The sequence below is a fragment of the Bacillus sp. UNC125MFCrub1.1 genome (assembly GCF_000701305.1).
Lineage (GTDB): Bacteria > Bacillota > Bacilli > Bacillales > Bacillaceae > Bacillus > Bacillus altitudinis.
Window position 1 is genome coordinate 287,173 of record NZ_JNIG01000011.1, and the last position, 57,671, is coordinate 344,843.

The following is a 57,671-nucleotide window of genomic DNA, read 5'->3' on the forward strand; positions in this document are numbered from 1 at the left end:
TACATCGCTCGCCGTTGTAATTGCCCTTCCAGAGTTATTGCATCACGCGCAGATTTTAAATGGTCAAAGCCAATCTTATTTACTTCCTATTTTCCTCTTGGCGGCCATGTTGTACTTTGTTGTCAACTTCAGCTTGTCTATACTTGCACGGAGATTAGAGTACAGGCAGGCATAAAAAAAGGACATCCGCTCATGGTGGATGTCCCTTTTTGTTTAAAGCATTCGCATAACTCGTTTTCTCATCTTTTTCATATCCCGCTTAGATGGCATATCATATCGACTTGCAAAGTGATATGCGAGTGCACCTGCACCAAGCGTTAATAGTGAAGAAGTCATTTTGCCCATTCGAAATTCCCCCTTAACACTTATAGTTGAATTGAACGTTCATCGTCACTAAACAGGTCGTCTAAACTGCTTAGTGTACCGTCTTCCTCCACTTGGTGAGTAGATATTTTGCCTTTTGACAGTGTCAATTCAATAAAACAGCCCCAGCAATAATATTGATTGACCCCAATTTTTCCGATGTCTTTACATTTGCAATTTGGGCAAATGAGCATATTCAGCACCTCTTTACGTTCGGTTTAGAACAAGTGCTTCCTTTTGAACATCCATCAAGGTTCCGGCAGCATGCAGCTGCTTTCGAATCCCTGATAGCTCTGTAAAGAAGCCGTCCGAGAGTTCATATGCTACGATTGTGCCCGAATTCATGCAAAAGTATACATCTTCCAAAACACCTAATGTTTCACCATCTGGCGTACGGATCATTTTCTTTTTTAATTTCGAAAAGAAAAAGGATGGGGCGGTGGTATCTATCTCGATGCCCTTCTGGCAGCTCACATATAGACCTTTGTCTGTCAGTTTGTCGCCAGCTGAGAATGGAATGAAAGCACAGTCTTTCTTTTTCCCATCTAAAACATATCCCCCGCAGCTGCCGCCGGCTAAAAAGCAAATATCTTTGATCGCCCCAAGTGAATAAGACAGCTCGTCTGTATAGATCGTCAGTCCTTCAAGCTCTCGACATGTTCTCAAAATGTGATCAACCACCTTTTCGGAACAGTCTTATCGTGTGCGTTTCCTCTATGACTCATACGAAGAAATGGCTTCCATGAAGGAAGCCATCAGCGTGTAGACAAACCCTCGCATTCTTTGTCAGTCCTGCGTGCTGGTGCTCACGAATGTCAAATTCGCTCCGCGCCAGTACTCGTCCTTCTTAGGGCTGCAAAGGTTTTCTTTCACGCTGAAAAAAACAAAGGGCTAAAATCAAGTTCATTTTAGCCCTTTGTTTAACAATATGATGGCTTCCATGGAAGCCATTTACTCTTGCATAAAATCAAACGGAGTGATTCCCTCCATGCCAATATTGGCATCGTGTACGCTGAAAGGAAGTTCTTTTTGGAGGGCTGCTAGCTCAGCATCCATGACTTCTTCCGTTTCAGTAAGACGCATGGTTAAAGACGTTTGTCTGAGGGAGTCTTCATTATTTTTTACGCCCCACTCTAATGCTGATTCCTCACCGCACAAAATTAAAAACTTTTTACTTCGTGTAATGGCCGTGTAAAGCAAATTTCTTCGAAGCATTCGATAATAACTTCTCACGACTGGCAGCACCACGATTGGGAATTCACTGCCCTGGGATTTATGAATCGAGCAACAATAAGCGTGTGTAAATTGATGAAAATCTTTTTTCGTAAACGTGATTTCGTTTCCATCAAAGGAGATGACCGCCATATCTTCTTTTTCCGTGTTTTCTTTCGCATAAAAGATCGAGACAATTTCTCCAATATCTCCATTAAAAATGTTATTCTCGGGCTGATTGACAAGCTGAAGTACCTTATCACCTGTCCGGTAGACGACATCACCAAATGGAATTTCTCTTCCTTTTGGCTTTTTAGGATTCAAAATTTGCTGGAGCATTTTATTCAGTTCATTAATGCCTGCTTTTCCTTTATACATCGGGGCAAGCACTTGAATGTCCTTTGCTGAATAACCCTTTTGAGCAGCATTGCTGACCACTTTCTCGATGACTTCTTTCATTTGGTCACTAGAGCATTGAATAAAGGATCGATCCTTCGAGCGTGCAGTAATATCCTTTGGCAAAACACCATTTTTCATATCATGCGCAAGCTCAACAATTGTTGAACCGTCTGCCTGCCGGTAAATATCAGTTAATGTAACTGCCGGTATAGCTTGTGACGCAAGCAGGTCTCTTAACACTTGACCAGGCCCGACAGATGGAAGTTGATGTTCGTCTCCAACCATAATGACTTGAATATGATCTGGGATCGCCTTAAACAAATGGTTCGCCAGCCAAATATCCAGCATACTCGATTCATCAATGATAACAAGCTTTCCTTCAATCGGCTGGTCTTCATCATGTGAGAAGCCTTCTGATCCATTCCAGCCTAGCAACCGGTGAATGGTCACAGCAGGAAGTCCAGTGGATTCTGTCATTCGTTTCGCAGCACGTCCAGTTGGTGCGGCAAGCACGAACGGAAATGCTTCATCTTTTTTATAATCACCCGGGTCAAGAGATACGCCGTGAAGATCGCTGTAAAGCTCGACAATCCCTTTAATGACCGTCGTTTTCCCTGTACCCGGTCCGCCTGTTAGAAGCAGCATTGGAGACATGAGTGCCTTTTGAATGGCTTCTTTTTGGGTTGGTGCATACTGGACACCAAGCCGTTCCTCCAGTTCACCGAGTGCAAGCAGAAATTCTGATTCAGGAAATTGATCTGCATATTCTGTTTGAGAGACAATTTTTTGAATACGTTTTGCCACACTTTGCTCCGCATAAAAGAGCGACGGATGATAACAGCGATCATCTTCAATGATCATGTCTTTCCCTTCACCAAGTGCAATGATCTGATTGGCAACGTCCATTTCAGTCACTTTGTAGTCATTGCCTGTTTGATTCAGCAATTTACGGGTTTCGATGATCAGATCTTTCGTTTGTATGTACGTATGACCGTCTTGCAGGCTTGCTGTCTCAACGGTATACAAAAGGGCTGCACGAATGCGTTCTGGATCATTTCCAGATATCCCTGTTCTAGCGCCGAGTTCATCTGCTTTAATAAATCCAATCCCCTCGACGTCTTTGACGAGCTGATAAGGGTTTTCTTCAATTTTCTGCAACGTTTCACTCTCGTACGCTTGGTAAATCTTCATACTAAGCTGAGGACCAAAGCCATATTGATTCAGGCTGATCATAATTTGCTCAAGCCCTTGATGCTCCTGAAGTGCGGCAGCCAGCTTATCAGCCTTCTTTTTTGACAGGCGAGGGACGTCATACAAAACAGACGGATCACGCATAATTTGATGAAGCGTCTGATTGCCTAGCTTGCCGACGATTTCTTCCGCTGTCTTTTTTCCAATCCCTTCAAACAAGTCACTAGAGAGATAATGAATGATGCCTTGCTTTGTTGTAGGGACTTCCTTTTGAAAATGAGTGGCTTGAAACTGCTCGCCAAACTTCGGATGACTTGTGACCTTGCCATAGAAGGTGTAGGTTTCCTCCTCATGAAGCGCTGGGAAGTACCCTGTGACAGATGCTGTTTTTTCCTCTAAATTCTCTGATGTTTCAATGACTTTTACTTTTAACACCGAGTATAAATTACTTTCGTTATGGAAAATAACGGCTTGAACCGTCCCTTTTAAAAACGGTTCATCTTCAAGCTTCATTTGATCTGGATGTTCCTGCACAGGTCTTCCCTCCTTCCGGTTATTCTGCCTCTTGAATCAGCTTTTGCGCATGCAATGCAAGCATATGATCAGGTTGCACGTCAATGGCTTTTCCTAGCATTTCAAGCGCTTCATCTTTTTTTTCTAAATACGCATACGCAACGCCTGCATTATAAAAGGCGTCTGCATGCTGCGGATCTCGCGTAATCACTTCAGTAAAGACTGCGACCGCTTCCTCCAGCAGATGTTCATTCGCTAAGCACATGCCAAATTGAAATCTTGCTTCGTTATCTTCTTCGTTTAGCTCAACTGCACGCTGAAGATAAGGCATCGCAAGCTTTGGCTGCTCTAATTTCATCAGTGTCTGCCCTAACATATAAAACAAATCACTGTTTTCCATTCCAGCTTGTAGCGCTTGCTCAAAATAGTCTTTCGCTTTCATAAAGTCTTCTTTCATCGTATAGACATTTCCTGCTCCGTAATAGGCTGCAGCTGCTGTATGATCAAGTTCAATGGCTTTTTGAAAGAAGTTTAAAGCACGTTCAAATTCATGAACGCTTGAAAGTAAATTCGCAAAATTAATATATGGAACCGGGTCCTTTGGGCTTTCTTCAATGGCTTTCGTAAAAGCTTCAGCTGCCTGTTCGATGTTCCCTTGATTTAAAGCTTCAATACCGATTTCGTTATGATTCATTCGCTCTCTTCATCCTTTCATTAAAAAACCTCAACAGCGACGTTGAGGTTTTTAACACATGTTACACATACGACAGCTTTTGGCCATCTTTAAAGACATCGTCAATGGTCCCGCCGCCAAGACATTCTTCGCCATCATAAAAAACAACAGCTTGTCCTGGAGTGACAGCACGAACGGGTTCATCAAAGATCACCATTGCTTCCTGCTCACCTGTCATTTTGACTTTTACATGATGATCTTCTTGACGGTATCGGAATTTCGCTGTGCATGTGAGTTCACCGTTTTCGCCGACAATATGAGGACGAGTCCAGCTGATGTTCACAGCTGAAATACTTTCAGAGTATAAAAGCGGATTGTGGAAGCCTTGTTCAACAAATAAGATATTTTTCTCTAAGTCCTTCCCAACAACGAACCACGGATCACCGCTTCCGCCAATGCCAAGTCCTTGGCGTTGACCGATCGTGTAATACATGAGTCCATCATGTTCACCTTTTACTTCTCCGTCCATTGTCTGCATCACACCGGGCTGTGCAGGCAAATATTGGCTGAGGAATGTTTTAAAGTTTCTTTCCCCAATAAAGCAGATGCCCGTAGAATCTTTTTTCGTTGCTGTTGCGAGCTCTGCTTCTTTCGCTAATTCACGCACTCTTTTTTTCTCTAAATCGCCGATTGGGAACAACACTTTATCAAGCTGTTCTTGAGTCAGCTGATTCAAGAAATAAGTTTGGTCTTTGTTTGTATCAAGACCTCTTAGCATTTTCACTTCATCGCCGGTTCTGTCGACACGGGCATAGTGGCCTGTTGCCAAATAATCCGCTCCAAGCGACAATGCATGCTCAAGAAATGCTTTGAACTTAATTTCTTTGTTACACATGACATCTGGGTTCGGCGTTCTGCCTGCTTTATATTCATCAAGAAAATATTGAAACACTTTGTCCCAATACTGTTTCTCGAAATTCACTGCATAATATGGGATTCCAATCTGGTTACAAACACGAATGACATCCTCATAGTCCTCCGTTGCTGTACATACACCATTTTCATCTGTGTCATCCCAGTTTTTCATAAATATGCCGATCACATCATAGCCTTGCTCCTTTAACATGAGCGCAGCAACTGATGAATCGACGCCTCCGGACATACCGACCACAACTCTTGTGTCTTCAGGTCTTTTTGTCATCTTCATCAACTCCAATTTCAATGAAACAACGTGCGCGTTTCGTTCTTCAGGTGCCTAGCTGTTTCATTTTTCACACACGAACAAAAGGGAGCATTTATTTGGCTAGGCGTTTCACGACAGCCGCTATCTTACGAGCCGCCTGCTTCACATGTTCCTCTTCATTTCCAAGACCGAAGCTTATTCTGACTGAGGATGTCAGCTCTTTTGCTTCTTCACCATACATGGCGCTTAATACGTGCGAAGGAAGGACAGATCCAGCCGTACATGCTGACCCGCTTGAAACAGCAATCCCTTCCATATCTAAGTTCACAAGTAACGATTCAATGGAAACGCCCGGGAAGTGGACATTTAAAATATGCGGCAATGTCTCTTTCGGATGTCCATTGATAGAGAAATTGAGTGATTCCTCTTCGAATACTTGCAGCATCGCTTCTTTGAGCTTACCATAATGCACTGCTTTTTCTCTTCTATTTTGCTTTGTTAATTGAACTGCTTCTGCAAGCCCAATGATGCCCGCCACATTTTCAGTGCCAGCACGGCGTTTTCTTTCTTGTTCTCCTCCAAATAGCTGCGGAGAAAGTTTCACACGCTCATTCACGTATAAAAAACCAGTTCCCATCGGGCCATTTAGTTTATGACCGGACGCAGATAAGAGGTCGATATGAAGTTCTGTGACATCAATTGATATTGTCCCAAATGCCTGTACAGCGTCTGTATGAAAATGAGCAGCGTGATCATGCAAAAGTTGACCAATTTCTTTGATTGGCTGGATCACACCTGTTTCATTATTGCCGTACATGATGGTCACCAGAATTGTATCGTCTCTTAATGCTTGTTTTAATTGATCAAGATGAATCAATCCAGTGTGATCCACATCTAAATACGTCACATCAAAACCAAGCTTCTCTAAGCGTTCGCATGTATGCAGCACTGCATGATGCTCAGTTTTTGTTGTGATGATATGTTTTCCTTCATGCTGCCTTGCCATTGCCACACCTGTAATGGCCAAGTTGTCTGCCTCTGTTCCCCCGCTTGTGAGGATGATCTCCTGCTGCTTACAGTGTAATTCTCCTGCAATGACTTCCCTTGCTTCATCGAGCCACTTTCTTGCCTCGCGTCCATATGAATGAATACTAGAGGGATTGCCAAATATCTCTGTAAAGTAAGGCATCATCTTGTCCACAATTCGCTGATCCATCGGCGTTGTGGCTGCATGATCTAAATAGATACGTTCCATTTCCGGTACACCTCTGATCTAAATATAGAACATATACGCCTCTTGATCCTCGTCATCTTTATAGCTTGCCAAGTCTTCAAGAGTTGTATTGTCTAGTACGTCTTTTACTGCATCACGAATACGAATCCAAAGTGCACGCTTTGCTGGCTCTTCGTTTTCGATCACTTCAACAGGACTAATAGGTCCTTCTAATACTCGAATAATATCACCGGCTGTAATCTCGTTTGGCTCATGGGCAAGCACATAGCCACCATACGCTCCGCGGATACTTTTCACAAGACGAGCATTGCGAAGTGGTGATACAAGCTGCTCTAAATAATGCTCAGACAAATCATTGTTTTGAGCGATTGATTTTAATGATGTAGGGCCTTCGCCATGTTTTTTGGCTAATTCGATCATGATCGTCAGACCATATCTGCCTTTAGTAGAAATTTTCAAGTTAAACACCTCTGCGTTTTCTATTTCTATGTCATCAATTTTTTTCTGATTTCATATACGCTTATATAGACCAAAAGCAATTATATCATACTTTTAGCCAACTTTCATTTGCGGGTTCTGAGCTCAAAACGAGGACGCATCCCTTTTCTATTTGAAGAAATTTCGGTACTCTATACAAACAAGACATTGCTTTAGGAGAGATAATCATGAAACCTTTAGCGTATCGGATGCGCCCAAGTCATATTGGAGACATTATTGGGCAGGAGCATCTCGTTGGAGAAGGTCAAATTATTAGACGAATGGTCGAGGCGAAACATTTGTCCTCGATGATTTTATACGGGCCGCCGGGAATCGGCAAAACATCCATTGCAACTGCAATCGCTGGCAGTACAAGCATTGCCTTCCGTACATTGAATGCGGTGATTCATAACAAAAAAGATATGGAAGCTGTCGCCGCTGAAGCGAAAATGAGTGGTCAAGTCATCTTGATTTTAGACGAAGTCCACAGACTCGATAAAGGGAAGCAGGATTTCCTTCTTCCGTATTTAGAAAATGGCATGATCATTTTAATTGGCGCGACAACAGCTAATCCGTATCATGCGATCAACCCAGCCATCCGTAGCCGGACACAAATATTTGAGCTGAAGCCGCTGGAAACAGAGCAAATCAAAGCTGCATTATCTCGAGCTTTACAGGATGAACATCGCGGGCTTGGCGGTTATTCGGTCAAAGTTGATGAGGAGGCAATGAATCATTTTGCAAATGGATGCGGAGGAGATGTGCGTTCCGCTTTAAATGCGCTTGAACTAGCCGTCTTATCGACAAAAGCGGATGAATCTGGACAGATCACGATCACTCTAGCTGCAGCAGAAGAATGTTTACAAAAAAAGAGCTTCTCGCATGATAAAAACGGTGATGCCCATTATGATGTCCTCTCGGCTTTTCAAAAATCCATCAGAGGATCTGACGCAGATGCTGCGCTACATTACCTTGCAAGACTCATTGAAGCGGGAGACCTTGAAAGCATTTCGAGACGATTACTTGTGATGGCTTATGAAGATATTGGCTTAGCCAGTCCGCAGGCAGGGCCACGTGTGTTAAGCGCTGTTCAAACAGCTGAGAGAGTTGGTTTCCCAGAAGCACGAATTCCACTCGCTAATGCCGTGATTGAACTGTGTCTTTCTCCAAAGTCAAACTCCGCTTACCAAGCGATTGATGCGGCATTGCATGATATTCGCACGGGGAAAATGGGTGAAGTTCCCGTTCATTTAAAAGATGCCCACTATAAAGGGGCAGCAGCACTTGGAAGAGGCGCCGATTACTTATATCCGCACGATTATGAAAATGGCTGGGTGAAGCAGCAATATTTACCTGACCCGCTGAAAAACAAGCAATATTATGAACCAAAGCAAACTGGAAAATTTGAAGGTGCACTAAAGCAAGTGTACGAAAATTTAAGACGGCAAAAATAAAAAAAGCCCCCTGCTCTAAGCAGGCGGGCTGTTTATTTATCTTTCACACGTGTAATCGGAATGTCTTTTAACAGTTTCATAATGACATGACCACCCATGATCAGTCCAGCCACAGATGGAACAAAAGCATTGGATGACGGCGGCATTTGTGCCTTACGAATTTTCGCTTCATCATTTCCCACTTCTTTTCTCACATCTTCACGAATGACAATCGGACTTTCATCAGAGAAAATAACTTCAATTCCCTTACGAATGCCTTCCTTCCGCAGGCGTGTTCTGACGACTTTCGCAATTGGGTCTGTATGTGTTTTCGAGATGTCATCAATTTTAAAACGTGTCGGATCTGTTTTATTTGCAGCACCCATACTCGAAATAATGTTCACATCGCGTTTCAGGCACTCTTTCATTAAATGAATTTTATAATGAATTGTATCTGATGCATCAATGACATAATCAAGTGGATACTCAAAGAATTGTTCATATGTTTCTTCTGTATAGAACATTTTGAGCGCAACAACTTCACATTCTGGGTTAATGTCAGCAATTCTTGCCTGCATTAAGTCAACTTTAGGCTGACCAACCGTTGATAGCAAAGCTGGCAGCTGCCTATTTACATTTGTAATATCAATATCATCTTTATCAACAAGAACAATACGGCCAACACCTGAACGAGCAAGGGCTTCTACTGCAAAAGAACCTACGCCGCCTACTCCAAGCACTGCAACTGTACTGTTTTTTAATATATTTAAGCCTTCCTTGCCAATGGCAAGCTCGTTTCTTGAAAACTGATGTAACAAGTGCCTCACTCCACCTTTATTTAAAATGAATCGAAAGAATCATATCATATTCAGCATTCTCCGTCATCCTTCTCAAATAGAAAAAAACACAAAAAAGTCCCGATCACGCCGCCAGCTTTTCCTTCGTTTTGAACCCCGCACCATGCAGGTGGGTGCTTTCTTCCTCACTTTATAAGTCCTCAGAAGAGGCATTTATGCAGAAAGGAAAGGCAAGCTCCCGTAGAAAAAAATGTTCGGTCAAAACTAGGTAACCACCGTACGTATCAGGACTTTATTTATTAGTTGATGAAAGCATATCATAGGCATGTCCCTTTTACAAGCGTTTACATGCCTATAAACATGCGCCTATTTTACTGTTTTACTTTTGTTTTAATCGCCAAACTCAGTTCATCTAGCTGCGCTGTGCTTACAGTGCCAGGAGCATCTGTGAGAACACAGCTTGCACTTGCCGTTTTCGGGAACGCAATGGTATCTCTTAGGTTAGATCGGCCGGCAAGCAGCATCACTAGGCGGTCAAGTCCAAGCGCAATTCCGCCGTGCGGAGGCACACCATGCTCAAATGCATCAAGAAGGAAGCCGAACTGATCGTACGCTTCTTCTTTAGAAAAGCCAAGTAAACCAAACATTTTCTCTTGAATGTCCTTTTCAAAAATACGAATAGAACCTCCGCCAAGCTCATAGCCGTTCAGCACAAGATCATACGCTTGAGCTTTCATATCTTCTGGACTTGTTTCAATTAATTCAAGATCATCCCGAACTGGCATTGTGAAAGGATGGTGGGCAGCATAGAAGCGACCTTCTTCTTCATCTTTTTCAAGCAGCGGCCAATCGACAACCCATAAGAAATTGAAGACAGACTCATCGATGAGTTTAAGCTCTTTGCCAAGTTTTAAACGAAGTGCGCCAAGCGCATCATGGACCACAGACGTCTTATCTGCAACAAAAAGTAAAAGGTCGCCTTCTTCAACTTGAAGCTGTTCTTTTAATTCTGCTTGTTTTGACTCATCAAAGAATTTAGCGATTGGTCCTTTTAACTCTGTCCCTTCAGCTTTTAGCCAAGCAAGACCTTTTGCACCATAGTTCGCTGCAAATGCACCAAGTGCATCGATGTCTTTTCTTGAGTAGTTTGCTGCAGCCCCTTTGACATTAATGGCTTTGACAGCTCCACCATTGTTTACAGCACCGCTGAAGACTTTGAAATCTGAGTCTTTTACCGTGTCTGAAATGTTGACAAGCTTCATGTCAAATCGGGTATCTGGCTTGTCAGAACCATAGGAATTCATCGCTTCATCATACGTCATACGAGGTAATGGCAATGTCAGGTCAACACCTTTGACATCTTTCATCACCTTTGCCATCATCTCTTCAGCAAGCGTCATGATGTCTTCTTGACTCATAAAGGACATTTCAATATCGACTTGTGTAAATTCCGGCTGACGGTCAGCACGTAAGTCTTCATCTCTAAAGCAGCGAGCGATTTGATAGTAGCGGTCCATCCCAGACACCATGAGCAATTGCTTAAATAATTGCGGAGACTGCGGCAGCGCATAGAATTCTCCTTCGTGTACACGGCTTGGCACAAGATAGTCACGTGCACCTTCTGGCGTACTTTTTGTTAAAATTGGCGTTTCAATGTCTAGAAAGCCGTGATCATCTAAGAAATGGCGGAATGCTTTTGTGACTTCATGTCGCATTTTCATCGTTTCAAACATCGCAGGGCGGCGAAGATCTAGGTAGCGGTATTTTAAGCGCACATCTTCTGATACCTCATCTGCTTGATCAGAAATGACAAATGGAGGCGTCTTGGCTTCATTTAAAACAGTGACTGTGTCGACTTGAATTTCAATTTTGCCTGTTTTTAAATTTGGGTTGATCGTGGCTTCTTCTCTTGCGACCACTGTCCCTTTAATATCAAGGACATATTCATTCCGAATCGATTCTGCTGTCTCAAGAGCCTCTTTTGATTGGTCTGGATGAAAGACAACTTGCACAATGCCTGTACGATCACGCAGGTCAATAAAGATTAATCCGCCAAGGTCACGACGTTTTTGTACCCATCCTTTTAATACAACGGTTTGACCGATTTGGTCTTCTGTTACTTCTCCACAATAAAAAGTTCTACCAAACACAAACATTCCACTCCTTCTTTACGCTTTCTGGTGGGCTTTCATCATTTGAATCAGCTCATCAAGCTTCACTTCAATTTGTTCACCCGTTGTCGTATCTTTTACGTTTACAATTTGCTGCGCGAGCTCATCTTCACCAAGAACTGCAATAAACTTGGCTTTCAAGCGGTCTGCGGCTTTAAATTGTGCTTTTAGCTTTTTCCCTGTATAGTCCATTTCACTTGAAATGCCTTCTTTTCTTAGGCGATTCAATAAGCCAACAGCATAATCTTTTGCTTGATCTCCTAATGCCGCAATGTATAAATCAATGCCGTCTTGAACAGGAAGCTCAATCTTCTCTGCATCAATCGCTGATAGGAAACGTTCAATACTCATCGCAAAGCCGATACCTGGTGATTCAGGACCGCCAATTCCTTCAACGAGTCCATCATAACGGCCGCCGCCGGCTAATGTTGTGATCGCGCCAAAGCCTTCTGCATTACTCATAATCTCAAAGGCAGTGTGATTGTAATAATCAAGACCACGCACTAAGTTCGGATCGACGACATATTCAATGCCTAGATCGGTTAAATATTGTTTTACTTTTTCAAAATAAGTCCGTGATTCTTCATTTAAGTAATCTTGAATGGATGGTGCCGTTGCCATCAGTTCGTGGTCGCGGTCCTTTTTACAATCAAGAATACGCAATGGATTTTGATGCAAGCGAATTTGGCAGTCATGACAGAATTCATCAATTCTTGGTTCAAAATGCTCGACAAGTGCTTGACGGTAATCTGCACGGCTTTCTTTGTCACCAAGGCTGTTAATGACGAGTTTTAAGTTGGAAAGACCCGCTTTCTCATACACACTCATCGCTAATGAAATGACCTCTGCATCAATGGCAGGATCTTTTGAACCGATCGCTTCAATTCCGAATTGATAAAATTGACGATATCTTCCCGTTTGCGGACGCTCATAGCGGAACATTGGTCCAATGTAGTACAGCTTTGTAGGCTGTGCAGGCTGTGCAAACAGTTTATTTTCAACATAAGAACGGACAGTTGAAGCTGTTCCTTCTGGGCGAAGTGTGATGCTACGTCCTTTTTTGTCTTCAAATGTGTACATCTCTTTTTGAACGATATCTGTTGACTCGCCTACTCCTCGTGCAAACAGTTCCGTATGCTCAAAAATCGGTGTGCGGATTTCTTTGTATTGAAAGGCTGCACATGTATCTCTCGCAATTTGTTCAACATACTGCCAGCGTTCTGATTCTCCCGGTAAAATATCCTGTGTGCCTCTTGGAATATTAAAACTCATTTTTCGTCCTCCTACGACCATCATTCATTTTTTATGTGGACATATAAAAAACCCCCGCCTCTACTATGTGTATAGTAGGGACGAGAGTTATACCCGTGGTGCCACCCTAGTTGGAACATGATCTAGCCATGTTCCCGCTCAAATCCTTAACGCAGATTCACGTTCTCCGCCTAATGACTCATTTTTTGAGTGTTCAGCAGGAAACCTACAGAGTGTTCTTTCGTGATAAATGCCATGCGGATTCGCTTTCAGCCTAAGGCGATTCCTCTCTGCTCACGCAATTTACCCTACTATTCTCTATCATCAGTTCCACATTTTAAATTTTCAAGTGTGTTGATTTATATTATAATAAGGTCGGTGCTGCCACTCTGTCAACCCTTGCCGTGTCTCTTTTTCTTTTCCAGCTCTTCTTTTGACGTGCATCCGTATTCAGATGCCGTTTCTTCAAGGAAGCCTGGTTGATCCATTTCGTCGTGCTGCCAGCGATCGATATCACGATGTCCATTATATTGCACTCGTCCTAATTTTCTGCTTAATCTCATGTTTGTACATCCTTTTATCACATTTTTATCTAGTATAAACAGATTGATTCATTTTTATTAGGGAAACCGCAAGGAATTCATCCATTACATAACGAATTAACATTCATCGGTTTTACAAGGGAGGGGAAAACACCGTTTTGAATCTGAAAACACACCATCACATGATGTTGCTGCTCACCTGTTTTGTCCTCATTGCCAGCACTTGGCCAATGACACATGCGACGGCTCAAACAGATCAAGCTGTCGTTGCAACAGATGAAATCAATGTGCGAACCGGACCTGGTTTAAGCTACGGGATCGCAGCAGTTGTGAAACGAGGAGAAAGCTACCCGATTCTCACTGAACAAGGAGAATGGGTACAGATCGGGCTATCGAACGGACAAAAAGGCTGGGTCGTCTCATGGCTGATTACTAAGTCATCTGATGCACAAAAGCCTGCTAAGCAAAAGACGCAAGGTCAAAGTACGCAAGGAAGCAGTTCGATTACGTCAACAGCCTCCGACCTTCGCATTCGGACAGGCCCAGGGACTTCCTATCAAGTCATTGGCACTTTTCCGCAGGGCGCTTCCGCTAAAAAGCTGGACACAAGCGGCGAATGGACAAAAATATCGTACAAACAAGCGGAAGGCTGGGTCCACTCTGATTATATTTCTGGCGGACAAAACGCTTCTTCATCCAGTTCAGCTGAGCCCGCTCGTTCTAAACAGTCCGGCACAGTTGGCGTATCAAGCTTGAATGTTCGAAAATCGGCGGCACCAAATGCACAAGTGGCCGCTTCACTTTCCCGCAACACTCAAGTCACCATTTTACGGGAGCAAAATGGCTGGTATGAAATCGAAGCAAAAGGCGTTAAAGGTTGGGTTGCAAGTTATTATATTGTCTCAAACCAAGGAACAAGTGCAGCACCTGAAAAGAATTCTTCCTCTTCGTCATCTCATCAGAAAGCGTACATCGTTTATGATGGAACGAATATTAGAAAAAGCGCTTCTACCTCTGCTGGAATTGCAGAAAGAGCAACAAAAGGAGCTGCTTATCAAATTGTTCGTACACAAGGTGACTGGTACGAGGTGACATTATCAAACGGCGGAACAGGCTACGTGGCGAGCTGGGTCGTTCAAACAAAGAAAAATAGCAGCGAAGCACCAAGACCTCAGCAGGATTCATCGTCTGGCACTGGATCTTTAAAAGGCAAAACAATTGTTCTTGATCCTGGGCATGGCGGAAAAGACAGCGGCACGATCGGCGCAGACGGTGCATTTGAAAAGAATATCACGATCAAAACCGCTCATTTGCTGGCGGGTAAGTTAAGAGCTTCTGGAGCAAATGTCTATTTAACAAGAAGTGATGATACATTCATCAGCCTTCAATCGAGGGTTGCCACTTCACATTACCGAAATGCAGATGCATTTATTAGTCTTCATTATGATAGTTTTATGGACCCAAGTATCAGAGGGAGCACCGCATATTATTATCAGGCATCCAAAGATCAAAGCCTGGCGACAAGCGTTCATACGGAAGTCGCAAAACGATCACAGATCCCTGATAAAGGAGTCAAATTTGGAGATTATTTTGTTTTAAGAGAAAACAAGCGCCCTTCCCTTTTATATGAACTCGGCTATTTAAGCAATCCTCAAGAAGAAGCGATCATTTATAGCGCCTCTTACCAAGAACGAGTGACAGAAGGAATGACAGAAGGATTAAAACAATATTTCCGATAGAAAAAAGAGGCCGCTGCGCCTCTTTTTTGTTTGATCGCAAAAGAAAAAGACTCTAAACAAACTCTCAGCAAGAGTTTATCTACAGTCTAAAGTGAATCTATTCTTTGCTATCCATCCAGATGGTGACGGGTCCTGAGTTGGTCAATGACACATCCATCATCGCACCAAAGCGGCCAGTTTCTACATGAATGCCTTTTTCTCTAAGGGCTTTATTGAAACATTCGTAAAGGGCGTTCGCAGCATCTGGCTTGGCAGCTTTCATAAAGTTCGGCCGTCTGCCTTTTCTCGTATCACCATAAAGGGTAAATTGAGACACAGACAGTACACTTCCTTTTACATCTAACAAAGAATGATTCATTTTCCCGTTTTCATCTTCAAAAATACGCAAGTGTGCGAGCTTTTCAGCTAAGTAATGCACATCTTCTTCTGTGTCTTCATGTGTAACCCCAACGAGCACCATATAGCCTTCATTGATGGCACCTGTGATCTCTTCTTCTACTTTCACAGATGCACTCGTCACACGCTGAACAACAAGCCTCATAGACGATATACTTCCTTTCTAATTCATGAATCGGCGAACAGAGTAAATGTCTTTGATTTGTTTAATGCGTTCTACCACTTTGTGCAAATGGTTAATATTTTGGATAAAGATCGCCATATGGATCGTCGCCACTTTGTTACGATCAGACTTACCAGAAACCGACGAGATGTTCGTTTTGGTTTCGTTGACTGCTTGAAGCACCTCATTAAGTAAGCCGCGTCTGTCATATCCTAATATTTCAATTTCCACATTGTATTCTTTACGGTTTCGAGCAGGCTGTTCATGCTCCCACTCAACCGGGATTAACCGTTCCTGCGCTTCTCCTGTCTTCACGTTCGGACAGTCATCACGGTGAACAGATACGCCACGGCCTTTTGTAATAAAACCAACAATGCTATCACCAGGAACAGGATTACAACACTTAGATAAACGGACAAGCAAGTTATCAATGCCTTTCACTCGCACGCCAGCTTCTCGTTTTTTCCCGTGATATGGTTTTGACTCTACAGACACTTCTTGAACGGTTTTCTCTTGTTCTTCCTGATCTCTTTGCTTTCTTTCTTTTTCCGTTAAACGATTCGCCACTTGGAGTGCCGTAATTCCGTTATAACCGACAGCTGCATACATGTCCTCTTCATTTGAGAAATTAAACTTATCGGCCACTTTTTGCAGATTTTCAGCGGTCAAAATGTCTTTGACATCGAACTCAAGGTTTTTGATTTCTTTCTCCACAAGTTCTCGGCCTTTTTCGACATTTTCTTCACGGCGCTGTTTCTTGAAAAACTGTCTGATCTTGTGCTTCGCTTGGGAGGTTTGGGCAAGTTTGACCCAATCCTGGCTTGGTCCATAGCTATGCTTAGATGTCAGAATTTCAATAATGTCACCTGTTTTTAGCTTATGATCAAGTGTGACCATTTTACCGTTGACTTTGGCTCCGATTGTTTTATTCCCAATTTCCGAATGAATCCGGTATGAGAAATCAATTGGTACGGAACCAGACGGCAGCTCGATGACGTCACCTTTTGGTGTAAATACAAACACCATATCAGAGAAGAGATCGATTTTTAACGATTCCATAAATTCTTCCGCATCTGTGGATTCATTTTGGAATTCAAGGATTTCTCTAAACCAAGACAGCTTCTTCTGGAAAACGGCTTCTTCTGTCGATTCTGCTGACTCTTTGCCTTCTTTATACGCCCAGTGTGCCGCAATTCCGTATTCCGCAATTTCGTGCATTTCCACTGTACGAATCTGAACTTCAAGCGGGTCCCCTTTTGGACCAATCACCGTTGTATGAAGAGACTGATACATGTTCGGCTTTGGCATCGCAATATAATCCTTAAATCTGCCTGGCATCGGCTTCCAGCATGTATGAATAATACCAAGTACCGCATAGCAGTCTTTAATGCTGTCAACCAAAATACGTACAGCCAGCAAATCATATATTTCATTAAACTGCTTATTTTGCATGACCATTTTGCGATAAATACTATAAATATGTTTCGGTCTGCCGGAGAATTCAGCCTTAATGTTCACTTCAGACACGCGGTCTTTCACTTCATTGACAACCTCGTCCAAGTATTCCTCACGTTCCGCTCGTTTACGCTTCATGAGATTCACAATTCGGTAGTATTGCTGCGGATTTAAATAGCGGAGGGCTGTATCTTCAAGCTCCCACTTAATCTTTGAAATCCCTAATCTGTGCGCAAGCGGTGCAAAGATTTCAAGGGTTTCATTTGAAATTCTTCGCTGCTTTTCCTGCGGAAGGTGTTTGAGTGTTCTCATATTGTGAAGACGGTCTGCCAGCTTAATTAAGATGACGCGAATATCCTGCGCCATTGCAACAAACATTTTACGATGGTTTTCAGCCTGTTGTTCTTCTTGTGATTTATATTTAATCTTTCCGAGCTTTGTCACACCATCAACAAGCATGGCTACTTCTTCGTTAAAATGCTCTTTTAAATCTTCTAATGTCACATCCGTGTCTTCGACAACATCATGCAAGAAGCCGCCAGCAATGGTCGAAGGGTCCATTTCAAGATCAACAAGAATTCCCGCCACTTGAATAGGATGGATAATATAGGGCTCACCGGATTTCCGGTATTGCTCCTTGTGAGCATTTTCAGCATATTCGTATGCACGCTCTATAAATTGAATATGTTCAGCGGACAGGTATTCTCTTGCCTTATCAATGACCTGCTGCGCCGTTAAAACTTGTTCGTTCGCCATGGAATCACCTTTTTAAATGAAAACTGTATTGTAGTTTATTATCAAGAAAAATTCGATAGATGTAAAGAGAAGAAGTCCGCTAAAAGATTTTTGATAGGAAAAAAGCACCCTTCTTACTGAGTGCTTTTTGCGTAAAACTCCATTAGTATTGCATTAACGTCAAGATGTCGTAACCGTCAAGCTTCTTTCTGCCATCAAGATACGTCAGCTCAATTAAAAATGCAATCCCTGCCACAACGCCGCCTAATTCCTCAACCAGCTTGATGGATGCTTCAATCGTTCCACCTGTCGCAAGCAAATCATCTGTGATCAGTACACGCTGACCAGGACGAATTGCATCTTTATGAATCGTTAATACATCTTTACCGTATTCCAAACCGTAATCGACTTTGATGACTTCACGAGGAAGCTTTCCTTCTTTACGAACTGGGGCAAAACCTACACCAAGTGCGTATGCTACAGGGCAGCCAATAATGAATCCACGCGCTTCAGGTCCAACAATGAGATCAATGTCTCTTTCCTTCGCGTATTCAACGATTTGATCCGTTGCATAACGGTACACTTCGCCTTTATCCATTAACGTTGTAATATCTTTAAATTGTACACCTTCCTTTGGGTAGTCAGGTACAACTGTCACATATTGTTTTAAATCCATCTTTTCCTTTTCCTCCTCGTACGTCAAAGCACAGGTGAGACTTCGCTCATCATGCTATTCAGCCATTCCTTCAGCTCTTTGGCTGAGGAATATGTTAGTGTTTGATCGAGTTCCATCAATCGTTGTTTTGCTGTATAAGACGATGATGCGGTTAAATCTTTTTTAGGGGCATCACGCACTATTGACAGCACACCATTCTCTATTTTAACAAAACCGAGTTCAAAAAACACCTTTGTCATAAAAATGATTGTATCTTTTGTCCAACCTCTATGTTTGGCAAGCTCCATGCCTTGTTCTTTAATAGGAAAACTTCCCCGTTTGAACAAGAACCCATAGAACCATTTGAATTGATCACGGCTCGGGAATGAGGACATAAAGTGATCTTCTTTCCGCTGAAACACCGTATAAATTCTTGCTGGTTGTTGATTTTCTAAAAGCAGCTTGAGCAAGTGTTCATCGGCAGGAACATCGGCAAAGATCACATACTTTTCCTGCACATCAAACGTGGATACATTTTCTGCATCAATAAGGTGAATCGGAATATCCACCAGCTCCGATTGCTTTTTTGTTTCTTCGTCAAAACAGAAGACCATTGTTTTTGCTGGATCAAGTGTTGATACTTTCTTTTCCCAATCTTTTTTCCCGCGTAAATCAAACAGCTGCCATTCATCGACTCTAGCGTCTTTTAGCATGAGCTGAGGTTTCTTTCGGTTATTCCATTCATTAATCGAGACCTCGCCAACGACAGAGATTTGACTCCCTGGGACAAGTTCTTCTTTTAGTTTGCCTTGGTGAAAACCGACACAGTCGAGCAGCTTGTCTTCGTCTTTTAGTGACATTTTAATGTGATTTTGATTGGCCCCGATCGTTCGGATGTCTTCAAGCTGGGCGTCTTCAATCATAATGAACGGCTTAGGATTCTGCATGCCAAACGGGGACAGCAGTCCCACTTCTTCAATGGCTTGCACCGTCATTTCGTCCACTTTACATACTGCATCGACCCGTTGAATTGGAATGAAATCTTCTTCTGTCAACGTTTCATTTGCATATTGATTCAATCTTTCCCTAAGTAAAGGAACATCATCCGCTTGAAGTGTCATTCCTGCTGCCATCGGGTGTCCACCGAAATGCGGCAGGATGTCACGGCACTTGCTCAAATGGAAAAATAAATCAAAGCCAGGAATACTTCGAGCTGACCCTTTCGCCATCTGCGTTTCTTCATCTATTCCAAGCACAATCGCCGGACGAGAAAATGTATCCGTCAATTTTGAGGCAACAATGCCGACAACGCCTGGATTCCAGCCAGCTTTTGCTACGACGATAGCAGACTGGTCAGCACCTGTCTCTTCGACCATTTGAATGGCTTCTTCCGTGATCGTACTCACAATTTTCTGCCGTTCTTTGTTCAATTCTTGTACAAAACGAGCGAGTTCTTCTGCTTCATCCATATCCTCAGTCATGAGAAGATGAACAGCCGGATCTGCCTGCTCAATTCGTCCAACAGCATTCAGCCTTGGCGCAATTTGAAAGCCGACTGTTTCCTCATTTGCTTCTTCAAGAGTGGCGCCTGCTTCTTTTAATAACGCTTTTAACCCAGGCCGTCTAGACTGTCGAAGCTGCATAAGACCTTTTTTGGCAATCCATCTATTTTCATCATGCAGCGGGACAAGATCCGCAATGGTACCGATTGCAGCAAGATCTAATAATTCTACTGGGAGTTTACCGAGGAGTGCATGTGCCACTTTAAACGCAACACCGACACCCGCCAGCTCTTTAAACGGATACTCACACCCAGGCTGCTTAGGATGTACAATCGCAAGTGCCTCAGGCAGTTCCTCGCTTGGTTCATGGTGATCTGTGATGATCAGGTCTAATCCTATTTCTTTTGCAATACGTGCTTCATTTACAGCAGCGATCCCTGTATCCACAGTGATGACAAGCGATGCTCCTTGCTCTTTGATATATCGGAAAGCCTGTTCGTTTGGCCCATATCCTTCTTTAAATCGATCTGGAATATAAAAGTCTACCTTCGCAGATCGTTCTTTAAGTGTATGTAAAAGTACAGACGTACTTGTCACACCATCTGCATCATAATCTCCGAAGATCACAATCGATTCCTGCTCTTCGATCGCTTTGTTGATGCGCTCTACTGCTTCTTTCATTCCTTTTAATAAGAATGGATCATGAAATTCGGCTTTTTGATCAAATAAAAAAGACCTCGCTTCTTCTACTTCTTCGAGCCCTCTTTGTACAAGAAGTGATGCAGTCAGCGCTGAAATATTCAGATTTTCAGAGAGTGATTTCACTTTTTCTTCGCTAGGATGTTCATATTCCCAGCGCATTTTGGATAATAACATAAATTCACCCCTCAACCACACTATTATACTAGAGTGGACTAAGGGGTTTCAATTTTTATTTTATGAAATTGTACTGGAAGATTATTTTTCCTTCCGGTCAAAAGACGCTGGCTGTTCTTTTAAAGGTGTGACATTCGTTTTCTTTTGAACGTCTTTGTCCGCCTTTTTATGAGAAGAAGCAGGGCTTGCTTTAGCGGCTGCATGTTCAGCTTTTAATGTTTTTAATTCACGTTTTAGTTTCATAATTTGGAAAATCCCCGCAAAAGCCACAATGAGTCCGCCCATAAGAACAGAACCGATAATGACAAGGATCAGCGGCCATTCAGCCGTTCCAAATAAGTAGTCTACCTGTACAGGCCGCACGTTAATAACAGCAAATACTGAGACAATTAATACGAAAATAAATGCGAGTATGATGGTCCATTGTTGTTTATTCATCTACAAATCCCCCAAGCTTTTTCTTTTATTCTTCCCTCTTTCTTGTCCTTTTTAAACACCGAAAGAACATGGCGGAAGTTTTTCTATCAGCATGGGCGCTTAGCTGCTGAGTTTTTCTTTAATGAGGCTCTTTAATTCTTTTCTTTCTCCAGAGATGACAAGGGTGTCTCCTTCTTCAATCACCGTATCTGGTCCTGGATTTAAAATTTTCTCATGTGATTTTCTCACAATGGCGATGACTGTTACTTGATAGTTTTGGCGAACACTCAGGTCTCCGATCGTCTGGTTAACAGCCGGTGCGTTCTTTTCAATCTTAAACCATTCAATGATGAGTTCATCAATGGCCACCTCCACTGTCTCAAGCGCTTTTGGTTTATAGACCATGCCGCCTAAAATAGCCGAGATTTGTCTTGCTTCTTCATCGCTAAGCAAGATACCAGAAATACATTCTTCGTGATCATCTTCTTGAAAATGATACATCTCTCTTCTGCCGTCATCATGAGTGATAATGGCAAGTTTCTCATTATTTCTTGTGATCATTTCGGCTTTGTGACCGATACCTGGCAGTTCAGTTTCCCGAACCTTCATAACAGCCCCTCCAATGAATAAAAGCCAAATGCCCCAAACGGACATTTGCTTTCTATACTGATCTAAACGTATGTCATTATAGCAAAAGACCATTTCAAGATCAATGAAACCCGAAATGTTTTTACATATCATCTTATTGTTGTGACGATGACAAGTATGATGCATGAAAAAAAGACTGCCAAGCTGGCAGTCTTTCCGTTTAAATATCTTGTTCTGTGTCGATTTTAGCCGGCTTTTTCAGCTCACGACCTTTCCATATCAGCCAAATTTGTGCCGCAATGTAAAGGGATGAATACACCCCTGTTAATAGTCCGACAAGTAAGGCGATGGAGAAGTTTGTAATAGATGCTGAACCGAAAATGAGAAGTGCAATCACCACAACAAGTACGGTGAGCACGGTGTTCACAGAACGCGTAAAGGTTTGCTGTAAACTTAAATTCACAATGTACGATAAATCTTCGATCGTTTTCGGTTTGCGTTTCTTCATTTGCTCACGCACCCTGTCGAAGGTGACAATCGTGTCATTGATTGAGTACCCGATGACCGTGAGTATCGCTGCAATGAAGGTGACATCCACCTCTAAACGCGTAATGCTAAAGAAGGCAACGATAAAGAATGCGTCGTATAGCAGAGAGACAATCGCTGCAATCGCCATTTTATACTCAAATCGGACGGATACATATAAGATAATCCCGATAGAAGCAATGATGACAGCGTATAATGCGTTACGCGCAAGCTCTTTTCCAACCGTCGGAGACACTGTACTTACGTTAGGCTCCGTTCCATATTTATCTTTGAAGTAATCTTTCACTTCAGCGATTTTTTCTTTATTCGGAACACCGACAAATCGAGCTGCTGCTTGATTTTCTTTTTGACCCGATAACACAACACTGTCTGTCTCAAGGTCTAGCTTTTTAAAATCTTGCTCCACCTGTTCTGTTGACAGTTTATGGTCACTTTGAATATCAACTCTAGTACCACTTGCAAAGTCAATACCTGCATTGAGCTTGAAGATCGACAGCACAATGATTCCAGCAATGGTAATGGCTGCTGAGAAAATCATAAAGCCTTTACGTTTGCTGACGAAATCCCATTTATCAAATGGTGTTTTCGGTTCAGTATTTTCAGTTGTTTCATGAATATCAATAATGTCTTTCTGACGAACCCCAAACCAACCTTTTCTGCGGTCGAGATAACGGCTTTCTACAAGTAATCCAAGAAGGAATCTTGATAGGAAGACAGCCGTGATAAAGCTTGTCAAAATCGATAGGATAAGCATAGTTGCAAATCCTTTGACAGAGCTTGTTCCAAAGAAGAACAGAACCCCTCCGGCAATGATACTTGTTAAGTTTGCATCAAAGATCGTGGCAAATGATCTGCGGTTACCCGATCTGAAAGCAGAACGGACAGATTTACCGAGCTTGAGCTCTTCTTTAATCCGTTCATACGTAATAATATTGGCATCAACAGCCATCCCTACCCCAAGAATCAATGCAGCGATTCCAGGAAGTGTCATGACCGCACCCATCCAGTCAAAGACTTGCAGCGTGATATAGATATAAGCTGACAGTGTAATGACAGCAACAAGACCTGGCAATCGGTAATAAAACAGCATGAATAAGAAGATAAATGCGATTCCTACAATTCCTGCGAAGACTGTTTCGTTTAGTGCTTGCTCACCAAACTGTGCACTTACAGATGTTGAATATTTTTCGGTTAATTTTACTGGCAATGCGCCGGCATTTAAAATGCTCGCAAGGTCTTTTGCCTCTTGAACCGTAAAGTTTCCTTCGATTTGTACGTCACTGCTGTTAATTTCTTGGTTTACATTCGGCGCAGATACATACTTATGATTTGATTTAGAGACTTCTTTTTTGAAGGAATCTCCCTTATGATAATCAAGCCAAATGACAAGCTGATTGTTTGGTGCCATCGCCGCTACTTTTTTTGTCACGTCACCAAACTTTTTCGCATCCTTTAGTTTGACTGTCACGATCGGCTCATTCGTTTGATTGAATGTTTGTTTTGCACCATTTTCAACAAGATCAGATCCGTTTAGGAGTTCTTTGTCATTCGTATCTCTGAAGGAAAGCTGTGCTTCAGTCGATAGAATCTCCCGTGCTCTGTTTTGATCTTTTACACCCGCAAGCTGTACGCGGATACGGTTGTTTCCTTCAATCGAAATGTTCGGCTCACTGACGCCAAGCACGTTGGCTCTTCGGTTTAAAGCCTCTACTGTACTGACGAGAACACCATTTGTGATCTTGTCTTCTTTTTTCACTGGGTGTACATCATACAGAACTTCAAATCCACCTTGTAAGTCCAGCCCTAGCGTCATATCTTTCGCAACGGGCTTCGTTAATAAGCCCACACCAGTTCCGATTAACAGAACCACTAAGAAAAACGCAAGTATGCGCCCTTTTTTCATTATGTATTTCCTCCTTAAACACCTGAATCCATTTAGATGGCTTATTTCAACAGTTCGTCCAGCATATTCTTGCCATCTTCACTGTCCAAAAAAGCAGACGTTTTAAACGACTGAACGGTTGCATAGTTCATAAATTCGCCAATTTTCACAGATAAAATATCTGCAACCATTTCATGAATCGGATACTCTTGTTTTTTCTTCCACTTCTTATTCTCTAAGTATGACCATAATTCCTCTAAATCTACATCTTTATAGCCCAAAACGATGAATTCTTCAAGCTTACTGAACAGAAAAGGCTTTAAATGGTCTTTGTATATAGCAGCCGGATGTTGTGTCAATGTGAGGCTCCCCCTTTTCAGTTTTTTATCGAGAGACTTGTCATGCTTGGACGATATACACGCATATCTTATTGTATATGATTCTATGTCGTTTGAGAAGGCAGGTGATCTGTGATTTGACGAAGCAAACGTTTTTAAAAGGGACGATTATTTTAATTTTAGCAGGTTTTATTACAAGAATATTGGGTTTTGTCAATCGAATTGTGATTGCAAGGTTCATTGGTGAAGAAGGCGTAGGGCTTTATATGATGGCAGCGCCTACCTTTTTTCTCGCCGTGACGCTGACACAATTCGGACTTCCTGTTGCGATTAGTAAGCTAGTCGCAGAAGCAGAAGCCCGTGGTGACAAACAGAAAACAAAACGCATTCTAGTGATGTCCCTTGCGATAACAGGAACACTCAGCCTGATTTTCACGCCGCTTTTTTTATGGTTTGCCCCTATTATGGCCGAAAATATGCTGACAGATCCTAGAACGGTCTATCCTCTGCTTGCCATTACACCAGTCGTACCCGTTATTGCAATCTCAAGTGTGTTAAGGGGCTATTTCCAAGGAAGACAGCAAATGAGCCCGCTTGCGATGTCACAAGTACTAGAACAGGTCGCAAGAATTTCACTCGTGGCAGTATGTACAACAGCATTCCTGCCTTATGGAATTGAATATGCAGCAGCAGGCGCCATGATTTCATCTGTCATCGGGGAAATGATTTCACTTGCTTACTTACTGATTGCCTTTCGTTATAAAAAGACCATCCGTATCCGAAAACGTTTTTTCAAGGCAATTCATGATGGGAAGGATACGTTTAAACAGCTCATGAGTATTGCCCTGCCAACGACAGGCAGCCGTTTCATCGGCAATATCTCGTGGTTTTTAGAACCGATTGTCGTCGCGCAAAGCCTTGCGATTGCCGGTTATGCAGCTGTGGAAGCAACAAGGCAGTACGGAGAATTGACAGGACTTGCGCTCACCCTTTTGACACTTCCTAGTTTTATCACGTATTCTCTCTCCACCGCACTAGTTCCAGCGATTAGTGAGGGGATGGAACAGAACAAACGCAAAACGGTCGAATACCGGCTCAAGCAGGCGATGCGCCTTTGTTTATTAAGCGGGGGCATTTCATGTATTATCCTTTTCGTGTATGCAGAAAATTTAACCCTCTTCATGTATGGTTCATCTCATGCCGCTGTCTATGTAAAATTCATGGCCCCCTTCTTTTTGCTCTATTACTTTCAAGGGCCGTTGCAGGCTGTCCTTCAAGCATTAAATTTAGCGGGGGCAGCGATGACCAACAGCTTGATAGGAGCTGTTGTGAAAACAGGCATGATCTTTGTTCTTGCTTCACAGCCAAGCTTTGGCATTATGGGCGCAGCGCTTGCGATACTCATCGGCATCGTCCTTGTCACATTACTCCATGCGGCAACTGTCGGTAAAGTGCTGCCTATTCATTTACCATTAAAAGAATATGGACTTTGCGTCCTTGTGATCATCGGTACTGGGGCAGTCAGTTTATGGATGAAACATCAAGCGAGCGGACTCTTTTCCGCCCCTTTGGAGCTTGTCATGATGATCTTTTTGACGTGCGTGCTGTATGTCATTCTATTAATCTGTCTTGGGCTAGTGAAACGAGAAGAGCTACGCCGCATCCCGTTTATTGGGAAGCTGCTTTAGCTCATTCTTTCTTGATCACTTCATCTTTCAAATCAATATAAAAATCCTTCTGATTAAAGCTACAGTAGGAGATCTGCTCGATGTCATCATAGCCTCTTTTGGCAAGCTCCTTTATCAGCCACTGTTCATCATGGTTGATCTGCTTGAGATGATCATGCTGAACCACACCGTCTGCAATAAGAGGGAGCTCAAGCGCTGCATGTTTGCGCTTGTTTTCTTTTTCAACAACGGCGAGCTTCCCTGAAGGCTCTAAGATGGCATATGAGACATCCTGGATACTATCGATGTTATTTTCTCTTAATTGAATGAGCAAATCATCAAAATTGTATCGCTGTTTTCTCATCGCACCCTCATCTATTTTTCCGTTGATGATGAGCAGGGCCGGCTTACCGTCGAGAAAACGCCGGACACCTTGGAATTTTAGTGACAAATAGGCAAGGGTGATTTGAATGAAGGTTAACAGCAGGATCGGCCATACTGTATGTAACATGTGATCCTCAACTTCTTCTATGGCGAGCACCGCAATTTCAGCGATCATCATAAAAATAACAAGATCTAAAATACTCAGTTCCCCAATCTCCCTTTTGCCCATTAAACGAAAGATAAACCAAATGAGAAAATATAAAATGATCGTTCTCATGGAGATAATTAAGATGTCCTGCATATGATGTAACCCCTCCTTCTCCACCATAGCTTGTGTCAAAACACTTTATTTATGTAGAAAAGAAAGCCTCGGTTTTTATCACGAGAAACATGTCTATTTTTTCTTCTCCGTGAATACATTTTAGTAAAAGACAAGCTTCGGTCAATTGGAGAGGAGACGAATCACATGCAGGAAACGAAACAAATAGGAAAAGGCATTTTATCTGGCTTAATTGCTATTTTTGTCGTGATGATTGTCACAAGCTTACTTGTATCACTGATGCTTACCTTCACAAGTATGCAGGAATCATCGTTTAAATGGATGATCATGATCTTGTCCTTTGCGGCACTTTTTCTAGGAGGAATGATTTCTGGAGGGAAAGCAAAGGAACGGGGCTGGCTCATTGGCGCCATGACCTCTTTTATCTTTTCACTCACTGTTTTTTTATTTCAATATTTAGGGTTTGGAGAAACCTTTTCACCAGAACAATTCATCTATCATGCAGCCTTTTTGGGAATTTGTATGCTAGGGGGAATGATTGGCGTTAATCTTCGGGGCAAATAAAAAAAGAGCGAATGATATCGCTCTTTTTTTATCGCTATGTATTGGAGGATTAACCTTTGTCAGCTAATTCTCTAATAGCACGTCGGTCGAAAGTTAAACGGTTGTTTTCGCTTGTTTTGATGACCACTTTTGATTCATCAATGTAGTCGATTTCACCGTGTAAACCACCGATTGTGACGATTTTATCGCCTTTTGATAAAGATTGCTGCATCTGACGCACAGCTTTTTGTTGCTTTTGCTGTGGACGGATTAACAAGAAGTAAAGCACAGCAAACATGACAACAATCATAATGATTGAACCCATACCACCATCCATTCTATCTCACCCCTTTCTAAAGCATTGTAAAGCCTTTCGTTTATGCGTTAAAAGTTTTTCGCATTCGGTTTGTTAAAGCCATAACGCTCAAAAAACTCTTCTCTAAAATCACCTAAACGATCCTCACGGATAGCTTCTCTCACTTGCTCCATTAATTTTAACAGAAAATGAAGATTATGATAAGTTGTTAATCGAATTCCGAACGTCTCATTAGTACGGATCAAATGTCTAATATAAGCGCGTGTGTAGTTTTTACATGTGTAGCAGTCACAGTTTTCATCGATTGGTCTGAAATCACGCTCATATTTAGCATTTTTCACAACAAGGCGTCCTTCACTTGTCATGAGCGTACCGTTTCTGGCAATTCGCGTCGGCAGTACACAGTCAAACATATCGACACCGCGAATCGCGCCGTCAATTAATGAATCTGGTGAGCCAACACCCATTAAGTATCTTGGCTTGTCATCCGGTAAAAATGGCGTTGTGAACTCCAGCACACGGTTCATCACATCTTTTGGTTCACCAACAGATAAACCTCCAATGGCGTAGCCTGGGAAATCAAGTGAAACAAGATCTTTTGCACTTTGTTTACGAAGCTCTTCGTATTCTCCGCCCTGCACAATGCCAAACAGTCCTTGATCCTCTGGACGCTGGTGCGCTGTTAAGCAGCGCTCTGCCCATCTGCTTGTCCGTTCTACAGACCGTTTCATATAATCGTACTCTGCTGGGTATGGAGGGCATTCGTCAAATGCCATCATAATATCTGAGCCGAGCGCATTTTGAATCTCCATCGCTTTTTCAGGAGAAAGGAACAACTTATCTCCATTTAAGTGATTACGGAAGTGAACGCCTTCCTCTTCAATTTTTCTAAATTCACTCAAAGAAAACACTTGGAAACCGCCTGAATCTGTTAGAATCGCTCGATCCCAGTTCATAAATTTGTGCAGGCCGCCTGCTTCTTTGACAATGTCATGCCCCGGGCGCAGCCATAAATGATACGTATTGCTTAAAATGATGCCTGCTTCCATTGCTTTTAACTCTTCAGGCGCCATTGTTTTGACTGTAGCCAGTGTACCAACTGGCATAAATACAGGTGTTTCAAAGGAGCCGTGCGGTGTATGAACGCGCCCAAGACGTGCACCTGTTTGTTTGCATGATTTAATGAACTCATAACGTATCGGTAATTGCGACAAAAATGAGCCCTCCTGTCTTTGTTGTATGATTTTATTGAATCAGCATGGCATCACCAAAACTGAAGAATCGGTATTCCTCTTTTACAGCCTCATTGTACGCTTTTAGGACGTGTTCTCGTCCAGCTAATGCACTGACAAGCATAATTAAAGACGATTTTGGCAAGTGGAAATTCGTGATCATGCCATCAATTGCCTTAAATGTGTAGCCTGGGTAAATAAAAATCGATGTCCAGCCGCTTGACGCTTTGAATTCACCATCATAAGCACTTGCAATGGTTTCAAGCGTTCTTGTCGAAGTTGTTCCGACTGAAATAATCCGCCCGCCTTCTTTGCGCACGCGATTAAGCTCTTCTGCCGTTTCTTCATTCATTTCGTAAAACTCTGCGTGCATTTCATGTTCTTCAATGCGTTCAGCACTGACCGGTCGAAATGTGCCAAGTCCTACATGGAGCGTAATAAACGCAATATGCACTCCTTTTGCTTTCAGTGCATCCAGCAGTTCATTTGTAAAGTGAAGACCGGCAGTAGGCGCAGCAGCCGAACCAACCTCTTTGGAATAAACGGTTTGATAACGCTCACGATCGTCAAGCTGCTCTTTAATGTACGGAGGCAGTGGCATTTCACCTAAGGATTCAAGTACTTCATAAAAAATGCCTGTATACTGAAACTCAACTTTTCTTCCGCCATGTTCCAGTTCTTCTGTACATACCGCTTTTAATCGTCCATCACCAAATGTAATGACTGTTCCGTTTTTCACACGTTTTGCTGGTTTCACGAGCGTTTCCCATTTGTCTCCTTCTTCTTGTTTCAAAAGAAGCAGCTCCACTTTAGCACCCGTATCCTCTTTCGTTCCAAACAGACGTGCAGGCAATACACGTGTATTGTTTAAAACGAGACAATCACCCTTTTGAAAGTAATCTGTGATTTGCGAGAATGTATCATGTGTGATGTCACCTGTTTGTTTATTTAAGACCATCAGTCTTGATGCATCTCGTTTTTCAAGCGGCACTTGTGCAATCAATCTTTCTGGTAAATCAAAATCAAATAGTTCTAACTTCATTTCCTTCACCTATTCTGTAGTTAACTAGTTAACGTTATTTCATCCGTCCGAAGACATTGAGTAAAATGGTTAGGACGATGCTAATGACAATGCATGTAATCACAGGAAAAAAGAACGTTACATTCCCTTTTTTCACGAAAATATCGCCTGGAAGTTTCCCAACCAATTGAAACACTAAACCTGCGGCAAAAAGGACACCACCTAAAATCATCAACATTTTAGGGAATTCAGTCACGAATCGGAACCTCCATATGAAAATGTTCATACGCTTCTCTTGTGACGACCCGCCCTCTTGGTGTTCTTTGCAGAAAACCAATTTGCAGTAAATACGGTTCGTACACATCTTCAATCGTATGTGATTCTTCTCCAATTGTCGCTGAGATCGTATCAAGTCCAACAGGACCGCCTCTAAATTTTTCAATCATACTTAAAAGCAGTTTATGATCGATATGATCAAGTCCGAGTCTGTCAACTTGCAGACGCTCAAGAGCATCTTCTGCAATGTCTTGTGTGATCGCATGATTTCCAAGCACCTGCGCAAAATCTCTTACTCTTCTGAGCAGACGATTGGCGACCCTCGGTGTGCCTCTAGATCTTCTTGCAATCTCTTCAGCTGAACGAATGTCGATCCCAATCTCAAACAGCTCGGCTGTTCTTGCTACAATGTGAGCCAAATCTCTTTGCTCATAGTATTCCAATCTTGCATGAACCCCAAACCTATCACGAAGCGGCGCTGTTAAAAGCCCAACACGGGTTGTAGCACCTACAAGCGTAAATGGCGGTAAATCAAGCCGCACAGAGCGTGCTGTATCTCCTTTTCCAATCACGATATCTAGACAAAAGTCCTCCATCGCTGGATATAGCACTTCCTCTATTGAACGCTGCAAGCGATGAATTTCATCAATAAACAGAACATCGCCAGGTTCAAGAGATGTTAAGATCGCCGCCAAATCGCCAGGGCGTTCAATCGCTGGTCCAGACGTTGTACGCAGCTGAACATTCATTTCATTGGCAATGATCGACGCAAGCGTTGTTTTCCCAAGTCCCGGCGGCCCATATAAAAGAACGTGATCCAGCGTTTCCTGCCTCATTCGGGCAGCTTCAATAAATACGCTGAGATTATCCTTTACTTTCTGCTGGCCAATATATTGACTAAGCGTCTGTGGACGCAGACTTTGCTCAATGGCTGATTCATGGTTGTCTGCTTCAGTTGAGACGAGCCGTTCATCCATGAGACATCACCCTATTTCAACATTTTTTGTAAAGCTTTTTTCACATATTGATCGGTTGTAAGATTCTTCTCTTCTTTTAATAAAGGAAGAACCTTTTTGATTTCACGATCACCATACCCAAGGACACTTAAGGCTTCAACCGCTTCATCTAAAGCGCTTTGCTGCGTTTCAATCTGGATATGATCCTCGTGGTTAAATAAGTTTCCTATCATTTCAGGCACCACATCTGCGAGCTTCCCTTTCAGATCTAGAATGATCTGTCGTGCTGTTTTTTTGCCAACACCCGGGAATTTAATGAGAAAAGCTTCATCCTCTCGTTCGATCGCTGAAATGACAGCGCCAGGGTCACCGGAAGCAAGAATCGCAAGCGCACCCTTCGGTCCAATCCCTGTGACATTTAACAGTTTTGTGAACAACGCTTTTTCTTCTCGTGTTTGGAATCCATATAACGAAAAAGCGTCTTCCTTTATGTAATGATACGTATAAATCGTTTCTTGTTTTGTTACTCGATAGATAAACGGATTTGGGGTATAGACTTGATATCCCACTCCGCCGTTTTCAATGACAACATATTGCGGGCACACATAATCAATGGTCCCTTTTACAAACTCTATCACCGTTTTCACCTCTTTGACTGTTCTCCATTGTAACATAAATCGAAGAGAAAACCGTAATAAAAGTTAACATACGTTCGCTCAGCCTTTTTTCATCGTCAACCCATGAAAAAGAGCTTGCGGTCTTCACACCAGCAAGCTGTCATACGATTAAAACGATTGTTCATTTCGGTAAGGTTTCATGACTTCAAGCACATGCTCAAATTCATCTTTTGTTCGAAACGGAATGCCTTGTGCAAGCTGCTGCTCTACATGACTTTCCAAGCGGGACGTATCAATTTGAAAAAAGAGATGAATAGGCTCCGCCCACCCGTCAGGCCTTCCATGAAACGTAGAAATCACGCCGTCTTCTGATAATCCGATATATCCATTTGCTTTACTTAAAGGCGATATATCGTCAATTTGCTTTCTAAAAAGGGCAAAATCCTCTCGCTGTTCTACCAATGTCCAGCCCTTATACTGGGCCCAAAATGTGTCTTTGTCTTCTAATGATGCCCGCTGTCTTTCAATACTCACATCGCCGTCTAGATAGACCTTTTCAAGCTGAACGTTGATGGTTTTTGACTCTTTTTGCAAGTGTTCTGCTGCTTCCATATCAACAGCGAAAAAGAGTACACTTGTCATGATAAGTCCTGTAACGAAATACTTTATTTTCACTTTCACTATTTACACCTCTTTAGAACATAAGATCGATGCATGACATATGTAGTTTGACCCATTTTGCTCCACATTAACCAAATCGATGTCTTGACACATATTGAGCGTCTTTCGTTGTATCCTTCGTGCGTAAATGTTATGTTTTATACAATCCATTGCTCTACCGAATCACATGGTTTTTTCATCATTCGTTTTTCAGCCGCATAAACTGAAACCAAAGAAGGTGAAGTCAATGTCAGATGTCAAAAGATTAGCCGAATCGATTCAGTATCAAGAAGAAAAGCGTTTTAATAAGCTCGTCTTTAAACCGGCTGAGCTTGAGCTGTGCGGCAAAGGAAGAAGTGCCTATGTATTTTCATACAAAAAAGACGGCAAAAAAATGGCGTTAAAAGTCTTTTTTCCTTCTTATCGAAACATCGCCCGCAAAGAGGCTGCAATTTATGAAAAACTTTCCGGCTCCTCCTATTATCCTGAGATTTACGAGTCTGGGGATCAGTATATTTTAATGGAATATATTAAAGGTTATACTTTCTATGAATGCCTGACAAAAGGAATTCCGATCAAAAAACAAATGATTGAACAAGTAGATGATGCGCTAGAAGAAGCACGCGCGAAAGGTTTAAATCCTTCTGATATTCATCTGCGAAATTTAATTTTAACAAAGGATGGCCGCGTCAGGGTCATTGACGTCGCCCGCTTCACGCAAACGAAAACATGTCATCAATGGGATGATTTAAAAGCTGCATACGCCTATTATCAAAAACCTTTTTTCCCTAAAAAAGCGCCGCGTCTGTGGCTTGAAGTGATTGCCTATTTGTATAAGAAAAACTGGCTGTCTCGAGGTCAGCTGAACAATCGAAATGATTTTACTGCATAATGAAAGCCGCTCTTTTCGAGCGGCTTTCAGATTGTTGACAAAGGGCTAAAATGAACTTTATTTTAGCCCTTTGTCTTCTTTTCAGCGTGATAGAAAACCTTTGCAGTCTAGGAAGGACGAGTACCGGCGCGGAGCGAATTTGACATTCGTGAGCACCGGCACGCAGGACTGACACCGAATGCGAGGGTTTGTCTACACGCTGAAAGCCGCTCTCTTTGAGCGGCTTTTCGTTTTATTCTGTTTCTACATGGATACTATTCACATTTAATAGGTTAATGATTTCATTATTCAGCTTAAACCAATGATTGGCTTCCTCAATTTTTTTATACACATCATAGGTAGCTGGACGTTTCAGCTCGAAATCGAGCACTTCCCCATTGTTCATATGAAATGTTACCTTAAATACTTTCATCATAAGATCACCTTCCACTCTGTCTTGTTCACTAACCGGATCGGTCAGCTCTTTTCATTCATTCTCTATTCAATCCGTTTCCCCTGCTTCTTTCCTTCTAAACACAAGAAGTTTAAATTTTGTTTAAATTCGCACAACATATCTATCTATATACTCTTCAAAAGAAGTATATTGAATGAAAAGGAGGCTGTCTTTATGAAACAAAAGAAAAAACGAACATCTCCAGAGAGACAAACAGTTCTATTTCATTTAACAGATGCCCTCATCCCAAGTATTGAAACGATGGCGATTGCAGTAAAAGCATTTTTCCACCTCGTGAGAAAAGCCATTTCAGCCGTTTTATAAAACCCCGCACTAGAGGAGTGCGAGTTTTTTTTAGGATTGATAGATTTGACTGCCTTGATTGATAAACTCTTTTGCCTTCTTCTCCATCTCTCTTTTCACTTCTTCTGATTGGTTGCGGATGTCATGGGATATTTTCATACTGCAAAACTTTGGTCCACACATGGAACAGAAATGAGCGGTTTTAGCACCTTCAGCAGGCAATGTTTCATCATGGAATGCCAGCGCTCGTTCTGGGTCAAGTGACAGATGAAATTGATCCCGCCATCTGAATTCAAATCTCGCTTTTGATAAGGCATCATCACGCTTTTGAGCAGCAGGATGTCCTTTTGCTACATCAGCTGCATGTGCGGCGATTTTATAGGCGATGACACCTTCTCTTACATCTTCTTTGTTCGGCAGACCTAAATGCTCTTTTGGTGTCACATAGCACAGCATGGCTGTTCCATACCAGCCGATCATCGCCGCACCGATCGCGGATGTAATATGATCATATCCCGGTGCAATATCTGTTGTTAGAGGACCTAACGTATAAAAAGGTGCCTCTTTGCATATCTCCATCTGCTTATCGACATTCTCTTTGATTTTATCCATTGGAACATGACCAGGTCCTTCAATCATGACCTGTACATCATGTTTCCAAGCGATCTCTGTCAATTCCCCTAACGTTTCCAGCTCTGCAAACTGCGCTTCGTCATTTGCGTCCGCAATGGATCCAGGTCTGAGCCCGTCCCCAAGCGAAAAGGCAATGTCATATGTTTTCATGATTTCACAAATTTCTTCAAAATGGGTATACAGAAAGTTCTCTTGATGATGAGCGAGACACCATCTTGCCATAATGGCTCCGCCTCTTGAAACAATTCCAGTGACCCGGTCGACTGTGAGCGGAATATACCTTAACAGGACGCCCGCATGAATGGTGAAGTAGTCAACCCCTTGCTCTGCCTGTTCAATTAATGTGTCTCGGTATACTTCCCACGTCAAATTTTCTGCGATTCCATTCACTTTTTCAAGTGCCTGATAAATCGGGACAGTTCCTACTGGGACTGGGGAATTGCGGATAATCCATTCTCTTGTTGTATGAATATCCTTTCCTGTAGACAGGTCCATCATCGTATCTGCCCCCCATCTAATTGCCCATGTCATCTTCTCCACCTCTTCTTCAATGGACGACGTCACAGCTGAATTGCCAATATTCGCATTAATTTTCACGTGAAAATTCTTCCCGATGATCATCGGCTCACTTTCAGGATGGTTGATATTCGCTGGAATGACCGCTCTTCCACTAGCCACTTCCTCTCTAACAAACTCAGGACTTAGCTGTTCTCTCAAAGCGATAAACTCCATTTCAGGCGTAATGATGCCCTTTTTCGCATAATGCATTTGCGTCACACAAGCACCTTGTTTCCCGCGGAGCGGTACATGATGAAAATCTGTATGGGCAGCTTGATAGGATTCTTTCCCATTCAAGCGATATCCATTATCTTCTGGCTTTACTTGACGCCCTTCATAGCTTTCAGTATCTTCTCTTTCCTTAATCCATGCTGATCTCAGGCGCTTTAATCCCTTTGTGACATCAATATGAGCCTCCTCATCTGTATACGGTCCACTTGTATCGTACACACGAATCGGTTCATTTTCGATATCACCTGCTTGTGTCACTGTATTTGTGAGCACGATTTCTCTTTTTGGCACCAAAATGTCAGGTCTTGAGCCTTGTTCATATACCTTTCGACTACCTTCAAAGTTTGATAATAAAGATTGCGTTGATGGAACATTTGTCTTTTCATTCATTTGCTGTTCACTCCTTCTTTTCGTGTGACCGGTCAGGATGGAATCAGCACCAGCAAAAAACCAGATTCTATGTAAAGAACCTGGTTTCGTCGTCAGAAAAAAACATGTATGCCATTCATATGGCACATGTATCGTCTTCAACTTCCCCACGCTGGTACGAGCCAGATCAGGTCCAAAGGGTTAAGAAGCTTGTCTTCTCTCTCAGCCCGCATTTCCGGGCACCCCTAGTCACTTATATTGATTTCCACAACAGTGTAGCATAGCTGAGAAATGAAAAAAAGAAGTTTCAGGAAAATAGTTCCTTTCCCCTACAATGAATACACGATCTTCACGATATACATCTTTCTATACACGATTTATCTCTCTCATTTCGATTAAATCAGAAATAATCATTGATCCTTTTCTCCTAGTATGTATAATTAATCTAAACGGAGAATTTTTATACAAACATGATTCAAAGGAAGTTCTAGTCGATTGCAAACATTTCTTACATTTATCGTCGTTGGATTCTCAATTGCTCTACCTGTTGGAGCGATCACGGTTGAAATGACAAAGCAGGGATTAAAAAACGGATTCTTTCATGGATTAACTGTAGGCGCTGGTGGTATGACCATCGATATATTGCTCATCTTGGCTTTATATGCTGGATTTGCTCAATTTTTATCTTTGCCCTTTATCCAAATTCCGCTCTGGCTGATCGGTGCCATCTTTTTAATGATTCTTGCCTACGATTCGATTAAAAATGCGGATCAAGACATCCATTTAGCAGGAGAAAAAGTGAATAAATCATTCGCTAAAACATACCGAAATGGGCTGCTCGTCGCGGTATCACCTGGAAACCTTGTGTTCTGGGTATCTGTGTTTGGTGCTGTACTGGCAGATGCTTATACGAATACAAATTCATCTGAATTTATATTGGCTGCTGCGGGTATTTTGGCAGGGATTCTTCTTCATGACATCGGTCTTCTCACGATTGTTTCCCTAACAAGAAAAGTGATGAACCGAACAATGATTAAGTGGACTTCCATTATTGCCGGTATTTTATTACTTGGATTTGGCTGTTATTTCTTTTATGAATTTTATATCGGGATCAAAGTTTATTTTTAAAGAAAGGCTAAAGTTCGTCATGAACTTTAGCCTTTTTTATTTCAGCTTAACGGGTCATGCCTGTCTGACCTGTTTCAAATTGCGTTTTTCTCATATCTCTGAAGCGTGTAAATGCGCCTTCGTCTTTAATGACTTGGACAGCTCTTCCATCTGCATAACGAGTCGCTGCTTCTTCTACTTGTGATACACCCTCTGATGTCAAGCGCCCATCTGTTTTAAGAGCAATATACACATTTTCATCCGTCACCATGACTTGTGAGTCTGTCACATGGTTCATTTTGTTCACTCGGTTGGCGATTTTTCTTGAACGCTGGATGTTCTCTTGTTTATCGTAGCCAGAGAACGACATTTGGTTATGATAGTTCATATCTCCATGACTGTAGCGTCCATCTCCACCAGTAAGTGGCATTCTCACTTGATCCTGTGTAGGGCGTGAACGATCATCAACATTCGTTGTATTTCTTCCGTTCATTCCCTCCATAAGCTCAGAAACCGGTCCTTGATGATCTTGGTTGTTGTCTGTTGCCTGTTGATTGGAGTGGTATCCAACTGGCTGGCCTGATTGATTATGACGTGTATCTACACCCGCATTGTTATTTGTACCACATGCCGTTAATCCAATAGGTAGAAGCACTAAGGCGATTGTTTTTTGCCATTTTTGTCTCAAACGAAAAACCCCCTGTACAAATTGAATCTCATGAGCGCAAAACAGGCTCTGTTTTAGCATGTACAGTTGAGGACAAAAACAAGCTGTCAGTTATAAACAAAAAAAGGAACGATTGAGATCGTTCCTTGTGTCATTAATCTTCTTCGTCTTCTTCTGGTCTTGCAAAAACAGATGGGTTTTGATAAGGCTGCTGCATATAAGGCTGAGCTGGATAAGCACCCATTTGACCATATGGAACAGGGTTTGGATAATGTCCAGGCCATGGTTGATGATGCTTCATCCCATCATCGCATCCGCAGTCTTCCTTGCCATATGCTTCATTTGGAGCGTTTGGATAAAAGCCTTGATTGACATTGGCATTGGCATTCGCATTCGCTCCTGCATTTGGATGCATATGGTGGTGCCAGTGATGCCCGTCGTTTGCATGATGCTCATGATTTTCACCATAATAAGCCGGTGCTTGATACGCAGGATAATATGGCTGAGCCGCCGGGTAAGGGTACGGCATCATGTGATGATGATAATACGGCTGTACCGGATAACAAAGGCCTGATCCCGGTAAAATAGGAGAAGCGGGTACCATTTGTTGCGGATATGGATACATTGCTGGCATGTAATGACCATAACCATAATAAGGATCATATGACTCTTGATGATGGTGGTGATGCTCTTTATTTTCAGCCATGCCCCCTACTGCTGCCCCTCCAACATTCGGCATTTGCGGGAAATTAGGAAGGTTTGGGTAATTACTATGTTCCATATCTTTTCCCTCCTCTTTTTGATGTGGGATATGAATGAATGGATCATATCCCTTTGCCACTTCATCTTTGAAATGATCCTTATTTTCATGATGAAAATGGTCCTTGTGATCTTTATGATCCTTTTTCTCATGAACATGATCTTTCTTTTCATGAACGTAATCTTTTTTCTCATGATGTTCTTTTTTCGGAGGAGGCGTGAATGGCTGGTAGAGATTCGTCTGATAATAGTTTACATCAACTTGTGGAAAAACTGGCTGTTCAATCTTTGGTACTGGTGGCACATAAGGTACCGGTTCATTCGGCTTTTCCTTCGGCTTCGTATCTTGAACTTGCACGACATCCTTTGGCTTTTCTTTTACATACGGGTGTTCTTTTGCTTTTGGCATTTCTTTTGCTTTGTGATGATCGGTTTTGACAGGAACACCACTAGATGGAATTTTGATTTTCATTCCTGGCATAATTAAATCTGGATTACTGAGCTGCGAATTTAATTTTTTCAATTCTTGAAAGTCGACTCCGTACTTCTTTGAAATTTTCCAAAGGGAGTCTCCTTTTTGCACAATATGAATTTTCAACGTTTTCCCCTCCTATGCAAAACGTGAACGTAGCGGTTATGTCAGAAGTACAATATGTTTCAACATAAATTTATGCCTATTTACAAGCCGATATGATAAAAACTTGTTTTCTGATAGGAGGGGACACTTCATTATTTAATGGTCAGCATCTTATTTAAAGCGAGCAATGCCTCTTTTGTCGTCTCTTCATTCACTTGAATCAAACCGACTGGCTCCCCTTTTTCAATGCTTTCAAGTGACCATAGTAGATGAGGCAGATCAATACGGTTCATTGTCAAACATGGACACATATCTGGATTGAGGGATTCAATTTGTTTGTCAGGGTGCTGGTCAATGATGCGGTTCACTAAATTCATTTCTGTTCCAATGGCCCACTTGCTTCCTGCTGGTGCCTGCTTGATCGTATCAATAATAAATTTCGTTGAACCAGCTAGATCAGATGCCTTTACGACTTCATGCGTACACTCTGGATGAACAAGAATCTGTATGTCACGGTCACGTTTTCTCGTTTGTTCAATATTCTCAATGGTAAATTTCTCATGAACAGAGCAATGACCTTTCCATAAAATCATTTTGATTCGATGAAGCGGTTGGTCGGTGATGAGCTTTTCTTCTATTTGATCCCAGACAGCCATTTCCTCTAGCGGAATTCCTAAATCATAGGCCGTGTTACGCCCTAAATGCTGATCAGGTAGAAAAAGAATCCGCTCTTTTTGGGTCAGCGCCCACTCCAATACTTTTTTAGCGTTTGAAGATGTGACAGTCGATCCGCCATGCTTGCCGACAAATGCTTTAATATCAGCCGTTGAGTTTACATAAGTCAGCGGAAGGATCGTATCTCCAAACAGCTCAGTGAGCTGATCCCACGCCCTGTCTGTTTGTTTCATATTCGCCATATCTGCCATTGAACAACCTGCTCTCATATCTGGCAAAAAGACGTGCTGATTCTTTTTTGATAACATATCGGCCGTTTCTGCCATAAAATGAACCCCGCAAAATACAATGTATTCTGCTTCGTGATTGTCAGCAGCAATTTGTGCAAGCTGCAATGAATCACCTGTCACATCAGCAAATTGGATGACTTCATCTTTTTGATAATGATGACCCGGTATAAAAAGCTTTGATCCAAAGGCGCGTTTAATCTCTAATACTTTCTCTTTCATTTCATCATAAGTGCGCTGTTTATATTCATCTGGCATCATGGCTGTATGCTGTGCTGCTAACACATCAAGCATGGACATGAGTCGTTCCCCCTTTATGGCTGAATTCCATATTCATACTAAAATCGAATGATGGAGCAGAATGTGTGAGGAATCCAAGTGAAATAAGGTCTACACCTGTCCCCCGGTAGTTAGCCACATTCTCTAACGTGATGCCGCCTGATGCCTCAGTCAATATGGTTTCAGGGGTCATTTTTTTAAAGCGCTTCACTTCGTCTGGAGAGCAGTTGTCAAACATGATGACATCTGCTTTGGCATCAATGGCTTCCATCAGCTGTGCTTCTGATTCAATTTCCACCTCAATTTTCACCATATGACCGGCGTATGCTCTTGCTTTCTCCACAGCTTCCCTGATAGAACCACAAGCCGCAATATGATTATCTTTAATCATCACACCATCGGATAAGCCGAAACGATGATTCTTTCCGCCTCCAACTTTTACTGCGTACTTCTCCAGCATGCGCAAACCGGGTGTCGTCTTTCTCGTATCACAAATCGTAATAGACGGATCAGCTAATCGCTCTACTGCTTCATGCGTTAGTGTAGCAATCCCTGTCATTCTTTGCAGGATATTCAACACCACCCGCTCCCCTTTCAGCAAGTCGTTGACGGGACCAGTTATTTGTGCCAGTACAGCCCCTTCATGAATCCAATCACCTTCCTGGAAAAACAGCTCAGTTTGAACTTGTTCATTCAGCAGTTTGTATCCCATATCAATGACTTGTGTCCCGGCCAATACGCCTGATTGTTTCGCCATGATGTAAGCTGTTCCTTTCTTGTCTCCAAAGATGGCATCAGCGGATACATCTCCAAACCCAATATCTTCTTTTAAAAAATGAGTGAGCATTTGCTTTAACTGTAAACGTTCCATTTGGCACCAATCCTTTCATTTTTTACGGTATAAATATGGCCCTGTTCATGTACAATCTGTTTTGCTCGCCACGAAGCATCGTGCCGATTTGGATAATCGGTGCGATAATGACCGCCCCTGCTTTCTGTTCGGAGTAATGCGGATTTGACAAGGCATATGGCTAAAGCCCATTGATTCGTTATTTCGATCTGTTCATTTGTGATATTCTTCACATTGATTTGCTGAAAAGAGACTTGTTCTAAATGATCGAGCAAAGTCTGTAAGCCTTTTTCATCTCTCACAATTGCGGCATATGTTGTCATCCATTTTCTGAGCTGAGCCTGTGAAACCGTTGGGACAGACCATACTTCTTGAATGGAAAGAGCAAGTTTTTTATCTTGCCGGGCTTGCAACCGCTCAATATACCGTGCTGCGTTGTTTCCTAAAACGAGACCTTCTAAGAGCGAATTACTTGCCAATCGATTGGCGCCGTGTAAACCTGTACAAGCTGCTTCACCAATGGCAAAAAGTGATGGAACTGTTGTTTCTCCATGTTCATTCACCTTAATTCCACCCATTAAAAAGTGCATACCGGGTGAAACTGGCAGCCTTCCGCTTGCCATATCAACTCCCGCACGCTGACACATCGAAGCAATCGCAGGAAAACGTGCAGAAAAATACGGAATATCACGGATGTTCAGATAAATGGAATGACCGAGTTGCTGCTCATGGAAAATGGTCCTTGCCACCACATCTCTAGGCGCTAAATCGCTCTGCGAGTGCATTCCTTTCATGATCCGCCTGCCTGATTCATCTTCTAAATAGGCGCCCTCTCCCCTGACTGCCTCTGATACGAGACCGATCGCTTTACCTGAAGTGGTCAAAAGGGTCGGATGGAATTGCACAAATTCGAGATCTACTAGCTGTGCCCCTGCGCGATAGGCCATCATCAGACCGTCTCCTGTCACAGACGGATCATTTGTGTTTGTTTCATATAAGGAACCACAGCCGCCAGTGGATAATACAACTGCATCTGCGGTCATTGTATGTACATGACCTTTTTCGTCTTTCCACACAACACCGGTACATACCCCTTCATGAACTAATAGATCCATGACATGATGATTTTCGTATACATGAATGTGTGAGCCGAGCTTCCCTTTCAAAAACTGCACGAGGGTTTTTCCCGTTTGATCTCCTCCTGCATGCAGAATACGATGGGTCGTATGGGCTCCCTCTTTACCTAACTGCGGAATTCCCGTTTCATCTCGATCAAATGGGCAGCCCTCTTCTACGAGCTTCTTTACAAGATCTTTTCCATGATGGACGATCTCCTGTACAGTTTTGTCATCATTGTGACCACACCCCGCAGCTAAAGTGTCTTGCACATGCTGATCGACAGAATCATGTGCGGAAAAGGCTGCAGCGATTCCCCCTTGTGCGAGCATGGAATTACTAGAGGAAAATTGTTTTTTTGTCATCATGATGACTTGGCAGTTCTCTGAGATCGTATTCACAAATGAAAGAGCCGCAATGCCCGACCCCACCACAATGACTTTTTTGATAGATGACACAATCGCCCCTCCTGTCATTTACACCTGTCTTGACACATATCATTACACAACACTACAATAAATACAAGAAAAAATTTTCACACAGGAGATGGATGGATTTGATTTATTTAGATTATGCAGCTTCTACACCTGTTTCTGAGGAATCACTGCATGTATTTCAGCAGTTGAGCAAAGAATGTTACGGAAATGCGAGCAGCCTGCATGATGCAGGAGGAAGAGCAAATGAAATCTTGGCTTACAGCAGACAATCACTTGCAGCGATTCTAGGGGGCGAACCTGATAGTATTTACTTTACAAGTGGCGGAACTGAATCCAATATCCTTGCGATTCAATCGATCATAAATGGGCTGCCTCCACATAAACAGCATGTCATTACCACATCAGTAGAGCACCCTTCCGTTCATCATGCGGTCAATGCCTTTCAGCGTCTCGGTGTGAAGGTGACGGTCATAGAACCGAATCAAGAAGGAATTATCACAAAGGAGATTCTCAAACAGGCTCTATTGCCTGAAACCGGACTAGTATCCATCCAGCATGCCAACTCAGAAACTGGGATTATTCAGCCATTAGCTGAATTAGCAACGCTCTTAAAAGAAAGAGATATTCTTTTTCATACAGATGCAGTGCAGACATTCGGAAAAATGCATGTGTCGATTAAAGAACTTGGAGTTGATGCCCTCTCCATTTCGAGTCATAAAGTGTATGCACCTAAGGGCGCCGGTGCTGTCTATATGGGAGCACATGTCCCTTGGAAGCCTATATATCAACATACTGTTCAGGAAAATGGTCTACGCCCAGGGACAGTGAACGTGCCATGCATCGGTGCTTTTGTAGCTGCGAGCGAGCAAATCATGCTGAAAATAGATCAACAGCAACAGCTAGATATTCAGCTTCGTGATTATTTTCTTCAGCAGCTAAAAAAACGGAAGCTGCCTGTCCGCATGCTGCAAGAAAGTGACCAGCGCCGCACGCTGCCTCATATTATTGGTTGTTTTTTTGAAGGGTTTGAAGGACAATATGTAATGTTAGCTTGTAACCGGCATGGAATTTGTATATCTACTGGAAGTGCGTGCTCTTCTGGTTATCATCATCCTTCCCCTGCTGTAAAGGCATTACATGTATCAGATCGTGATGCCCTTCAATTCATTCGACTATCATTTGGACGAGGATCATCAAAGGATGACATCGATCTGCTTTTGCATACATTTGAAAGCTTGCAAAAGGAGAAGAAAGGAGCATAAACGTGGAACAAGAGAGAAAACTCATTGGCGAAGAAAGAAGAAACGCCATTTTAAAGTGGCTGAAAGAGACAGATACACCACTCACCGGAAGTTTTTTAGCTAAAAAAGCCGCTGTCTCACGACAAGTCATTGTACAAGATATTTCATTACTCAAAGCAAAAAACGAACCCATTATTGCCACAAGCCAAGGCTATGTGTATATGGCGCAGCATACACCGGAAACTGAAATTGAACAGATTATCGCTTGCAAGCACGATCCTCATCGTACAGAAGAGGAGCTGACACTGATTGTAGACTATGGTGTAACGGTGAAAGACGTGATCATTGAGCACCCTGTCTACGGGGAGCTGACGGCCTCTATTCGAGTGAGTACGCGCAAACAAGTGGCTGACTTCGTTCATCATATTTCTAATACGGGCGCCTCCTACTTATCAGAGCTGACAGACGGCGTACACTTACATACCCTTACTTCCTACAGCCAAAAGCAGCTTGACCAAGCCATTCAAGCGCTTGATGACGCTGGATTTCTCATTAAAGACTAAAAAAATAGTGTCCCCAAGAGGACACTATTTTTCATTCGTTAATTCATATGTTTGATAGCTGCCGAGTAGTTTCACTTCACAGCCAATCGCTTCTAATTCTTGAATGGCGCCAGGGACAAGTACATCATCCATCTCTTTTTCGATATCAATGATAAATAAATAGTGTCCAAGGCCTGTTTTTGTCGGACGCGATTCAATTTTGGACAAATTGAGATTCCGCCATGAAAAAGCTGATAACACGCGGTGCAATGCACCTGACTGATCATCCTTTGGCAGGCTGACAACAATGGTCGTTTTTGGCTTTGAAGAAAAACCAGAATTCATTGGGAACGATGCCTTCGCCTCTTTATGTAAAATAACAAAGCGTGTATGATTGTGCGGATAATCATGAATGTCTTTTTTCGCAATCGTCAATCCGTACGTTTTTGCGGCGATTTCATTCGCAATCGCACCAACAGCTTCATCTGGATGCTCACTGATGTATTTCGCTGCATAGCCTGTTGATTCCACTGGCCGATGCGGAATATCAGGGAACTGCCTCTTCAAAAATTGATGACACTGCGCAATGGCGTGCGGATGTGACTGAATCACATCTAATGTCTCCCAGCTCTCCGCTCTCGATGGATGGACAAGCAGGTGCTGGCGAATCGGTGCTGTCATTTCGCCCACAATGGACAAAGCGTCCTCATGAATTAAATAATCAATTGTTAAGTTCACAGATCCTTCGAGTGCATTTTCAAGTGGAACGACCGCCAAATCTACTTCTCCCTTTGACACGGCATCCATACATTGCGGAATGGTTGCATAAGCCCGCTGCTCTGCATCTTTTGGAAAACAAGAACAGACAGCCAAATGAGTAAATGTGGCCTCTGGTCCAAAGTAACCTACCGTTAATTGCTTCATCTGCTATGATCTCTCCTTTTATGCCCCAGAACCTAGAATTTCAACTTTTTCGACAAATTCAAGTTTTCTTAATTGATTCATGACTGTATTGATATCATCTGCCATGCCGGCCGTACTGATCGACAGGGTAACATTCGCTCTTCCTTGCAACGGAATCGTTTGGTGAATGGATAACACATTACAGCCAGAGTCAGCCACAATTTGCAGCAGCCTAGACAGAGCCCCAGACCGATCCTCCAGGTGGAAAAACAATGTGATGATCTGCTCTTTGACCATCGTATAAAATGGAAAAACAGCATCTCGATATTTATAAAAAGCACTGCGGCTTAAATCCGCTTTTTGAACAGCATCGGCAACTGAATCCGCTTTTTTGCGATCGAGAAGCTTTTTGACTTCAAGCGTTTTTCGCATCGCATCCGGAAGTACATCCTCTCTTACTAAATAGAACGTTTCTTCTTTCACCTGTTTTCTCCCCTTTTAAAAACGGGAGAGCCCATGAACTGGACCCTCCTTTTGATCAATCGATAAATTCAAATTCAAATTCAAGCAGACGAATGATGTCTCCATCTTTTGCACCACGTTCACGCAGGGCATCATCAACGCCCATTCCGCGCAGCTGTCTAGAGAATCGTTTCACTGACTCGTCTCTTGAGAAATCTGTCATCTTAAACAGTCGCTCAAGTGCTTTACCAGTTAAGACAAACGTACCATCAGGATCTCTTGAGATCTCAAATGCTGCTTCTCCTTCATCAAACTTGTACATCACACGGTTATCAGAGAGCTCTTCTTCATTGTAGAGCGGGAATTCCGGTGTTGTTTCAAGCTGATTGGCGATTTCAAATAAGAGCTCACGAAGCCCTTCTCTTGTGATCGCACTAATTGGGAACACTTTATAGTCATCTGTTAATTTTTCTTTAAATGCCGCTAGATTGTCAGCTGCATCCGGCATGTCCATTTTGTTCGCTACAATGATTTGCGGACGCTCTGTCAATCTCATATTGTATTGCTCAAGCTCTTCGTTAATCGTCACGTAATCTTCGTATGGGTCACGCCCTTCAAGTCCAGACATATCAATGACATGGACAATGACACGTGTACGTTCAATGTGGCGTAAAAATTGATGACCTAAGCCAACACCTTCGTGCGCTCCTTCGATCAGTCCTGGCAGATCCGCCATGACAAAGCTTCGGTTATCGTCTGTTTCAACAACTCCGAGGTTTGGCACAAGCGTTGTAAAATGATAATCCGCAATTTTTGGTTTCGCAGAAGAGACAATCGAAAGCAGCGTTGACTTCCCGACACTTGGGAAACCAACAAGTCCAACATCTGCAAGTACTTTTAATTCTAAGATGACGTCACGTTCTTTACCTGGCTCACCGTTTTCAGACAGCTGTGGTGCAGGGTTTGCTGGTGTTGCGAAGCGTGAATTTCCACGTCCGCCACGTCCACCTTTGGCAATCACAGCCCGCTGTCCATGCTCTGTCAAGTCAGCTAGTACTTGTTCCGTCTCAGCATCTGTCACAACTGTACCCGGCGGAACTTTAACAATCATTTCTTCCGCATTTCGGCCATGCTGGTTTTTACTCATTCCATGCTCACCGCGGTCCGCCTTGAAATGACGCTTATAACGAAAGTCCATTAACGTTCTGAGTCCTTCGTCTACTTCAAATACTACATCTGCACCATTTCCGCCGTCGCCGCCTGCTGGCCCGCCTTTTGGCACATATTTTTCACGACGGAACGCCACCATACCGTTTCCGCCGTCACCGCCTTTAACATACACTTTAACCTGATCTACAAACATAACTTCCTCCGTTTCTCTGCATCACATATCTCGTTCTTGCCTCAAACAAAGCTCAATCATGGACTCATGATTCGTCACATGAAATTGCGTTATACTCATACATGGATAGTTTGCGTCATGAAACGCATTTAACGCATCCAAACTTGTTAATTTTCCTTTGAAATCAAAATATAAGATCACATCATTCTCTTCATGATCCGTTTGGAAGGTGACCGTTAAATGATTTTCAGTTTTTTGGCAAACTGATTGATCGAATATCGAAAACAACTCCCGTGATACCGTTAGCAGCTGCGATTCATATGCTGATAAGTCTCGGGTTTCACCAAGCACTTCATATTCTAGGGTGATAAAATGCGACTCCCAATTAAAGGTTAGAAAGTAATAGGCCAATTGGGGAATTTTTAAATTTGAGAGTTTGGATTCATGCTGTGCTTCAATGACCATTTCTTCTATTATTTCGAACACTCGGTCATATTTTTCTAATGTCAAGTTGCCTTTGATTAACTGCAATTTATTCATCCAGTCGTGTCTTGAACGACTAAGCAGATGGATCAATTCATTCGTTAATGCAACGTGAGTTAATTTTTCGTTTTGTTTACTTGGTATCTCTTCCATTATCGCACTCCCAATCGTTTGGTCTCTCTTTTAGGAGTCTTATCATCAATATGTCTCCCTGAATTATAACAGAGAAGACAGCTTAGAAAAACACTAGTTATGTGAGGAAAGGTTGTTTTTTCTGATCGTATAGGAGAAAATGAGGCAAAGTCAGCAAACATTCTTTGATATTCTATGGAGTGCATCTTCTTTTATCATCTTCGGTACTACTTGTAAAAAGCGCAAAAGCTCCCTGAATAGTGAAAAAAACTCCAGTCAATGACCGGAGTTTTTAGCAATTATTGTGCCGCAGGATATACGCTCACTTTTTTACGGTCACGACCGAAACGTTCGAATTTAACTGTTCCGTCGATTTTAGCGAAAAGAGTGTCGTCGCCTCCGCGTCCAACGTTTTCACCTGGATAGATTTTCGTTCCACGTTGACGATAAAGGATAGAACCACCAGTTACGAATTGACCATCAGCACGTTTAGCGCCTAAACGTTTAGACTCAGAGTCACGTCCGTTCTTTGTAGAACCTACCCCTTTTTTAGATGCGAAAAATTGAAGATCTAATCTAAGCATGAAGTTCACCTCCTATTTTTTTGTAGATATTCTCACATAATCGTGATAATCTCGTTCAATTGTTTCTAAGGAAACGACCATGCCTTCTAAAAGCAACTGGGCTTTTTCAAAGGTGACTGGATCTGTTTCAGCTGGCAGTTCAAAAGAGAAATACCCGCCTTCATCTCCAATATCAAGCAGTGGATCCATTCCTGTCAGTGCAATAATTGAATTGACTGACCCGAAAACAACAGCAGATACACCTGCACAAACGAGATCCTGACCTTTTTCAGCAAACTCGGCATGTCCAGTCATCTGAAAAGACGTAATGCTTTCATCTGCTGGCGACCGAGTAATGGTTGCTTTGATCATATCACTCACACGCCTTAAGCGTTGATTTTTTCGATAACAACTTTAGTGTAAGGTTGACGATGACCTTGTTTTTTGTGGTTGTTTTTCTTCGGTTTGTACTTGAACACAGTAATTTTCTTACCGCGACCTTGTTTTTCAACTTTAGCCGTTACTGTTGCTCCAGCAACTGAAGGGTTACCCACTTTGACAGTGTCTCCGCCGACAAACAATACGTTTTCGAAAGTAACTGTTTCACCTGCTTCAGCAGCTAGTTTTTCAACATAAACAGTTTGACCTTCTTCAACTTTTACTTGTTTACCACCAGTTTCGATAATTGCGTACATCTCTGCACCTCCTAATAAACTCAGACTCGCCGAATACAGGGGGCCAATAGGCACTTTACACCTGCTCCGCGCGGTTGTAGCACGGGTGCTACATATCCATAACATTAAAAAATATATCAAATTAGACGCTGAATGTCAATGTATTTTCACCATTAGTACGGTAAAAGAAGATCTTCCATGGAAGAGGTGGTTCTTCGATCTGAAAAATAAGCATGGAGTAATTCATTTTCATCGAGCTGGCTCATTTTCACACCATTCCGTTCGATAATAATGGGATGCTTACAGCCTCTTTGGAATCGCGCCATCACTTCATATATTTTCTCCTCAGCACTGGCTCTCAGCGGAATGAGTTTCTCTACCTTTTGCTCTTTTTTACCGTAATAACGTTCTAGTAAAAAACGTACCCTGATATAATGCCGCTGCCGGTGCTCCATCACAAGCGAGTAGGCTAAAAAAGTGAGCAGGATCCAGCCGTTGAATTGCAGCGGAGCAAAACAGAGTAACCCTGCTGTCAAAAGACCGAAAAAAATGAGAGAGCCTTTTATTGCAAGGGCATGTGCCTGTTGGAAAGGGTAAAAAACAGATAAGAGCAAAAAGAATAATTTCCCGCCATCAAGTGGCCAAATGGGCAAAAGGTTCACTAGAAAAATCGCTACATTATAAAAAGTAAACATCGTAAAGACGTCATATGAGATAAGTGAGGCTTCCATGAGAAGCCAGGCGACGAGCTGGAGCGGGACATGCTGAAGCGGTCCGCATAAAATGACCGCCAGCTCTTCTTTTAGCGGACGGTTCCCGTGCTCTTCTACTTCTACCGCCCCGCCAAATGGCAGTAAAAAAATCCGCCGAATCCGCCAGTGATAATAACAAGCAGCCGCTGCATGTCCAAGCTCATGGACACAGACGATAATGAGCAGACAAAGCAGCGGCTTAATTTGACCTGATAGCATGGCAAATGCCATGACTATCCAAAGGAGCGGGTGAACATGGACCTTTGTCAGCATGAGCAGCCATCTATTCAAAGGTCATCACCTGAATGGGATCAATAAACTGTTCATTTTGCTTAATCGCAAAGTAATATGTCCCCTTGCCTTGTTCATCGAGCGCAATTTGACCAATTTTTTCCCCTTTATCGACAAAATCGTATAAAGCCACATCAGCTTCTTTTAGTTGGCCGTACCAGCTGTAGCTGTTATCTGCATGCTGCACCACGACTGTGAGCCCCGTATCACTTTTCTTTTTCACTTCTACGACATAGCCTTCTTTCATACTATCGATGGCTTCAGCAGATGTTTCAACTTTCACTCCGGCACCATTTTGCGTAAAGGATTCCTGCACTTTGCCAGAGGCAGGGACAGCCAGCTCTTGATTGGCTTGTACGTCCTTTTGTCCTTCTTTTTTATCGGTTAAAAAGGCAAGTGGGTTTCCGACAGTTTTCTCAAACCACCGGTTGGCGGCGGCAAATTGAAAATCTTGTTCAAAGGTTTGACTGATCATCGGCTTCAGCTGCTGAAAAGGCCCCGCCTGTCCTTTAAATGAAATAGCGGCAATCAGTACTAGAGAGGCAGAAAGTAAACATTTAAGCACAAACGTATTTGAATGAAATAACGGATGGCGAAATTTTTTCGTTTGGTGAGACGTTGACTCGTAGGAAGCCGAGCCAGAATGCTTTTCTTCTTCTGTTAACATGACCCATGGCGGAATATCATCTTTCTTCTTGAAAGCTGCCTTCTTAGGGGCAGCAGCTGGCTGCTTCATTTTGCGGCGCTGCGCTATTTTCTTTCGATACTCGTCCACTCTTTTCATAAGATCACCCTTTACATACAAACAGTTTGTACATTTTATGTGGCGACCTCATATGATATGCAACAAAAAGACCGATTCTCATCGAATCGGTCTCATCTCACGTGAATCATTATGCTCTTACACCGAAAAATGCTTTCAGCTTTGCAAACATCCCTTTGTTTTCTTCTTCAAAGGATTGAAGAGGAACAGATTCACCTAGTACGCGGCGAGCAATATTGCGATACGCAATGGAAACTTTATTTTTAGCATCCATGACAATCGGTTCACCATTGTTTGAAGCCTTAATGACATCATCATCATCGGCTACAATGCCGAGAAGATCAATTGATAAATGATGGACAACTTCATCCACATCCATCGAATCGCCATTTTTCGCCATGTGTGTACGAATGCGGTTCACAATCAAACGAGGCGGTTCAATATCCTCTTGTTCCAGCAAGCCGATAATTCGGTCTGCATCTCTCACAGCTGAGATTTCAGGTGTCGTGACCACAATCGCTTTGTCAGCACCTGATACAGCATTTTTAAAGCCTTGCTCAATTCCAGCAGGGCAATCAATGACAACATAATCAAAGTCTTGTTTCAATGATTGAATTAATTCTTTGATCTGCTCCGGCTCTACCGCCGTTTTATCGCTTGTTTGAGCAGCAGGTAAAAGATACAAAAGATCCTCAAACCGCTTATCCTTCACAAGCGCTTGGTGAATCTTGCATCTTCCTTCTACTACATCGACTAGATCATAAATAATGCGGTTTTCAAGTCCCATCACGACATCTAAATTCCGAAGGCCGATGTCGGTATCAACTAGACACACTTTTTTTCCTTGAATTGCTAGTGCTGTGCCTAAGTTTGCAGATGTTGTTGTTTTGCCAACGCCGCCTTTTCCTGAGGTAATCACAATAGCCTCGCCCAATTTCACATTCCTCCCTCAAGCCTTGTCAGATTAGGTCTTATATGAGCCAATTGCTGCAGGCGTTCAATGATCATATTGCCATCTATATCTAAATAAGCACATTCCATTTCATTTCCATCTTCTTTTTGATCCGGTGCACGGTTAAACACCTGTGCGATGCGAAGCTGGGTTGGAATCATATGAGATGCCGCAATCACAGCTTGTTTGTTTCCATTACATCCAGCATGCGCTACACCTTTTAATGCACCGAGCACAAAAATATTCCCCCCTGCACGAATGGTTCCGCCAGGGTTGACATCTCCTATTAATAAAAGATCCCCTTCGACATAAAGCACCTGTCCAGAGCGTACAATTTTTGCTACAGAAGTAATCTCAGCCTCTGCTTTTAAACGTCTCGCCTCTTCAGTTGACATGACGTCACTTTCAATAGAGTGAATGACAAGATGTTCATTTTCAGACACCGTTTCAGTTAAACGCGCCTCTTGATCCTCTGTTAAATATCGAAAACCAAGTTTAATATGCACATTGACTTTATGTCCTTCTCTTCCGTCTGTATATTGCTCAAGTAAAAGAACCTCTCGCAAGCCAGAAAGAAGGTCTTCAAACGAACAGTCATCATTTAACTGTAATGTTAATCCGTTTTTTGTACCTTTTATTGTCACATACTGCTGTTTTTGAGTTTTCAAGATGCTCACCTCAACAACATACTCATTTCGCCGTAATTGGACAAACTCCTGCTTTTATTCGTCGATCAGTCCTTGTTTCACATTGATGAAAAAGAGCCTAAGCGGCACAACAAGTATGAGAGACGCAGCAGTATTTAAAAGAATCGTTGGAATAAAGCGTTCGATGACATACGTATTAAAAGGCATAATATCTGGTTGAATCGTCGCTTGAACACCGTACACATAAAACTCCATCACTGCAACAGCAATCATCGATAGAAAGACAACGACTAACATATTCGTTTGGAGAACTTTGAAGGCTTTTGCTAACAAATAGCACAGCGCACCAAAGCCAAACATATGAACACCAAGAATACCTGTATACGAAATATCATATAAAAGTCCAAAGACAAATCCATAAATCACACCATATTTTTGATTCACAAAAGCTGTCATAAATACAAGTGCGAGTAAGATGAAATGAGGTGCTAAAATTTGATTGTCTGAAACAAATGGGAGCTTCACTAAATCGACAAAAATACTGTCAAACACGAAAATAAACAACATGACGAAAGCAAGAAGGACACGTTTCACGAGCCTTCCTCCTTCGTTAATTGAGATGCATCTGCCGTACTTGTGCTGCGATTCACAACAATCACACGGTCTAAATTATTGAGTTCAGCAGCTGGTTCTACATAAATAATTTTTGTCAGTCCGTAATGGTCCGGCTCAATTTCGCTTACCTTTCCAATCGTCAAGCCCTGCGGGAATACGCCCCCTGCTCCAGATGTTTCAACAAGATCTCCTTTTTTGACATCCCCATCAGCATCGGATTTTAAAATGTTCATTGTCAGCATTTTTTTCTTGCTGTCATAACCGTTAATAATTCCATTGAGTTCTTCTTTGCCCTTTTTCGCAAAAATTTTCGTTGAAATTCTATTATTTTGATCTGTAGAGCTTAGCAACCTTACAGTCGACGTAAAATTGTTGAGCTTATCACTTTCAATTTTCCCAATTAACGCACCACTCTCATTGGTGACCGCCATATCTTTTTCAACGCCTTGTTTTTTCCCTTTATCAATCATGACAAAACTATCCCAAAGGGACGGGTTTCTCGCAATGACTGTTGAAAGAATGGGCGTGTAGTCACGAATAGAGTTCACATATCCGAGCTGCTTGCGAAGCTTTTTGTTCTCATCTTCTAGTTCTTGAAGTTTCGCCTCATATTGGGTTTGTCCATCAAGTTTTTTTCGAAGACGCTCGTTTTCATCATATGTGTTCTTTAAATCTTGTACGTTTCCATAAATACCGGCAATAAATTGTGATGGTTTATGAAAGACACCTTGAAAAAAGCCTGTCGTATCCCCCACTAATTTTTCCGGCCATGAAGCACCTCTGCCGCTTTTCACTGAAAAACCAATCATGGCCACCAGTACGATGACACAGACAAGGAGCAACATTAATCTTTTATTCATAAAAAACTGCGGCATGTCTTACACCTCTTTATTTACGCCCAATTATCGATTATCTTTAGATTTTCCTTTGAACAAGTGAATATGTTCTAGTGCTTTCCCTGTTCCGATCGCTACACAGTCAAGCGGATCTTCAGCAATAATGACCGGCATTTTTGTTTCATCACTAATGACTTTGTCAAGATTACGCAGCAATGCACCACCGCCTGTTAAAACGATTCCACGGTCCATAATATCTGCTGCCAGCTCAGGTGGTGTTTTTTCAAGTGTCATTTTGACCGCATCAACAATTGTTTCCACCGTATCGCGAAGCGCTTTTGCAATTTCTTCTGCCGTAATAGAGATCGTTTTTGGCAGACCTGTTAAAAGGTCACGACCGCGAATGTCCATCTCATCATGTACGTCAGGCTGCGCAGAACCGATTTCCATTTTAATCGCTTCTGACGTGCGATCACCAATCATAAGATTATACGTTTTACGAATGTAGCTGCTAATCGCATCATCCATCTCGTCTCCTGCAACACGGATCGATTGAGATGTCACAATACCGCCAAGTGAAATAATGGCTACTTCTGTTGTACCGCCGCCAATATCTACAACCATGCTTCCAGTTGGCTCCCATACAGGAAGGTTAGCACCGATTGCCGCAGCAAATGGCTCTTCAATAGGGTATGCGTCACGAGCACCAGCTTGTCTTGTTGCATCAATGACTGCACGCTCTTCTACTGCTGTAATACCAGATGGTACACACACCATCACGTACGGTTTACGAGCAAAAAGCCCTTTACCTTTTAATGCTTGATTAATGTAATATTTCATCATTGTTGCTGTCGTCTCGTAGTCTGCAATGACTCCGTCTTTCATTGGGCGCAGTGCCACAACATTACCAGGTGTACGACCGATCATGTTTCTAGCGTCATTTCCAACCGCCACTATAGACTTCGTATCAGTTTCCAAAGCTACGACCGAAGGTTCTCTCACAACAATGCCTTTTCCTTTAATAAAAACAAGCGTATTCGCTGTTCCAAGATCTATTCCAAGGTCTTTTGTACCAATTCCAAACATATGTATGTATCTTCCTTTCTTAAACCAAAATTCCCTTTAGGGAAAAACTCATAAACTCTATTATATCGTAAAACATTGAAAAAAAAAGTGTTACAAATACCCTTTTTCCTTCAAACTCACAAATTTTTGATCACCGATCACTAGATGATCAAGCAGCTGTATTCCAATCAGCTTCCCACATTCAAAAAGTCGCTGTGTGACTTCAATATCTTCCCTGCTGGGCGTCGGATCTCCAGATGGATGGTTGTGCACACATATAAATGAAGCGGCCGAACGTTTAAAGGCCTCTTTAAAAATTTCGCGCGGGTGAACAATCGACGAATTTAGACTTCCGATAAACACAGTATGTTTATGAAGAACTTGATTTTTGGTATTGAGATAAAGACAAACGAAATTCTCCTGCGTCAAAAATCTCATATCTTCCATCACAAAATTCGCACCATCTTCCGGCGTGCGGATCACATAACGATTGTCCGTCGTTTGATGGTGTAATCTAGTGCCGAGTTCTAAAGCAGCTAAAAGAGAGATCGCCTTCGCTTTTCCAACTCCTCGAATCTTTGACAATTCTTCAATCGAAGCTTCCTTCACAGAACGAAGACCACCAAATGTTTGTAAAAGTCTTGCGGACACTTGAAGAACTGATTCCTTTTTTGTGCCTGTTCTCAAAAGAATCGCGACAAGTTCATGGTTTGATAAGCTGCTTGGGCCATATTTGACAAATCGTTCACGCGGCTTTTCATCATGAGGAAAATGCTTCAGCAGCATAGGGAAATGATTCAAGATCTACACTCCTTTTTTGATTCCTTCCCGTCATCAAAAAGGGGTGATACCAAATGTTTCAAGCACTCTGACTGTTTTAGCAATAGGGAGTCCTACAACGGAAAAATAATCACCGTCTATTTTTTGTACAAACAGGGCACCTTTTCCTTGAATGCCATAGCTTCCAGCTTTATCAAGAGGCTCACCGGTTTCAATATAGCGGTCTATTTCATCTTGTGTAAGCGGCCAAAATGTCACGTCTGTCTGTTCATAAAATGTTTCTTTTCTATTCTCTGATTGAATCGTGACACCAGTCAAGACTTGATGTGTCTTACCTGACAATAATTGAAGCATTGAGGCTGCATCTTCCTTGTCTTTTGGCTTTCCAAGACATTTGCCATCAATTGCAACAATTGTATCTGCACCAATGATCACAGCTTTGGGATGTATTTTTTGAATATCATTTGCTTTTTGTTCTGCCAACCATTGGACGTTCTCAGCAGGAGAAAGGTTTCGATTTATTTCTTCTTTTAAATCACTTGCTTGAATGTCATAAGAAAACCCTGCTAAATCAAGCAATTCTTTTCTTCTAGGTGATTGAGATGCGAGTATTAACTGGTTCATGTTTGTTCATCCTTTCAGGGTTTAGCCTAAGAAGTAAGATACCCATTCATCCTATCAAATGAACATCTTACCGACAATTGACGAAAATGCCATTTTCATGTTCCTCCATCATTATGTTGGAAGCAAAAGAAAAAAACTAGTCATTTTTTGACTAGTTTGGCTGTTAAAAACATGATTTTACGTATTTAGTTGATCTAATAGCGCTTGCTGAGATTTCCAGCCATTTTCAGCAGATGGGTCATTTAAAAGCTGTACAGCTTTCAGCAAACTGCTTTTAGCTGGTGCGTCAGTTGTTTTGGCATTTTCAAGCTCAGAAATCAACTGAGTGACTTCTTTTTGATCCACATCTTCTCCTGCAATCACCTTAGAGGATAAGACAGATGCCTTCTCTATTAAACCTGTCAGCTCATCCGGCACTTGAAACGAGAGCTCTTTTCCTCCCCATGCTTCAAAATGCTGATCGATCAATTTTTTCCCAACGGCACTTGTCATGCCTTGTTCTGTGGCAAGTCCGGCAATCACATAATATCCATCATCCATTGATACCTTTTTACCTGCATATCCTGCCTCTTTTAAACTGTCAACTAAGTCATCTGCTCCTTTTTCAGAAGAAAACTTTCCAGCCTGCACCACAAAGGTTGAAAAATGACCTGCTGCACTTTTTTCACCTTCATTGTCCTTTGACGTATCTGTAAGATCAGCCGGTGGTGCATCTCCCCCAGCTTTCGCCGACGGCCCGCTTCCAGATGCTGAGACGCTGATATGATCGCCTCCTGATGGATTGGCAGATCCATCTTTACTTAAACTTAATGCAAATACACCGAGGCCTGTCCCTAGAACGACTGCAAACACAATCGTTGTCATCACTCGTTTGAAGGGACCGCGGTTTTTACTGAACTTCTGGTCAAAAGAACCTTTTTTCTTTTGATAAGGTGTGACGACCTTTGGATCCGAATGGTAAATGTGATCAGCTGCATCGTCCCATTGAAAATCTTCTTCTTTCGGTTTGGACGGTTCCTCCTCGGAAGCGGCTGTCTCCTGTTCCGACTGCCTCTTTTCCTCCCAGTTCGAAAACGTCACTTGATCCTCTTGCTGTTTTTGAGGTTGATGCTCTTCTCCATGCAGCATTTCTTCCTTGCCATTAATAT

General features: G+C 42.4%; 62 protein-coding genes, 1 other RNA gene, 1 riboswitch and 2 other annotated features (2 of these 66 only partly in view). Of the genes, 10 read left to right on the top strand and 53 right to left on the bottom strand.

Going from position 1 to position 57,671, the window contains the following annotated elements; all coding sequences use genetic code 11:
* A protein-coding gene (locus N521_RS08940) for an amino acid ABC transporter permease (RefSeq protein ID WP_035390957.1) crosses the window boundary here: on the top strand, positions 1 to 175 show its end. Its footprint begins 476 nt before the window's first position; 175 of the gene's 651 nt are visible here — the last part of the coding sequence; the start codon falls outside the window, past its left edge; it ends in the stop codon at positions 173 to 175.
* 38 nt (positions 176 to 213) lie between these two features.
* Here N521_RS08940 and N521_RS19185 read toward each other — a convergent pair whose 3' ends face one another.
* From N521_RS19185 to cymR, 8 genes are all read right to left on the bottom strand, one after another.
* On the bottom strand, positions 214 to 345 hold the full coding sequence (locus tag N521_RS19185; RefSeq protein ID WP_008342695.1) for a YrzQ family protein: 132 nt from the start codon (positions 343 to 345) through the stop codon (positions 214 to 216).
* 20 nt (positions 346 to 365) lie between these two features.
* Positions 366 to 557, bottom strand: coding sequence for a hypothetical protein (locus tag N521_RS08945; RefSeq protein ID WP_003216308.1), 192 nt, complete (start codon positions 555 to 557; stop codon positions 366 to 368).
* Positions 558 to 570: 13 nt separating this feature from the next.
* Positions 571 to 1,029, bottom strand: a complete 459-nt coding sequence (locus tag N521_RS08950) for a PRC-barrel domain-containing protein (protein ID WP_008342703.1) — start codon at positions 1,027 to 1,029, stop codon at positions 571 to 573.
* Positions 1,030 to 1,314: 285 nt separating this feature from the next.
* Positions 1,315 to 3,699, bottom strand: coding sequence for an SF1B family DNA helicase RecD2 (recD2, locus tag N521_RS08955; protein WP_035390959.1), 2,385 nt, complete (start codon positions 3,697 to 3,699; stop codon positions 1,315 to 1,317).
* A gap of 19 nt (positions 3,700 to 3,718) precedes the next feature.
* The gene (locus N521_RS08960) at positions 3,719 to 4,372 is read right to left on the bottom strand and encodes a tetratricopeptide repeat protein (RefSeq protein ID WP_008342707.1); all 654 of its coding nucleotides are present in this window, start codon (positions 4,370 to 4,372) and stop codon (positions 3,719 to 3,721) included.
* Between the two features lie 61 nt (positions 4,373 to 4,433).
* On the bottom strand, positions 4,434 to 5,552 hold the full coding sequence (mnmA, locus tag N521_RS08965) for a tRNA 2-thiouridine(34) synthase MnmA (protein ID WP_008342709.1): 1,119 nt from the start codon (positions 5,550 to 5,552) through the stop codon (positions 4,434 to 4,436).
* A 94-nt stretch (positions 5,553 to 5,646) separates the two neighbouring features.
* Positions 5,647 to 6,789: a cysteine desulfurase family protein gene (locus N521_RS08970; protein WP_035390962.1), complete on the bottom strand. Its 1,143-nt coding sequence runs from the start codon at positions 6,787 to 6,789 to the stop codon at positions 5,647 to 5,649.
* Between the two features lie 18 nt (positions 6,790 to 6,807).
* Positions 6,808 to 7,227 (bottom strand): cysteine metabolism transcriptional regulator CymR, encoded by a 420-nt coding sequence (gene cymR, locus N521_RS08975; protein WP_008342713.1) that lies wholly within the window; start codon positions 7,225 to 7,227, stop codon positions 6,808 to 6,810.
* A gap of 206 nt (positions 7,228 to 7,433) precedes the next feature.
* On the opposite strand from cymR, the gene N521_RS08980 reads away from it, so the two are divergent.
* Complete coding sequence (locus tag N521_RS08980) at positions 7,434 to 8,699, top strand: replication-associated recombination protein A (protein ID WP_017358110.1); 1,266 nt, start codon at positions 7,434 to 7,436, stop codon at positions 8,697 to 8,699.
* 32 nt (positions 8,700 to 8,731) lie between these two features.
* Here N521_RS08980 and N521_RS08985 read toward each other — a convergent pair whose 3' ends face one another.
* The 5 genes from N521_RS08985 to N521_RS19665 all read right to left on the bottom strand — a co-directional run bounded on the left by N521_RS08985 (position 8,732) and on the right by N521_RS19665 (position 13,460).
* Positions 8,732 to 9,496 (bottom strand): tRNA threonylcarbamoyladenosine dehydratase, encoded by a 765-nt coding sequence (locus N521_RS08985; protein ID WP_008342718.1) that lies wholly within the window; start codon positions 9,494 to 9,496, stop codon positions 8,732 to 8,734.
* 92 nt (positions 9,497 to 9,588) lie between these two features.
* A non-coding RNA gene (gene ssrS, locus N521_RS19190) (6S RNA) lies at positions 9,589 to 9,769 on the bottom strand.
* A 77-nt stretch (positions 9,770 to 9,846) separates the two neighbouring features.
* Positions 9,847 to 11,625 carry an aspartate--tRNA ligase gene (aspS, locus tag N521_RS08990; RefSeq protein ID WP_035391010.1) on the bottom strand — a complete coding sequence of 593 codons (1,779 nt, stop codon included), beginning with the start codon at positions 11,623 to 11,625 and terminating at the stop codon, positions 9,847 to 9,849.
* Positions 11,626 to 11,643: 18 nt separating this feature from the next.
* Positions 11,644 to 12,918 carry a histidine--tRNA ligase gene (gene hisS, locus N521_RS08995; RefSeq protein WP_008342721.1) on the bottom strand — a complete coding sequence of 425 codons (1,275 nt, stop codon included), beginning with the start codon at positions 12,916 to 12,918 and terminating at the stop codon, positions 11,644 to 11,646.
* A 73-nt stretch (positions 12,919 to 12,991) separates the two neighbouring features.
* Positions 12,992 to 13,231 (bottom strand) — a binding site (T-box leader).
* Positions 13,232 to 13,289: 58 nt separating this feature from the next.
* Positions 13,290 to 13,460: a YrzK family protein gene (locus N521_RS19665; RefSeq protein WP_003216250.1), complete on the bottom strand. Its 171-nt coding sequence runs from the start codon at positions 13,458 to 13,460 to the stop codon at positions 13,290 to 13,292.
* A gap of 137 nt (positions 13,461 to 13,597) precedes the next feature.
* Here N521_RS19665 and N521_RS09000 point away from each other — a divergent pair, with 137 nt between their 5' ends.
* Positions 13,598 to 15,178 (top strand): N-acetylmuramoyl-L-alanine amidase family protein, encoded by a 1,581-nt coding sequence (locus tag N521_RS09000; protein WP_035390964.1) that lies wholly within the window; start codon positions 13,598 to 13,600, stop codon positions 15,176 to 15,178.
* A gap of 97 nt (positions 15,179 to 15,275) precedes the next feature.
* On the opposite strand, the gene dtd is transcribed toward N521_RS09000, so the two are convergent.
* The 8 genes from dtd to N521_RS09040 all read right to left on the bottom strand — a co-directional run bounded on the left by dtd (position 15,276) and on the right by N521_RS09040 (position 24,752).
* The gene (dtd, locus tag N521_RS09005) at positions 15,276 to 15,719 is read right to left on the bottom strand and encodes a D-aminoacyl-tRNA deacylase (protein WP_035390966.1); all 444 of its coding nucleotides are present in this window, start codon (positions 15,717 to 15,719) and stop codon (positions 15,276 to 15,278) included.
* 18 nt (positions 15,720 to 15,737) lie between these two features.
* Positions 15,738 to 17,948 (bottom strand): RelA/SpoT family protein, encoded by a 2,211-nt coding sequence (locus N521_RS09010; RefSeq protein ID WP_008342726.1) that lies wholly within the window; start codon positions 17,946 to 17,948, stop codon positions 15,738 to 15,740.
* Positions 17,949 to 18,090: 142 nt separating this feature from the next.
* Positions 18,091 to 18,603, bottom strand: a complete 513-nt coding sequence (locus tag N521_RS09015) for an adenine phosphoribosyltransferase (RefSeq protein ID WP_008342729.1) — start codon at positions 18,601 to 18,603, stop codon at positions 18,091 to 18,093.
* Positions 18,604 to 18,626: 23 nt separating this feature from the next.
* Positions 18,627 to 20,960, bottom strand: coding sequence for a single-stranded-DNA-specific exonuclease RecJ (gene recJ, locus N521_RS09020; protein ID WP_035390967.1), 2,334 nt, complete (start codon positions 20,958 to 20,960; stop codon positions 18,627 to 18,629).
* Between the two features lie 81 nt (positions 20,961 to 21,041).
* Positions 21,042 to 21,398: a LapA family protein gene (locus tag N521_RS09025; RefSeq protein WP_017358117.1), complete on the bottom strand. Its 357-nt coding sequence runs from the start codon at positions 21,396 to 21,398 to the stop codon at positions 21,042 to 21,044.
* Positions 21,399 to 21,497: 99 nt separating this feature from the next.
* A complete protein-coding gene (locus tag N521_RS09030; protein WP_008342734.1) occupies positions 21,498 to 21,986 on the bottom strand; it encodes a cation:proton antiporter regulatory subunit in 489 nt (162 codons plus the stop codon).
* Between the two features lie 199 nt (positions 21,987 to 22,185).
* A complete protein-coding gene (secDF, locus tag N521_RS09035) occupies positions 22,186 to 24,414 on the bottom strand; it encodes a protein translocase subunit SecDF (RefSeq protein WP_017358118.1) in 2,229 nt (742 codons plus the stop codon).
* Positions 24,415 to 24,455: 41 nt separating this feature from the next.
* On the bottom strand, positions 24,456 to 24,752 hold the full coding sequence (locus tag N521_RS09040; RefSeq protein WP_003216788.1) for a post-transcriptional regulator: 297 nt from the start codon (positions 24,750 to 24,752) through the stop codon (positions 24,456 to 24,458).
* A 116-nt stretch (positions 24,753 to 24,868) separates the two neighbouring features.
* On the opposite strand from N521_RS09040, the gene spoVB reads away from it, so the two are divergent.
* Positions 24,869 to 26,419 carry a stage V sporulation protein B gene (gene spoVB / locus N521_RS09045; protein ID WP_019743030.1) on the top strand — a complete coding sequence of 517 codons (1,551 nt, stop codon included), beginning with the start codon at positions 24,869 to 24,871 and terminating at the stop codon, positions 26,417 to 26,419.
* A gap of 1 nt (position 26,420) precedes the next feature.
* Here spoVB and N521_RS09050 read toward each other — a convergent pair whose 3' ends face one another.
* The gene (locus N521_RS09050) at positions 26,421 to 27,083 is read right to left on the bottom strand and encodes a DUF421 domain-containing protein (RefSeq protein ID WP_019743031.1); all 663 of its coding nucleotides are present in this window, start codon (positions 27,081 to 27,083) and stop codon (positions 26,421 to 26,423) included.
* Positions 27,084 to 27,248: 165 nt separating this feature from the next.
* Here N521_RS09050 and N521_RS09055 point away from each other — a divergent pair, with 165 nt between their 5' ends.
* Complete coding sequence (locus N521_RS09055) at positions 27,249 to 27,626, top strand: TIGR04086 family membrane protein (protein WP_007501492.1); 378 nt, start codon at positions 27,249 to 27,251, stop codon at positions 27,624 to 27,626.
* A gap of 49 nt (positions 27,627 to 27,675) precedes the next feature.
* On the opposite strand, the gene yajC is transcribed toward N521_RS09055, so the two are convergent.
* The 7 genes from yajC to N521_RS09090 all read right to left on the bottom strand — a co-directional run bounded on the left by yajC (position 27,676) and on the right by N521_RS09090 (position 32,704).
* Complete coding sequence (yajC, locus tag N521_RS09060; protein WP_003216659.1) at positions 27,676 to 27,942, bottom strand: preprotein translocase subunit YajC; 267 nt, start codon at positions 27,940 to 27,942, stop codon at positions 27,676 to 27,678.
* Between the two features lie 47 nt (positions 27,943 to 27,989).
* Complete coding sequence (gene tgt / locus N521_RS09065) at positions 27,990 to 29,135, bottom strand: tRNA guanosine(34) transglycosylase Tgt (RefSeq protein ID WP_008342748.1); 1,146 nt, start codon at positions 29,133 to 29,135, stop codon at positions 27,990 to 27,992.
* A 31-nt stretch (positions 29,136 to 29,166) separates the two neighbouring features.
* Entirely contained in the window at positions 29,167 to 30,195 is a 1,029-nt protein-coding gene (gene queA / locus N521_RS09070) for a tRNA preQ1(34) S-adenosylmethionine ribosyltransferase-isomerase QueA (RefSeq protein WP_007501498.1), read from the bottom strand.
* A 34-nt stretch (positions 30,196 to 30,229) separates the two neighbouring features.
* On the bottom strand, positions 30,230 to 30,430 hold the full coding sequence (locus tag N521_RS09075) for a DUF2905 domain-containing protein (protein ID WP_008342752.1): 201 nt from the start codon (positions 30,428 to 30,430) through the stop codon (positions 30,230 to 30,232).
* Positions 30,423 to 31,427, bottom strand: a complete 1,005-nt coding sequence (ruvB, locus tag N521_RS09080) for a Holliday junction branch migration DNA helicase RuvB (protein WP_007501501.1) — start codon at positions 31,425 to 31,427, stop codon at positions 30,423 to 30,425. The genes N521_RS09075 and ruvB overlap by 8 nt, the downstream gene beginning before the upstream one ends.
* An 11-nt stretch (positions 31,428 to 31,438) precedes the next feature.
* Entirely contained in the window at positions 31,439 to 32,044 is a 606-nt protein-coding gene (gene ruvA, locus N521_RS09085; protein ID WP_017358123.1) for a Holliday junction branch migration protein RuvA, read from the bottom strand.
* 147 nt (positions 32,045 to 32,191) lie between these two features.
* The gene (locus N521_RS09090) at positions 32,192 to 32,704 is read right to left on the bottom strand and encodes an intercompartmental signaling factor BofC (RefSeq protein ID WP_008342756.1); all 513 of its coding nucleotides are present in this window, start codon (positions 32,702 to 32,704) and stop codon (positions 32,192 to 32,194) included.
* A 226-nt stretch (positions 32,705 to 32,930) separates the two neighbouring features.
* Here N521_RS09090 and N521_RS09095 point away from each other — a divergent pair, with 226 nt between their 5' ends.
* On the top strand, positions 32,931 to 33,575 hold the full coding sequence (locus tag N521_RS09095; RefSeq protein ID WP_017367714.1) for a serine/threonine protein kinase: 645 nt from the start codon (positions 32,931 to 32,933) through the stop codon (positions 33,573 to 33,575).
* Positions 33,576 to 33,807: 232 nt separating this feature from the next.
* On the opposite strand, the gene N521_RS09100 is transcribed toward N521_RS09095, so the two are convergent.
* Entirely contained in the window at positions 33,808 to 33,990 is a 183-nt protein-coding gene (locus tag N521_RS09100; protein WP_008342761.1) for a hypothetical protein, read from the bottom strand.
* 192 nt (positions 33,991 to 34,182) lie between these two features.
* Here N521_RS09100 and N521_RS19670 point away from each other — a divergent pair, with 192 nt between their 5' ends.
* Positions 34,183 to 34,332: a hypothetical protein gene (locus tag N521_RS19670; RefSeq protein ID WP_164071257.1), complete on the top strand. Its 150-nt coding sequence runs from the start codon at positions 34,183 to 34,185 to the stop codon at positions 34,330 to 34,332.
* A 30-nt stretch (positions 34,333 to 34,362) separates the two neighbouring features.
* Here N521_RS19670 and thiC read toward each other — a convergent pair whose 3' ends face one another.
* On the bottom strand, positions 34,363 to 36,123 hold the full coding sequence (gene thiC / locus N521_RS09105; RefSeq protein WP_035391012.1) for a phosphomethylpyrimidine synthase ThiC: 1,761 nt from the start codon (positions 36,121 to 36,123) through the stop codon (positions 34,363 to 34,365).
* A 126-nt stretch (positions 36,124 to 36,249) separates the two neighbouring features.
* A riboswitch (TPP riboswitch) is annotated at positions 36,250 to 36,359 on the bottom strand.
* Positions 36,360 to 36,597: 238 nt separating this feature from the next.
* On the opposite strand from thiC, the gene N521_RS09110 reads away from it, so the two are divergent.
* Positions 36,598 to 37,230 (top strand): LysE family transporter, encoded by a 633-nt coding sequence (locus N521_RS09110; protein ID WP_008342767.1) that lies wholly within the window; start codon positions 36,598 to 36,600, stop codon positions 37,228 to 37,230.
* A 46-nt stretch (positions 37,231 to 37,276) separates the two neighbouring features.
* On the opposite strand, the gene N521_RS09115 is transcribed toward N521_RS09110, so the two are convergent.
* From N521_RS09115 to nadB, 5 genes are all read right to left on the bottom strand, one after another.
* Positions 37,277 to 37,897, bottom strand: a complete 621-nt coding sequence (locus tag N521_RS09115; RefSeq protein WP_008342769.1) for a YhcN/YlaJ family sporulation lipoprotein — start codon at positions 37,895 to 37,897, stop codon at positions 37,277 to 37,279.
* A 133-nt stretch (positions 37,898 to 38,030) separates the two neighbouring features.
* On the bottom strand, positions 38,031 to 39,233 hold the full coding sequence (gene safA, locus N521_RS19890; RefSeq protein WP_035390969.1) for a SafA/ExsA family spore coat assembly protein: 1,203 nt from the start codon (positions 39,231 to 39,233) through the stop codon (positions 38,031 to 38,033).
* Positions 39,234 to 39,364: 131 nt separating this feature from the next.
* Positions 39,365 to 40,474 carry a quinolinate synthase NadA gene (gene nadA, locus N521_RS09125; RefSeq protein ID WP_035390971.1) on the bottom strand — a complete coding sequence of 370 codons (1,110 nt, stop codon included), beginning with the start codon at positions 40,472 to 40,474 and terminating at the stop codon, positions 39,365 to 39,367.
* Complete coding sequence (nadC, locus tag N521_RS09130) at positions 40,461 to 41,324, bottom strand: carboxylating nicotinate-nucleotide diphosphorylase (RefSeq protein ID WP_035390972.1); 864 nt, start codon at positions 41,322 to 41,324, stop codon at positions 40,461 to 40,463. The genes nadA and nadC overlap by 14 nt, the downstream gene beginning before the upstream one ends.
* Positions 41,306 to 42,877, bottom strand: coding sequence for an L-aspartate oxidase (gene nadB, locus N521_RS09135; RefSeq protein WP_081832187.1), 1,572 nt, complete (start codon positions 42,875 to 42,877; stop codon positions 41,306 to 41,308). The genes nadC and nadB overlap by 19 nt, the downstream gene beginning before the upstream one ends.
* Before the next feature lie 92 nt (positions 42,878 to 42,969).
* Between nadB and N521_RS09140 the strand changes: the two genes are divergently transcribed.
* The gene (locus N521_RS09140) at positions 42,970 to 44,118 is read left to right on the top strand and encodes an IscS subfamily cysteine desulfurase (RefSeq protein ID WP_035390976.1); all 1,149 of its coding nucleotides are present in this window, start codon (positions 42,970 to 42,972) and stop codon (positions 44,116 to 44,118) included.
* 2 nt (positions 44,119 to 44,120) lie between these two features.
* Complete coding sequence (locus N521_RS09145; RefSeq protein WP_017367723.1) at positions 44,121 to 44,660, top strand: transcription repressor NadR; 540 nt, start codon at positions 44,121 to 44,123, stop codon at positions 44,658 to 44,660.
* A gap of 24 nt (positions 44,661 to 44,684) precedes the next feature.
* On the opposite strand, the gene pheA is transcribed toward N521_RS09145, so the two are convergent.
* The 17 genes from pheA to N521_RS09230 form a co-directional block, all read right to left on the bottom strand.
* Positions 44,685 to 45,563 (bottom strand): prephenate dehydratase, encoded by an 879-nt coding sequence (gene pheA / locus N521_RS09150; protein WP_007501516.1) that lies wholly within the window; start codon positions 45,561 to 45,563, stop codon positions 44,685 to 44,687.
* 18 nt (positions 45,564 to 45,581) lie between these two features.
* Positions 45,582 to 46,025 (bottom strand): ACT domain-containing protein, encoded by a 444-nt coding sequence (locus tag N521_RS09155; protein WP_008342790.1) that lies wholly within the window; start codon positions 46,023 to 46,025, stop codon positions 45,582 to 45,584.
* A gap of 55 nt (positions 46,026 to 46,080) precedes the next feature.
* On the bottom strand, positions 46,081 to 47,367 hold the full coding sequence (obgE, locus tag N521_RS09160) for a GTPase ObgE (RefSeq protein WP_007501521.1): 1,287 nt from the start codon (positions 47,365 to 47,367) through the stop codon (positions 46,081 to 46,083).
* 21 nt (positions 47,368 to 47,388) lie between these two features.
* Positions 47,389 to 47,982, bottom strand: a complete 594-nt coding sequence (locus tag N521_RS09165; protein ID WP_007501522.1) for a sporulation initiation phosphotransferase B — start codon at positions 47,980 to 47,982, stop codon at positions 47,389 to 47,391.
* A gap of 278 nt (positions 47,983 to 48,260) precedes the next feature.
* A complete protein-coding gene (gene rpmA, locus N521_RS09170) occupies positions 48,261 to 48,545 on the bottom strand; it encodes a 50S ribosomal protein L27 (protein ID WP_003216586.1) in 285 nt (94 codons plus the stop codon).
* Positions 48,546 to 48,557: 12 nt separating this feature from the next.
* Positions 48,558 to 48,896, bottom strand: coding sequence for a ribosomal-processing cysteine protease Prp (locus N521_RS09175; RefSeq protein ID WP_035390978.1), 339 nt, complete (start codon positions 48,894 to 48,896; stop codon positions 48,558 to 48,560).
* A gap of 14 nt (positions 48,897 to 48,910) precedes the next feature.
* Positions 48,911 to 49,219 carry a 50S ribosomal protein L21 gene (rplU, locus tag N521_RS09180; protein WP_003216781.1) on the bottom strand — a complete coding sequence of 103 codons (309 nt, stop codon included), beginning with the start codon at positions 49,217 to 49,219 and terminating at the stop codon, positions 48,911 to 48,913.
* 12 nt (positions 49,220 to 49,231) lie between these two features.
* Positions 49,232 to 49,305 (bottom strand) — a sequence feature (ribosomal protein L21 leader region).
* 66 nt (positions 49,306 to 49,371) lie between these two features.
* The gene (locus N521_RS09185) at positions 49,372 to 50,241 is read right to left on the bottom strand and encodes a M50 family metallopeptidase (protein ID WP_024718398.1); all 870 of its coding nucleotides are present in this window, start codon (positions 50,239 to 50,241) and stop codon (positions 49,372 to 49,374) included.
* Positions 50,234 to 51,025: a M23 family metallopeptidase gene (locus N521_RS09190; protein ID WP_008342800.1), complete on the bottom strand. Its 792-nt coding sequence runs from the start codon at positions 51,023 to 51,025 to the stop codon at positions 50,234 to 50,236. The genes N521_RS09185 and N521_RS09190 overlap by 8 nt, the downstream gene beginning before the upstream one ends.
* Before the next feature lie 109 nt (positions 51,026 to 51,134).
* Positions 51,135 to 51,938: a septum site-determining protein MinD gene (gene minD, locus N521_RS09195; protein ID WP_017358134.1), complete on the bottom strand. Its 804-nt coding sequence runs from the start codon at positions 51,936 to 51,938 to the stop codon at positions 51,135 to 51,137.
* 2 nt (positions 51,939 to 51,940) lie between these two features.
* Positions 51,941 to 52,624: a septum site-determining protein MinC gene (gene minC, locus N521_RS09200; protein WP_035390981.1), complete on the bottom strand. Its 684-nt coding sequence runs from the start codon at positions 52,622 to 52,624 to the stop codon at positions 51,941 to 51,943.
* 54 nt (positions 52,625 to 52,678) lie between these two features.
* Positions 52,679 to 53,197, bottom strand: coding sequence for a rod shape-determining protein MreD (gene mreD, locus N521_RS09205; RefSeq protein ID WP_035390984.1), 519 nt, complete (start codon positions 53,195 to 53,197; stop codon positions 52,679 to 52,681).
* Positions 53,194 to 54,093: a rod shape-determining protein MreC gene (mreC, locus tag N521_RS09210; RefSeq protein ID WP_007501536.1), complete on the bottom strand. Its 900-nt coding sequence runs from the start codon at positions 54,091 to 54,093 to the stop codon at positions 53,194 to 53,196. The genes mreD and mreC overlap by 4 nt, the downstream gene beginning before the upstream one ends.
* A gap of 27 nt (positions 54,094 to 54,120) precedes the next feature.
* The gene (locus N521_RS09215; RefSeq protein WP_007501538.1) at positions 54,121 to 55,140 is read right to left on the bottom strand and encodes a rod shape-determining protein; all 1,020 of its coding nucleotides are present in this window, start codon (positions 55,138 to 55,140) and stop codon (positions 54,121 to 54,123) included.
* A 90-nt stretch (positions 55,141 to 55,230) separates the two neighbouring features.
* Positions 55,231 to 55,905 (bottom strand): RadC family protein, encoded by a 675-nt coding sequence (gene radC, locus N521_RS09220; protein WP_026050121.1) that lies wholly within the window; start codon positions 55,903 to 55,905, stop codon positions 55,231 to 55,233.
* A 48-nt stretch (positions 55,906 to 55,953) separates the two neighbouring features.
* Positions 55,954 to 56,523, bottom strand: a complete 570-nt coding sequence (locus N521_RS09225; protein WP_007501543.1) for a Maf family protein — start codon at positions 56,521 to 56,523, stop codon at positions 55,954 to 55,956.
* A gap of 177 nt (positions 56,524 to 56,700) precedes the next feature.
* Positions 56,701 to 57,671, bottom strand: partial view of an SPOR domain-containing protein gene (locus N521_RS09230; RefSeq protein WP_035390985.1) — the 3' portion only. 223 nt of this gene lie beyond the right edge of the window; only the last 971 of its 1,194 coding nucleotides appear in the window; the start codon falls outside the window, past its right edge; it ends in the stop codon at positions 56,701 to 56,703.

Bases quoted from the DNA above. Each gene is read 5' to 3' on its own strand.
- N521_RS19185 (WP_008342695.1), bottom strand. From the start codon at position 345: ATGGGCAAAATGACTTCTTCACTATTAACGCTTGGTGCAGGTGCACTC.
- N521_RS08945 (WP_003216308.1), bottom strand. From the start codon at position 557: ATGCTCATTTGCCCAAATTGCAAATGTAAAGACATCGGAAAAATTGGG.
- N521_RS08960 (WP_008342707.1), bottom strand. From the start codon at position 4,372: ATGAATCATAACGAAATCGGTATTGAAGCTTTAAATCAAGGGAACATC.
- mnmA (WP_008342709.1), bottom strand. From the start codon at position 5,552: ATGACAAAAAGACCTGAAGACACAAGAGTTGTGGTCGGTATGTCCGGA.
- N521_RS08970 (WP_035390962.1), bottom strand. From the start codon at position 6,789: ATGGAACGTATCTATTTAGATCATGCAGCCACAACGCCGATGGATCAG.
- N521_RS08980 (WP_017358110.1), top strand. From the start codon at position 7,434: ATGAAACCTTTAGCGTATCGGATGCGCCCAAGTCATATTGGAGACATT.
- hisS (WP_008342721.1), bottom strand. From the start codon at position 12,918: ATGAGTTTTAATATTCCAAGAGGCACACAGGATATTTTACCGGGAGAA.
- N521_RS19665 (WP_003216250.1), bottom strand. From the start codon at position 13,460: ATGAGATTAAGCAGAAAATTAGGACGAGTGCAATATAATGGACATCGT.
- dtd (WP_035390966.1), bottom strand. From the start codon at position 15,719: ATGAGGCTTGTTGTTCAGCGTGTGACGAGTGCATCTGTGAAAGTAGAA.
- N521_RS09010 (WP_008342726.1), bottom strand. From the start codon at position 17,948: ATGGCGAACGAACAAGTTTTAACGGCGCAGCAGGTCATTGATAAGGCA.
- N521_RS09015 (WP_008342729.1), bottom strand. From the start codon at position 18,603: ATGGATTTAAAACAATATGTGACAGTTGTACCTGACTACCCAAAGGAA.
- recJ (WP_035390967.1), bottom strand. From the start codon at position 20,960: ATGTTATTATCCAAAATGCGCTGGGAATATGAACATCCTAGCGAAGAA.
- N521_RS09025 (WP_017358117.1), bottom strand. From the start codon at position 21,398: ATGAATAAACAACAATGGACCATCATACTCGCATTTATTTTCGTATTA.
- N521_RS09030 (WP_008342734.1), bottom strand. From the start codon at position 21,986: ATGAAGGTTCGGGAAACTGAACTGCCAGGTATCGGTCACAAAGCCGAA.
- secDF (WP_017358118.1), bottom strand. From the start codon at position 24,414: ATGAAAAAAGGGCGCATACTTGCGTTTTTCTTAGTGGTTCTGTTAATC.
- N521_RS09050 (WP_019743031.1), bottom strand. From the start codon at position 27,083: ATGCAGGACATCTTAATTATCTCCATGAGAACGATCATTTTATATTTT.
- N521_RS09055 (WP_007501492.1), top strand. From the start codon at position 27,249: ATGCAGGAAACGAAACAAATAGGAAAAGGCATTTTATCTGGCTTAATT.
- yajC (WP_003216659.1), bottom strand. From the start codon at position 27,942: ATGGATGGTGGTATGGGTTCAATCATTATGATTGTTGTCATGTTTGCT.
- queA (WP_007501498.1), bottom strand. From the start codon at position 30,195: ATGAAGTTAGAACTATTTGATTTTGATTTACCAGAAAGATTGATTGCA.
- ruvB (WP_007501501.1), bottom strand. From the start codon at position 31,427: ATGGATGAACGGCTCGTCTCAACTGAAGCAGACAACCATGAATCAGCC.
- N521_RS09095 (WP_017367714.1), top strand. From the start codon at position 32,931: ATGTCAGATGTCAAAAGATTAGCCGAATCGATTCAGTATCAAGAAGAA.
- N521_RS09100 (WP_008342761.1), bottom strand. From the start codon at position 33,990: ATGATGAAAGTATTTAAGGTAACATTTCATATGAACAATGGGGAAGTG.
- N521_RS19670 (WP_164071257.1), top strand. From the start codon at position 34,183: ATGAAACAAAAGAAAAAACGAACATCTCCAGAGAGACAAACAGTTCTA.
- thiC (WP_035391012.1), bottom strand. From the start codon at position 36,123: ATGAATGAAAAGACAAATGTTCCATCAACGCAATCTTTATTATCAAAC.
- nadA (WP_035390971.1), bottom strand. From the start codon at position 40,474: ATGTCCATGCTTGATGTGTTAGCAGCACAGCATACAGCCATGATGCCA.
- nadC (WP_035390972.1), bottom strand. From the start codon at position 41,324: ATGGAACGTTTACAGTTAAAGCAAATGCTCACTCATTTTTTAAAAGAA.
- N521_RS09140 (WP_035390976.1), top strand. From the start codon at position 42,970: ATGGATTTGATTTATTTAGATTATGCAGCTTCTACACCTGTTTCTGAG.
- pheA (WP_007501516.1), bottom strand. From the start codon at position 45,563: ATGAAGCAATTAACGGTAGGTTACTTTGGACCAGAGGCCACATTTACT.
- obgE (WP_007501521.1), bottom strand. From the start codon at position 47,367: ATGTTTGTAGATCAGGTTAAAGTGTATGTTAAAGGCGGTGACGGCGGA.
- N521_RS09165 (WP_007501522.1), bottom strand. From the start codon at position 47,982: ATGGAAGAGATACCAAGTAAACAAAACGAAAAATTAACTCACGTTGCA.
- rpmA (WP_003216586.1), bottom strand. From the start codon at position 48,545: ATGCTTAGATTAGATCTTCAATTTTTCGCATCTAAAAAAGGGGTAGGT.
- N521_RS09175 (WP_035390978.1), bottom strand. From the start codon at position 48,896: ATGATCAAAGCAACCATTACTCGGTCGCCAGCAGATGAAAGCATTACG.
- rplU (WP_003216781.1), bottom strand. From the start codon at position 49,219: ATGTACGCAATTATCGAAACTGGTGGTAAACAAGTAAAAGTTGAAGAA.
- N521_RS09190 (WP_008342800.1), bottom strand. From the start codon at position 51,025: ATGAAAAGAGTGGACGAGTATCGAAAGAAAATAGCGCAGCGCCGCAAA.
- mreC (WP_007501536.1), bottom strand. From the start codon at position 54,093: ATGCCGCAGTTTTTTATGAATAAAAGATTAATGTTGCTCCTTGTCTGT.
- N521_RS09215 (WP_007501538.1), bottom strand. From the start codon at position 55,140: ATGTTTGGAATTGGTACAAAAGACCTTGGAATAGATCTTGGAACAGCG.
- radC (WP_026050121.1), bottom strand. From the start codon at position 55,905: ATGCTGCTGAAGCATTTTCCTCATGATGAAAAGCCGCGTGAACGATTT.
- N521_RS09225 (WP_007501543.1), bottom strand. From the start codon at position 56,523: ATGAACCAGTTAATACTCGCATCTCAATCACCTAGAAGAAAAGAATTG.